Annotated in this window: 55 protein-coding genes (1 of these 55 only partly in view); 30 read left to right on the plus strand and 25 right to left on the minus strand. The window is 51.9% G+C overall.

Going from position 1 to position 56655, the window contains the following annotated elements:
• Positions 1-318 precede the first annotated feature (318 nt).
• From HNQ92_RS23600 to HNQ92_RS23675, 16 genes are all read left to right on the plus strand, one after another.
• Positions 319-1317, plus strand: a complete 999-nt coding sequence (locus HNQ92_RS23600) for a mannose-1-phosphate guanylyltransferase (protein WP_184178064.1) — start codon at positions 319-321, stop codon at positions 1315-1317.
• Between the two features lie 52 nt (positions 1318-1369).
• Positions 1370-2311, plus strand: coding sequence for a GDP-L-fucose synthase (gene fcl, locus HNQ92_RS23605; RefSeq protein WP_184178065.1), 942 nt, complete (start codon positions 1370-1372; stop codon positions 2309-2311).
• Positions 2312-2616: 305 nt separating this feature from the next.
• Complete coding sequence (locus tag HNQ92_RS23610) at positions 2617-2919, plus strand: GIY-YIG nuclease family protein (protein ID WP_184178066.1); 303 nt, start codon at positions 2617-2619, stop codon at positions 2917-2919.
• Positions 2920-3398: 479 nt separating this feature from the next.
• Entirely contained in the window at positions 3399-4541 is a 1143-nt protein-coding gene (gmd, locus tag HNQ92_RS23615) for a GDP-mannose 4,6-dehydratase (RefSeq protein WP_184178067.1), read from the plus strand.
• Between the two features lie 44 nt (positions 4542-4585).
• The gene (locus HNQ92_RS23620; RefSeq protein ID WP_184178068.1) at positions 4586-5608 is read left to right on the plus strand and encodes an NAD-dependent epimerase/dehydratase family protein; all 1023 of its coding nucleotides are present in this window, start codon (positions 4586-4588) and stop codon (positions 5606-5608) included.
• 26 nt (positions 5609-5634) lie between these two features.
• Complete coding sequence (locus HNQ92_RS23625) at positions 5635-6936, plus strand: lipid II flippase MurJ (protein WP_184178071.1); 1302 nt, start codon at positions 5635-5637, stop codon at positions 6934-6936.
• Between the two features lie 24 nt (positions 6937-6960).
• Positions 6961-8019 (plus strand): glycosyltransferase, encoded by a 1059-nt coding sequence (locus HNQ92_RS23630; protein ID WP_184178073.1) that lies wholly within the window; start codon positions 6961-6963, stop codon positions 8017-8019.
• Positions 7991-9196, plus strand: a complete 1206-nt coding sequence (locus HNQ92_RS23635) for an O-antigen ligase family protein (protein WP_184178075.1) — start codon at positions 7991-7993, stop codon at positions 9194-9196. Before HNQ92_RS23630 ends, HNQ92_RS23635 begins: the two co-directional genes overlap by 29 nt.
• 7 nt (positions 9197-9203) lie before the next feature.
• Complete coding sequence (locus HNQ92_RS23640; protein ID WP_184178077.1) at positions 9204-10298, plus strand: glycosyltransferase family 4 protein; 1095 nt, start codon at positions 9204-9206, stop codon at positions 10296-10298.
• A 24-nt stretch (positions 10299-10322) separates the two neighbouring features.
• Positions 10323-10874, plus strand: a complete 552-nt coding sequence (locus tag HNQ92_RS23645; RefSeq protein ID WP_184178079.1) for an acyltransferase — start codon at positions 10323-10325, stop codon at positions 10872-10874.
• Positions 10875-10935: 61 nt separating this feature from the next.
• Positions 10936-11703 (plus strand): WecB/TagA/CpsF family glycosyltransferase, encoded by a 768-nt coding sequence (locus HNQ92_RS23650; RefSeq protein ID WP_184178080.1) that lies wholly within the window; start codon positions 10936-10938, stop codon positions 11701-11703.
• Positions 11704-13163: 1460 nt separating this feature from the next.
• Positions 13164-14540, plus strand: coding sequence for a sugar transferase (locus tag HNQ92_RS23655; RefSeq protein WP_184178082.1), 1377 nt, complete (start codon positions 13164-13166; stop codon positions 14538-14540).
• A gap of 208 nt (positions 14541-14748) precedes the next feature.
• Positions 14749-15783 carry a hypothetical protein gene (locus HNQ92_RS23660; RefSeq protein WP_184178084.1) on the plus strand — a complete coding sequence of 345 codons (1035 nt, stop codon included), beginning with the start codon at positions 14749-14751 and terminating at the stop codon, positions 15781-15783.
• 250 nt (positions 15784-16033) lie between these two features.
• The gene (locus tag HNQ92_RS23665) at positions 16034-16858 is read left to right on the plus strand and encodes a YjbH domain-containing protein (protein WP_221307534.1); all 825 of its coding nucleotides are present in this window, start codon (positions 16034-16036) and stop codon (positions 16856-16858) included.
• Entirely contained in the window at positions 16845-17984 is a 1140-nt protein-coding gene (locus HNQ92_RS23670; protein WP_184178088.1) for a YjbH domain-containing protein, read from the plus strand. The genes HNQ92_RS23665 and HNQ92_RS23670 overlap by 14 nt, the downstream gene beginning before the upstream one ends.
• A gap of 254 nt (positions 17985-18238) precedes the next feature.
• A complete protein-coding gene (locus HNQ92_RS23675) occupies positions 18239-18625 on the plus strand; it encodes a hypothetical protein (protein ID WP_184178090.1) in 387 nt (128 codons plus the stop codon).
• Positions 18626-18879: 254 nt separating this feature from the next.
• On the opposite strand, the gene hemB is transcribed toward HNQ92_RS23675, so the two are convergent.
• Entirely contained in the window at positions 18880-19863 is a 984-nt protein-coding gene (hemB, locus tag HNQ92_RS23680) for a porphobilinogen synthase (protein WP_184178092.1), read from the minus strand.
• 162 nt (positions 19864-20025) lie between these two features.
• Positions 20026-20733 carry a YetF domain-containing protein gene (locus HNQ92_RS23685; protein ID WP_184178094.1) on the minus strand — a complete coding sequence of 236 codons (708 nt, stop codon included), beginning with the start codon at positions 20731-20733 and terminating at the stop codon, positions 20026-20028.
• A 188-nt stretch (positions 20734-20921) separates the two neighbouring features.
• Between HNQ92_RS23685 and gatC the strand changes: the two genes are divergently transcribed.
• Positions 20922-21209 carry an Asp-tRNA(Asn)/Glu-tRNA(Gln) amidotransferase subunit GatC gene (gene gatC, locus HNQ92_RS23690; RefSeq protein ID WP_184178096.1) on the plus strand — a complete coding sequence of 96 codons (288 nt, stop codon included), beginning with the start codon at positions 20922-20924 and terminating at the stop codon, positions 21207-21209.
• Between the two features lie 139 nt (positions 21210-21348).
• Here the strand turns inward: gatC and HNQ92_RS23695 are convergent, their stop codons facing one another.
• The 3 genes from HNQ92_RS23695 to ruvX all read right to left on the minus strand — a co-directional run bounded on the left by HNQ92_RS23695 (position 21349) and on the right by ruvX (position 23301).
• Positions 21349-22140 carry an amidohydrolase gene (locus tag HNQ92_RS23695; protein WP_184178098.1) on the minus strand — a complete coding sequence of 264 codons (792 nt, stop codon included), beginning with the start codon at positions 22138-22140 and terminating at the stop codon, positions 21349-21351.
• A 126-nt stretch (positions 22141-22266) separates the two neighbouring features.
• Positions 22267-22845 carry a peptide deformylase gene (gene def, locus HNQ92_RS23700; protein WP_184178100.1) on the minus strand — a complete coding sequence of 193 codons (579 nt, stop codon included), beginning with the start codon at positions 22843-22845 and terminating at the stop codon, positions 22267-22269.
• 42 nt (positions 22846-22887) lie between these two features.
• Entirely contained in the window at positions 22888-23301 is a 414-nt protein-coding gene (ruvX, locus tag HNQ92_RS23705) for a Holliday junction resolvase RuvX (RefSeq protein WP_184178102.1), read from the minus strand.
• Between the two features lie 252 nt (positions 23302-23553).
• Between ruvX and recJ the strand changes: the two genes are divergently transcribed.
• The gene (gene recJ / locus HNQ92_RS23710; RefSeq protein ID WP_184178104.1) at positions 23554-25263 is read left to right on the plus strand and encodes a single-stranded-DNA-specific exonuclease RecJ; all 1710 of its coding nucleotides are present in this window, start codon (positions 23554-23556) and stop codon (positions 25261-25263) included.
• Positions 25264-25364: 101 nt separating this feature from the next.
• Entirely contained in the window at positions 25365-26096 is a 732-nt protein-coding gene (gene lptB, locus HNQ92_RS23715) for an LPS export ABC transporter ATP-binding protein (RefSeq protein WP_184178106.1), read from the plus strand.
• Positions 26097-26663: 567 nt separating this feature from the next.
• On the opposite strand, the gene HNQ92_RS23720 is transcribed toward lptB, so the two are convergent.
• The 7 genes from HNQ92_RS23720 to HNQ92_RS23750 form a co-directional block, all read right to left on the minus strand.
• Positions 26664-27371 (minus strand): hypothetical protein, encoded by a 708-nt coding sequence (locus HNQ92_RS23720; protein WP_184178108.1) that lies wholly within the window; start codon positions 27369-27371, stop codon positions 26664-26666.
• Positions 27372-27445: 74 nt separating this feature from the next.
• The gene (recO, locus tag HNQ92_RS23725) at positions 27446-28144 is read right to left on the minus strand and encodes a DNA repair protein RecO (protein WP_184178109.1); all 699 of its coding nucleotides are present in this window, start codon (positions 28142-28144) and stop codon (positions 27446-27448) included.
• A 117-nt stretch (positions 28145-28261) separates the two neighbouring features.
• Complete coding sequence (locus HNQ92_RS23730) at positions 28262-28879, minus strand: low molecular weight phosphatase family protein (protein WP_184178110.1); 618 nt, start codon at positions 28877-28879, stop codon at positions 28262-28264.
• A 26-nt stretch (positions 28880-28905) separates the two neighbouring features.
• A complete protein-coding gene (gene arsB / locus HNQ92_RS23735; protein ID WP_184178111.1) occupies positions 28906-29943 on the minus strand; it encodes an ACR3 family arsenite efflux transporter in 1038 nt (345 codons plus the stop codon).
• Between the two features lie 50 nt (positions 29944-29993).
• Complete coding sequence (locus HNQ92_RS23740) at positions 29994-30335, minus strand: ArsR/SmtB family transcription factor (protein WP_184178112.1); 342 nt, start codon at positions 30333-30335, stop codon at positions 29994-29996.
• 105 nt (positions 30336-30440) lie between these two features.
• On the minus strand, positions 30441-30920 hold the full coding sequence (locus HNQ92_RS23745; protein WP_184178113.1) for a Dps family protein: 480 nt from the start codon (positions 30918-30920) through the stop codon (positions 30441-30443).
• Positions 30921-31059: 139 nt separating this feature from the next.
• A complete protein-coding gene (locus tag HNQ92_RS23750; protein WP_184178114.1) occupies positions 31060-31296 on the minus strand; it encodes a hypothetical protein in 237 nt (78 codons plus the stop codon).
• Between HNQ92_RS23750 and HNQ92_RS23755 the strand changes: the two genes are divergently transcribed.
• A complete protein-coding gene (locus HNQ92_RS23755; RefSeq protein WP_184178115.1) occupies positions 31280-31672 on the plus strand; it encodes a T9SS type B sorting domain-containing protein in 393 nt (130 codons plus the stop codon). The two genes, HNQ92_RS23750 and HNQ92_RS23755, sit on opposite strands and share 17 nt — an antisense overlap.
• Positions 31673-31759: 87 nt before the next feature.
• On the opposite strand, the gene HNQ92_RS23760 is transcribed toward HNQ92_RS23755, so the two are convergent.
• Positions 31760-32389 carry a nucleotidyl transferase AbiEii/AbiGii toxin family protein gene (locus HNQ92_RS23760; RefSeq protein ID WP_246440741.1) on the minus strand — a complete coding sequence of 210 codons (630 nt, stop codon included), beginning with the start codon at positions 32387-32389 and terminating at the stop codon, positions 31760-31762.
• A 9-nt stretch (positions 32390-32398) separates the two neighbouring features.
• Complete coding sequence (locus HNQ92_RS23765; RefSeq protein WP_184178116.1) at positions 32399-32707, minus strand: DUF6922 domain-containing protein; 309 nt, start codon at positions 32705-32707, stop codon at positions 32399-32401.
• Between the two features lie 307 nt (positions 32708-33014).
• Between HNQ92_RS23765 and HNQ92_RS23770 the strand changes: the two genes are divergently transcribed.
• Positions 33015-33407 (plus strand): T9SS type B sorting domain-containing protein, encoded by a 393-nt coding sequence (locus HNQ92_RS23770; RefSeq protein WP_184178117.1) that lies wholly within the window; start codon positions 33015-33017, stop codon positions 33405-33407.
• An 81-nt stretch (positions 33408-33488) separates the two neighbouring features.
• On the opposite strand, the gene HNQ92_RS23775 is transcribed toward HNQ92_RS23770, so the two are convergent.
• From HNQ92_RS23775 to HNQ92_RS23790, 4 genes are all read right to left on the minus strand, one after another.
• Positions 33489-33956 carry a DinB family protein gene (locus tag HNQ92_RS23775; protein ID WP_184178118.1) on the minus strand — a complete coding sequence of 156 codons (468 nt, stop codon included), beginning with the start codon at positions 33954-33956 and terminating at the stop codon, positions 33489-33491.
• 109 nt (positions 33957-34065) lie between these two features.
• Positions 34066-35394 carry an arsenic resistance N-acetyltransferase ArsN2 gene (gene arsN2, locus HNQ92_RS29095; protein ID WP_184178119.1) on the minus strand — a complete coding sequence of 443 codons (1329 nt, stop codon included), beginning with the start codon at positions 35392-35394 and terminating at the stop codon, positions 34066-34068.
• Between the two features lie 65 nt (positions 35395-35459).
• A complete protein-coding gene (locus HNQ92_RS23785) occupies positions 35460-35786 on the minus strand; it encodes an ArsR/SmtB family transcription factor (RefSeq protein ID WP_184178120.1) in 327 nt (108 codons plus the stop codon).
• Between the two features lie 80 nt (positions 35787-35866).
• Positions 35867-37138 carry a hypothetical protein gene (locus tag HNQ92_RS23790; RefSeq protein ID WP_184178121.1) on the minus strand — a complete coding sequence of 424 codons (1272 nt, stop codon included), beginning with the start codon at positions 37136-37138 and terminating at the stop codon, positions 35867-35869.
• A gap of 177 nt (positions 37139-37315) precedes the next feature.
• On the opposite strand from HNQ92_RS23790, the gene HNQ92_RS23795 reads away from it, so the two are divergent.
• Positions 37316-37741 (plus strand): nuclear transport factor 2 family protein, encoded by a 426-nt coding sequence (locus tag HNQ92_RS23795; RefSeq protein WP_184178122.1) that lies wholly within the window; start codon positions 37316-37318, stop codon positions 37739-37741.
• A 36-nt stretch (positions 37742-37777) separates the two neighbouring features.
• Here HNQ92_RS23795 and HNQ92_RS23800 read toward each other — a convergent pair whose 3' ends face one another.
• Both HNQ92_RS23800 and HNQ92_RS23805 read right to left on the minus strand, forming a co-directional pair.
• Positions 37778-38557: a LytR/AlgR family response regulator transcription factor gene (locus tag HNQ92_RS23800; RefSeq protein ID WP_343063040.1), complete on the minus strand. Its 780-nt coding sequence runs from the start codon at positions 38555-38557 to the stop codon at positions 37778-37780.
• Positions 38558-38596: 39 nt separating this feature from the next.
• On the minus strand, positions 38597-40612 hold the full coding sequence (locus tag HNQ92_RS23805; RefSeq protein WP_184178123.1) for a tetratricopeptide repeat protein: 2016 nt from the start codon (positions 40610-40612) through the stop codon (positions 38597-38599).
• A 235-nt stretch (positions 40613-40847) separates the two neighbouring features.
• Between HNQ92_RS23805 and HNQ92_RS23810 the strand changes: the two genes are divergently transcribed.
• The 3 genes from HNQ92_RS23810 to HNQ92_RS23820 all read left to right on the plus strand — a co-directional run bounded on the left by HNQ92_RS23810 (position 40848) and on the right by HNQ92_RS23820 (position 47006).
• Positions 40848-46310: an alpha-2-macroglobulin family protein gene (locus HNQ92_RS23810; RefSeq protein WP_184178124.1), complete on the plus strand. Its 5463-nt coding sequence runs from the start codon at positions 40848-40850 to the stop codon at positions 46308-46310.
• Positions 46311-46386: 76 nt separating this feature from the next.
• A complete protein-coding gene (locus HNQ92_RS23815; RefSeq protein ID WP_184178126.1) occupies positions 46387-46605 on the plus strand; it encodes a DUF2281 domain-containing protein in 219 nt (72 codons plus the stop codon).
• A gap of 5 nt (positions 46606-46610) precedes the next feature.
• The gene (locus HNQ92_RS23820) at positions 46611-47006 is read left to right on the plus strand and encodes a type II toxin-antitoxin system VapC family toxin (RefSeq protein ID WP_184178128.1); all 396 of its coding nucleotides are present in this window, start codon (positions 46611-46613) and stop codon (positions 47004-47006) included.
• Between the two features lie 172 nt (positions 47007-47178).
• Here HNQ92_RS23820 and HNQ92_RS23825 read toward each other — a convergent pair whose 3' ends face one another.
• A complete protein-coding gene (locus HNQ92_RS23825) occupies positions 47179-47739 on the minus strand; it encodes a YqgE/AlgH family protein (RefSeq protein WP_184178130.1) in 561 nt (186 codons plus the stop codon).
• Positions 47740-47970: 231 nt separating this feature from the next.
• Between HNQ92_RS23825 and HNQ92_RS23830 the strand changes: the two genes are divergently transcribed.
• A complete protein-coding gene (locus HNQ92_RS23830) occupies positions 47971-48489 on the plus strand; it encodes a gamma carbonic anhydrase family protein (protein ID WP_184178133.1) in 519 nt (172 codons plus the stop codon).
• A gap of 157 nt (positions 48490-48646) precedes the next feature.
• The gene (locus tag HNQ92_RS23835) at positions 48647-50074 is read left to right on the plus strand and encodes a TonB family protein (RefSeq protein WP_184178135.1); all 1428 of its coding nucleotides are present in this window, start codon (positions 48647-48649) and stop codon (positions 50072-50074) included.
• A 6-nt stretch (positions 50075-50080) separates the two neighbouring features.
• Here HNQ92_RS23835 and HNQ92_RS23840 read toward each other — a convergent pair whose 3' ends face one another.
• Both HNQ92_RS23840 and HNQ92_RS23845 read right to left on the minus strand, forming a co-directional pair.
• Positions 50081-50713, minus strand: a complete 633-nt coding sequence (locus tag HNQ92_RS23840) for a DedA family protein (protein ID WP_184178137.1) — start codon at positions 50711-50713, stop codon at positions 50081-50083.
• A 54-nt stretch (positions 50714-50767) separates the two neighbouring features.
• A complete protein-coding gene (locus HNQ92_RS23845) occupies positions 50768-52642 on the minus strand; it encodes an ABC-F family ATP-binding cassette domain-containing protein (RefSeq protein WP_184178139.1) in 1875 nt (624 codons plus the stop codon).
• 194 nt (positions 52643-52836) lie between these two features.
• Between HNQ92_RS23845 and HNQ92_RS23850 the strand changes: the two genes are divergently transcribed.
• Positions 52837-53829, plus strand: coding sequence for a formylglycine-generating enzyme family protein (locus HNQ92_RS23850; protein WP_184178140.1), 993 nt, complete (start codon positions 52837-52839; stop codon positions 53827-53829).
• A gap of 54 nt (positions 53830-53883) precedes the next feature.
• Positions 53884-55221: a Gfo/Idh/MocA family protein gene (locus HNQ92_RS23855; protein WP_184178141.1), complete on the plus strand. Its 1338-nt coding sequence runs from the start codon at positions 53884-53886 to the stop codon at positions 55219-55221.
• 88 nt (positions 55222-55309) lie between these two features.
• Here HNQ92_RS23855 and HNQ92_RS23860 read toward each other — a convergent pair whose 3' ends face one another.
• Positions 55310-56206, minus strand: coding sequence for an FAD:protein FMN transferase (locus HNQ92_RS23860; RefSeq protein ID WP_184178142.1), 897 nt, complete (start codon positions 56204-56206; stop codon positions 55310-55312).
• A gap of 121 nt (positions 56207-56327) precedes the next feature.
• Between HNQ92_RS23860 and HNQ92_RS23865 the strand changes: the two genes are divergently transcribed.
• Positions 56328-56540, plus strand: coding sequence for a hypothetical protein (locus tag HNQ92_RS23865; protein WP_184178143.1), 213 nt, complete (start codon positions 56328-56330; stop codon positions 56538-56540).
• On the opposite strand, the gene aroC is transcribed toward HNQ92_RS23865, so the two are convergent.
• Positions 56537-56655: the end of a chorismate synthase gene (aroC, locus tag HNQ92_RS23870; RefSeq protein ID WP_184178144.1), read on the minus strand. It continues 961 nt past the right edge of the window; the window shows 119 of its 1080 coding nt (coding positions 962-1080); its start codon lies beyond the right edge, outside the window — the gene reads right to left on this strand; the stop codon is at positions 56537-56539. The two genes, HNQ92_RS23865 and aroC, sit on opposite strands and share 4 nt — an antisense overlap.

Here is a 56655-nt window from a genome sequence, read left to right on the forward strand (position 1 = left end):
GATTTTGCGAAGATGGGCAAGTTGTTGAAGAACAAGGTGATCTTCGACGGGCGGAACCTCTACGAGCTGGATCAGATCAGGGAGCAGGGCTTTACCTACTTCTCCATCGGGCGTGAGGGAGTGAATATACCGGAGGTAGCTCTGTAGCCCGGGCGTCCCGCCGGGTTTTACCTCACCGCGCGGCGGACCGTTCCTTGCCCCTCTCCTTGATAGGAGAGGGGAGTCTGAATAATAGTTATGGGCCTTGTTACAAGCGCAGGATAACATAAAAGTAAGCTCAGGGAAAAGCGTAGTTTAAAATTATAAACCCACACATCCATGCTAGTCAACGTCATACTTTCGGGGGGAGTGGGGAGCCGGTTGTGGCCCGTGTCGCGGAAATCCCAGCCCAAGCAGTACCTGCCGCTTTTTGGGGGCCAATCGCTCTTTCAGCTGACGGTAGAGCGCAACCGCAACGTGGCGGACCATACGCTGGTGGTAGGCAGCAAGGACAACTACCTCCTCTCCCGCGCCGACCTGGCCCGCGTGGGGAAGCCATCCTATACCGACATTGTGGAGGCCGCCCCGCGCAACACCGCCGCGGCCATTGCCTTTGCCGCCCTGGCCGTAGCGCCGGATGACCTCCTGCTCGTTACTCCCTCCGACCATATTATTACCAATACTGCCGCTTACGAGCAGGCCGTTCGGCAAGCCGCTCAGCTCGCCGAACAGGGATACCTTGTTACCTTTGGCCTGGTCCCTTCCCGGCCCGAGACGGGCTATGGTTATTTGGAGTGCGACGGAAACGAAGTACGGGCCTTCCGCGAGAAGCCCGACGCCGCCACGGCTTTACTCTTTTGCGAAAGCGGGCGCTTCCTTTGGAATAGCGGCATGTTTTGCTTTCGGGCAGGCACCTACCTGAATGAACTTCAACGCCACGAGCCCACCATTTACGAGGCTTCCCACCACGCTTGGGAGGCTCGCACCGACTCTTTTTTGCCCGAAGCGGAGACTGCCCGCATCCCCTCCCAAAGCATCGACTACGCCGTCATGGAGCGCTGCGATAAAATTAAGGTGGTACCCGCCGACCTGGGCTGGTCCGACCTGGGCTCCTTCGAGTCCCTCTGGGAGTACCTGCACGCGCAGGGACAGCAGCACCACTTTGTTCAGAACAACCTGGTGATCGGTGCCACCCGGCACGTCGAGTTCCTCGGTCTGGACGACATCATTCTCGTCGAAACGCCCGACGCCATCCTGGTCATGGCCAAGAACAGCGCCCAGGATGTAAAGAAAATCTATGAACGTCTGGAAAAAGAAAAACCCGAACTAGTTCAATAACCCCCCCCGGCCCCCTCTCCTCGAAGGAGAGGGGGCCGGGGGGTGAGGTATTATGAAAGCAAACGACAAGATATACGTAGCTGGGCACCGGGGTATGGTGGGCTCGGCCCTCGTGCGGGCCTTGGAAAAGCGGGGCTTTACCAACCTCCTGACCCGCACATCCTCGGAACTGGACCTGCGGAATCAGCAGGCGGTAGCGGACTTCTTTGCCACCGAGCGGCCCGACTACGTGTTTCTGGCGGCCGCCAAGGTGGGGGGCATTCTGGCTAATAATACCTTTCGGGCCGAGTTTCTGTACGACAACCTGATGATCGAAAGCAATATCATTCATCAGGCATACCGGCACGACGTTACCAAATTGCAATTTCTGGGTTCGTCCTGCATCTACCCCAAGCTGGCTCCCCAGCCCCTCCGGGAGGAGTACCTGCTTACGGGAACACTGGAAGCGACCAACGAACCCTACGCCATTGCGAAGATTACCGGCATCAAGCTCTGCGAGGCCTACCGCGACCAGTACGACTGCAACTTCATCAGCGTTATGCCGACCAACCTGTACGGCTACGGCGACAACTACGACCTGCAGAATTCCCACGTGTTGCCTGCCCTGATCCGCAAGTTTCACGAGGCCAAAGTACAGGACAAACCGTTCGTAGAAGCCTGGGGCACGGGGAGTCCCAAGCGAGAATTCCTGTTTGCCGACGACCTGGCCGATGCCTGCCTTTACCTCATGGAACACTACAACGGCCGCGAGCTCGTCAACATCGGTACGGGTGAGGACCTCTCCATCCGGGAGCTCACGGAGCTGGTGGCCCAAACGGTTGGCTACGACGGCGAAATCCGCTGGGATACCTCCAAGCCCGACGGTACTCCCCGCAAGCTCATGGACGTTTCCAAGCTCCACGGTACCGGCTGGCGGCACACCATCGAGCTCCCCGAAGGCATCCGCCTGGCCTACGAAGACTTTTTACTAAACCAGGAAGTGTATGTAGCATAAATAACGCCCCACGTCCTTGTCATCCCGACGAACGGAGGGAACTGAGGGCCGAGACAAAGAAGAAGCATACTGCTAAAGATCCTTCGACAAGCTCAGGATGACAAAAAGAAGGCCAAGTCCTTGTCATCCCGACGAACGGAGGGAACTGGAGGCCGAGACAAAGAAGAAGCATACTGCTAAAGATCCTTCGACAAGCTCAGGATGACAAAAAGAAGACCGAGTCCCTGTCATCCCGAGGCATCGACCGGGCCGCCGGAGCGCCGCTACGAGGAACTGAAGGCCGAGAACCAACACACACACACTACATGAAAGACCACGCCTACTACGTGTACATCACCACCAATCCCGCGCGGACGGTGCTGTACACAGGCATGACGAATGATTTGGTTAGACGCCTGGCCGAGCATTACGACGCGCGTGGAAAAGCCGAGCACTTCGCTGGGAAGTACTTTTGCTATCAGCTGGTGTATTGGGAGTTTCACCCATACGTGAACCACGCCATCGAGCGGGAGAAGCAGATCAAGGGCTGGCGAAGGGAAAAGAAGGAGGCACTCATCCGGGACTTCAATCCCAAGTGGCGGTTTCTGAACGAGGAAATAAAAGGGTAGTGCTTTGACAAGTCTGCCATCCCTACGTAAGGACGAATACGCCGGGAACGGAAGACCGAATCTGTCATCCCGAGGCATCGACCGGGCTGCCGGAGCAGGGAACTGAAATGAAGCGTACTGCAAAAGATCCTTCGACAAGCTCAGGATGACAAAAAAGTCGGGATGACAAAACAAGCTTTTGTCATCCCGACGAACGGAGAAAACCGAAGGCCGAGTCCTTGTCATCCAGAGCTTGACGAGGGAACTGAAGGCCGAGACTAAGAAGAAGCATCCTGCTAAGGATCCCCGTAGCGACGGCCCGGTCCTACCTCAAGATGACAAAAGAGCAGCGATAACAAAAAGAAGAAACAAAACATAATAGTACTAAACCAATAAACACCATAAAGTACAGAAGTATTTGTGTAACCCTATTTTATGTCTCGAATAAAATCCTCATTTTTAACTAGACTTTACAGTACAATACAGATTATCAAAATATTATGGGAAACAAAGTTGCCTTAATTACCGGTATTACTGGCCAAGACGGAGCCTATTTAAGCGAACTATTACTAAGCAAAGGCTATACGGTACATGGTATTAAACGAAGAAGCTCTTTATTTAATACCGACCGCATCGACCACCTTTACGAAGACCCGCACGTCAAAAATCCCCGTTTTATTTTGCACTACGGCGACCTCACCGACTCCATGAACCTCACCCGGATCATTCAGGAGGTACAGCCCGATGAAATCTATAATCTCGCCGCCATGAGCCACGTGAAGGTGAGCTTCGACGAGCCTGAATACACCGCTAATGCCGACGGCATCGGAACGCTGCGTATCCTAGAGGCCGTGCGGCTACTGGGCTTGAGTCAAAAAACCCGCATCTACCAGGCATCTACCTCCGAGCTCTATGGGCTAGTGCAGGCGGTGCCGCAGTCCGAAGCCACCCCCTTTTACCCCCGCTCGCCCTACGCCGTAGCCAAGCTATATGCCTACTGGATTACCGTCAACTACCGCGAAGCCTACAATATGTACGCCTGTAATGGCATTCTTTTTAACCACGAGTCCCCGCTGCGGGGCGAAACCTTCGTAACGCGCAAAATTACCCGCGCCGCTGCCAAAATCGTGTTGGGGCTACAGGACTGCTTATACATGGGCAACATCGACGCCGAGCGCGATTGGGGGCACGCCAAAGATTATGTGGAAGCCATGTATCTAATTTTGCAGCAGGAAATTCCAGAAGACTTCGTCATTGCCACTGGCGTAACCACCCGCGTGCGAGAATTTATCCGCCAAACTTTTACTTGGTTAGGCGTAACGTTGACCTTCAGTGGCAGTGCCGAAGCCGAAACGGGCATCGTAGAAGCCATCAACAACGCCCGCTTCGCCGAATTAGGCTTAAATCCCGACAAGCTAACCGTAGGGACTACCATTTTACGCATTGACCCGCGATACTACCGCCCCACTGAGGTAGAACTCCTCATCGGCGACCCTACAAAATCTCTGACTAAACTCGGATGGAAACCAAAGTACACCCTTGAAGCCCTAATTGCCGATATGGCCGCCGCGGACCTTCGTCTATTTCAGAAGGATCAACTTCTGTTAGAAGAAGGATTTGGAATTATGAACTATTTTGAATAGAAAATAAAATCAGATATTAATCAATTACCTTATCCTCTGAAGTTATGAAAGTATTGGTAACTGGAAGTGCTGGATTTATTGGGTTTCACACCGTAAATGAATTAGTAGAACAAGGCTTTGAAGTAGTAGGTCTCGATAATATTAATGATTACTACTCCCCGCAGTTAAAGTATGCACGACTTCAGGAAGCAGGGATAGAGCAGGAATTCATCAAATGGTACAAGCCAGTGCAAAGTATAAAGAATCCGGCTTATAAATTCGTGCGAATGAATTTGGAAGACAAACAGCAACTGTTTAGTCTTTTCCACGAAGAGAAATTTGATTACGTAATAAATTTAGCGGCACAAGCAGGAGTTAGATACTCCATTGAGAATCCAGATGTATATGTACAATCAAATATCATAGGGTATCACTATATACTAGAAGCTTGCAGGAACTTTCCTCCAAAACATTTAGTTCACGCTTCCTCTTCATCAGTGTATGGTGCTAATGCGAAAATACCTTTTTCAGAAGAAGACAAAGTAGACTCGCCTGTTAGTTTATATGCAGCTACAAAAAAAAGTAATGAATTAATGTCTCACACCTACAGCCATTTGTATAAAATCCCAATTACTTGTTTAAGATTCTTCACAGTATATGGACCCTGGGGTAGACCTGATATGGCTCCAATGCTTTTTGCAAAAGCTATAATAAATAATAAGCCTATTAAAATATTCAATAATGGGGATATGGAACGAGATTTCACATATGTAGGGGATATAGTAAACGGCTTAATAAAAACAGTTTTATCAGAAATCAACAACTCAGGCTTATATAGAGTTGTTAATATTGGCAATGGATCTCCTATAAACTTACTGGATTTTATACATAAATTAGAAAAATGCATAGGCCAGGAATCAATTAAAACTTATATGCCTATGCAACCAGGAGATGTGCCTAAAACATGGGCGAGTCAAGAAAAATTAATGAGGATAACAGATTATAAACCAAATGTGTCATTAGAAAAAGGGATTGAAAACTTTGTAAGCTGGTTCAAATACTACTTCCAAAAGGAGGCAGTGATATAAAGTACGTATGAAAATAGCAAAAAATTATGTTAAATATCGACATAAAGAAGATATTTAAAAGTCAAATTTTACAGAAAACATTGAAATTATCAATAATTTCAATGTTTTCTAATTTTTTTGGGTTTTTAATACCTCTATATATAGCTTATGAATATAAGATCTCAGAAGAAACTGACAATTTCTTTCTAAGTTATAGTATAATACTATTTATTGGAACAATATTTTCAGGTGCAGTTAGATCAGCCTCAATTCCATTTTTAAAAGAGCAAATTAGTAATAAAAGTAATTTCAGCCAATTGGTCTATTCGCTTACATACTATATAATTAAATATGTAAGCTTACTTTGTGTACTTATTTTGGTAATACTATATGTATTTATTCAAATATATTCAAACACTCTTTATTGGTATTTATTTTTGAGCGTGCCAATAATTCTTTTTAGTGTAGTAAATTCATTCTTTTATGGCGTTTTAAACTCAATTGATCAATATAATGTAGCCGAGTTATCTCCATTATCAAGAGCAATTATAATTTTCTTTACAATATTTGTATTCAGCAAAGAACTAGGAATGATAGCCGTTATAATAGGTTATAATTTAGGGGAAATGGCAAAATTTTTACATCTATTATTCATAATTAAAGTGCGAAATAGAATAAATTCCAATTATAAGCTGATAGAGCTCTCAAAGCTGAAGACATTAATTAAGCAAGGGTTATACCAAATATTATCCTCTACAATAGCAGGTGCAACTCCATTAATTGATCGTATTGTTGCTTCATTTTTGATCATTGGCTCTATCTCTATGCTTGACTATGGTGATAAAGTGTTTATGGTATTTCATGCTGTACTAAATTCTTTTTTGGTATTAATACTATCCAAATGGTCAAAAGATGTAATTGAAAGGCAATTTAGTATTACAAAACTGAATAAAGCAATGCTATATATATTCATTATAGGAAATGCATTATTTGGAGCAGTTATTGTTTTTGGATATGATATTATAAACCTATTATATCCTAAGATAGGGGAAAATAGTAAAGAAACAATTACGATAATATTGATTGCAAATACAGCGGGGTTCATTTTTAATTCAGTCACTCAAGTTATCAATAGAGCGAGTATAGCTATAAAATCCACAAAAATCATGTTGAAGTCTTCTTTAATTAAAGGTATTATAAATATAATTCTTGATATAATCTTCATACAGATTTGGGGTGTGATTGGAATAGCCTTTGCGACTATAGGAGTTCATTTTACCGGGCTTATAGTAAATTATTATTTATTTAAGAGAGAATACAAGCTTAAATATAATATTGAAAAATATTAGGTTGAATATATAATTAATTTGCTAATGAGAATAGGCTTATTTTTACAAGATTTAAAAAGTGGCGGAGCTGAAAAAATAATGGTAGGTTTCGCAAACTACTTAGTGGAAAATTCCAACGATGAGGTTTATTTAATATTAGTAAGAGAGGAAGGACCTTATATCAAATTGGTTTCTCAAAAGGTAAATATAATATATTTAAACAAATCAAAAACTTTATACTCCTTCCTTTCTCTATATCAAGCTATAAAAAAATTAAAGATAGATTATCTATATTCAACTCTTGTCAATGCAAATATTTTAGCTTTAATTGTAGGAAAAACTAGTGGTACAAAGGTAATAATTCGTGAAGCTAATAATTTTAAAGAATTAATAAAGAATGAGAAAAGATTTCTTATTAAAATAGCTTATTTATTAACAAATTATCTTTATAAATTCGCATATAAAGGAATTGCAATTTCAGAATCAGTTAAAAAAGATTTACTAACTTATACTAATATCAATAAGTTATCAATACATGTAATATATAATCCAATTATTACCATTGATACTTTAAAAGTAAATTTAGATAATTCTATTTTTCATATTGGATTAGTATCAAGGCTAACTACACAGAAAAATATTGAAACTATATGTAAAATATTGAACCAAATTTTAGTTAAAAACTATAAAATCTGCTTTCATTTTTTTGGTGAAGGTGATACCTCTTCGATAGATAATATTAGGAGAAAATATAATGCTTCGGATAAGATAGTTATGCATGGATTTAACTTATCTTATTACTCTTATATTAAAAAGATGGATCTATTTATTCATATTCCTTTATGGGAAGGGCTAGGAAATAGTGTATTAGAAGTATACAATTCCGGTTTGCCAATGATACTCAGTGATGTTAATTCAGGGTTTTCGGAGTTGATAAAGAAAGACAGCCCAAATATTCACTATGTGCAACCGCTAGATGATTCAGAAATATTGAATATTATTGAATTATACTACAAAGGTGAAAATAGAAAGGTAGAAAATAGAAAAAAAATCAATTTATCAGAAAAAAACACATATGCAAGATATAGATCACTTGCCTATTAATACGGTTTTAGATAAGCCTAGAAATAGTTCTAAAATCATTACCTTTGTTAATATAGCAATAGTAGTTATCTTTCTATTATTAATAAGTAATGCTTTAATATTTCCGTTAATATTTAGTTATAATATAGCAGCAATTGACAATTCACCTCTTGTTAAGATTATAAAATATTTGCCTTTTTTATTATTCATTTTTTTTAACCCATATATACTATTTAAAATAAGAATAAAATCACATATTGATAAAGTTATCATACTGATATTTCTTTTTTATCTAATTTCGTCAACATGGTCTCCTGCTCCTTTAAGCACTTTGATAAATAGCTTTCAATTTGGTATATTCATCTTATTCTGTTATTACCTGACTAGAATACGCCACTTTGAATTATTAAGGTCTATTAGGTTTTATTTAATTATTATTGTTATTTTTTCTTATGTATTCTACTATTTATTGCCTGAGTTTGGAAGGATGCACGGTTTTCATGAAGGATTAGCAAGAGGAGTTTTTATGCAAAAAAATAATTTAGGATCAGTACTTGTAGCTTTACTACCTACTACCTTAACAAATTATAAAAAACAAAGAAGCTACCTTCTAACTTCTTTGGCATTGGGTCTTATATATATTTCAGGTTCTACTACTTCAACACTTGTAGCAATTCTATTAATTGCTTCAAGCTTAATAATTGGTAAATTTAATAATAAGAGTATTATAATCTTTCTACTGCTTTTATTTTTAGGGCTTGCATATATATATCTTGTATACTTTTCTCAAATTTTACTATATTTTGGAAAGTCACAAGATCTGACTGGCAGGATTACATTATGGGAAAACATCAGTGAAGCAATTTCAAAAAAACCAATCCTTGGATATGGTTACTGGGGATTCTGGAATAGCTCTATTAAAATGAATACCTTTGCGGAGATGGAATGGGTAACTGGCAAATCACATAATGCATTTTTAGATGTGCTATTATCAGGTGGTATATCGTTATTAATTATATTCATTTTGTTAATCCTAATTTCATTTAAAAATATTTTATCAATAACTCAGCTAGATAAAAGGAATTTTAGCATATTAACTTTTTTAGCTGTTTTAGCATTATCTTTTACTGAGATTGGGCTTTTAGAACACAATAGTATTTTTTTCTTCATGCTGTACTTGATAAATAAAATTGACTAATATTAATATGAAAATTTTAATTATAGGGCAGCTCCCCCCGCCTTACACGGGTCAAAGCTTACAAATTGAAAAAATATTAAATATTTTAAAAAAGAATTCTTTTAACTTTAAGTTTATACAGCTTGACTTTAGTGAAAAAACAAGCGAGATTGGTCGTTTTGATATTTCGAAGGTTCTCAAGTTAGTTCTTATATTTTGCAAAATCTGCTATAATTTACTTTTATATAGGCCTGATTATATATATTATCCGCCAGCAGGCCCAAATTTCATTCCAATGATTAGGGATTTTATTTTGCTTTTCCCTATTAGATTATTTAAATTTAAAATAATTTTTAGATTTCATGCCGGTGGCATACATAAATTATATAGTAGTCTGAATCCAATTTTAAAATACTTCTATAAATTCTCTTATTATCATGCAGATTATTCTCTTTGTATGAGTGAAGCAGGTAAAATTGATCCTATATTTTTGAAGTCAAAAGAGATTATAATTATTACTAACGGGGTTAAAGATAATTTTCAGCATATCGAGAACATTAAAATAGATTTTAACGTACTATTTGTCGGTATATGTAGTGAGGATAAAGGGATTTTAGATTTTGTCGAAGTTATAAAAGCTGCCAACAGGATTAATTCTAAAATAAAAGGCGTTATTATAGGTGATATTATTGATCAAAATATTAATAGGATAATTCACGATGGTATCAATGAGGGTTTTATAAAATATGAAGGTGTGAAAGTGGGAGAGGAAAAAAGAAAAGTATTTCAAAGAGCCAACGTATTGCTATTTCCTACTTTTTATAAATCTGAAAATTTTCCAACTGTTGTGCTTGAGGCCTTTTCATACGCTCTTCCAGTTGTATCAACTAAATGGAGAGGGGTTGTTGATCAAGTGAATGATAGTAATGGATATATACATGATGTTCACGATATAACTGGTATGACAAAATCAATTTTAACTCTTGAGAATAATAAAGATTTATATGAAATTATGTCAAGGAATGCTAGATTAGATTATTTAAATAAATATACTCTTCAAGCTTATGAAAAAAATTTCTACGACTTTTTTCGTAAGCTTGAAAAAAATATTTTAATTGTATAAATAGTAAACTTAGCATTCATTGATATGAAAAGGTTGTCATTTTTAAATATATATATTAAGCTAGTTAAGTCAACTCTCCTATTTTTAAAAAAATATAATACTTATGCTAGGTTTTGTGGCGTCCAGATAGGTAATAATTGCCGTATATATATAAAAGATTTTGGAACAGAACCCTTCTTAATTACTATTGGCAATAAGGTAACTATTGCCTCGGGCGTTCGATTGATAACACATGACGGTAGCACTTGGCTATTCAACGATGTTAAAGGTAGAAGGTACCACTATAGAAGAATTTCTATTGGAGACAATGTATTTATTGGTATGAACTCTATTATATTACCTGGTGTTAAAATCGAGAATAATGTTATTGTTGGCGCCGGCTCTGTAGTGACAAAATCTATTCCTTCAGGTTTTGTTGTAGGCGGTAATCCAGCTAAAATTATTATGAAATACCAAGATTATGAAGACAAAGTTATTTTAAATTATCCTTCAGAAGATTCTATGTTAAGTGTTAATTATAAGGAACGTGTTTTAAACTCCATGGATAATTCATTTAAGTCATTTATTACCATTTAATTAGTTTAATAGTCCTATTGCTATTTAATTCTATATATTTAAATTACCATATGCCTAATCAATGAAAAAATTATTTAGTTTTTTTCCAATGACTGTCGGTACTTACGATTCCTTTGTAAGTAAGGTTGTTGATCTAGGTATGAAAAAACGTTCTTCTTATGTTTGTGTGGCCAATGTCCATATGATGGGTGAAGCTAAAAAAGATCCCTCATATGCAAAAATCATAAATGAGGCTGATTTGGTCACACCTGACGGAATGCCTTTAGTTCTAGCTATGCGTTGGTTATATAATGTACCTCAAGAACGAGTAGCTGGTTGTGATCTCTTCCCTTCTCTTTTGAATGAAGCAGCCAAAAAAAATCTTAATGTTTTCTTTTTGGGGTCTACGCAAGATGTGCTCAATAAACTCGAGGATAAGTGTATTAGGAATATACCTAAGTTAAAAATAGCTGGCAAATACTCCCCACCTTTCCGGCAAGCTACAGAGGACGAGCAAAAAGCTTTAATTAAAATTATTAATGACTCTAATTCACATATTATTTTTGTTGCTCTTGGGTGTCCTAAGCAAGAAAAGTGGATGGCTTCAATGAAAGGGAAAATTCAGGGAGTAATGATAGGAGTTGGCAATGCCTTTCCAGTTTATGCAGGAATTGAAAAACTAGCCCCCCAATGGATGAGAAGGCTGAGCCTGGAATGGGTCTATCGCTTTGCACAAGACCCTCAACGATTATGGAAGCGTTATATAGTAAATAATAGTATGTTCATTTGGTGGTTTAGTATAGAATGGTTTCGCTTACGTTTAACATTTAAGAAAATAAAGTATTCCTAAATTTATATTGGCGCACTTATAATATAAAAGGTCAAGCATATGCATAATTTAAGGGGTACAAATTAACGCTAAGACCATTTCTTTTTTATCACTGGTTTGTTCTTTATTGATGTGTGAATAAGTTCGTAAATTACCTTTTAGATCTCTCCTACCTTAGGGCAAAGAAATGAGTTTCGCAGCATACAAGGCTTTACATACTAATTCACGGATCAATAACAAAAAATAACTCTTTGTACCTAGCTTTACTGATTAAATTAATATTTAGCTTTGGGCAACTAGTTCAGGTTTGACTGATAGGAGTAAAAAACTTTCTGAATCTAATTATTGTCTTTTACTAAAACCTCATAGTGAGTAGCTCCTGTGACCAAAGGCCTGCGCCAGCAATAATACCTATCTATACTTTAAAAAAACTTCATTCAAGACCTATATTGGATTGAGACGGTCTATAGGGATATTGAGCGTAGGCGAGAATTAGCCCATAATTGAGTCGAATGGAGCTCTCTAATATCAAGACGCAAAAGTAAATTGTTACACAGCTAAATGAGCTTAGAAATCAGTCATATATTCAAGTGCTTTGATGGATCGCTCATAGTGACTCGAGGATAGAGACCGTTAGGGTGTATCTTTACATCTGTGATGCTCAAATGAGGGCAGCCAAATCTGATTGGAAATCCGTGTACACCAAGGCTTTAACTTCTTCGAGGGCCCTCTGCCCAGCTAAGCTGTGAATATGTCCAAGCTAAGTTAACCAGTATTGTACCCCTCTACTCAACCTGCCTTTAGACGAAATCATGTACTTTAAACTAAACTTTTATAACTCTTTATAGACTTTTTAAAAAAATCGTTACTTACCACTTAAAAAAAAACTTCCTAGTATTGCCTTTTAAAAACTTTATATTATACTTGTAACTCCAAATAGCCTAAAGTGTCTTTAAACACTTTTCCATTATCTACACACGCTTTTCTTAAAGCCATTGAGTACCTATCACCCCTGCTTATTGCGTAGGTGGTCTTCTGTTTCAACACACACTTCTGATAGTACTACGCTTGCCCGTAAGTATACGCTTGGCTAATTGCATCCCTTTGTGCTTTTCTCAGCTTATGCTTACGGATAACCCCTCCAGCATGATAGATATTTCGGCTTTCATTTTCATGAAAAAGTACAATCTTTCATGAAAATAATTTTGATTTTGTAACCGATAATCAAAAAACAGTGATTAGTTATTGTTCATAGCGATTTTAGCTGTATACTTGTCGCCAGAGAGCCATTCGAACGAGAAACACTTGGCCACTCTTCGGATAGATAGTAGTTATTAACCATAAAGATGAGCTAACATCGAATCTTGAAATATTCTCTTTAAAGCCCTATACACATACTTGTCTTTACTCGGCCAGAAGGCTTGTATTTTTTTTGCCGTATATTAATTAATACATCACAACATCCCAAACCGAAGAAACGTATGAAGGGCTTATACCAACTTCGCCTGGCCCAGTTCTACCAATGGGTAGATGTGCTTCTCCTGAACGGCACTTTCATGAGCATGTACCTACTCAGGTTCATGCATAGCCTTCCTCATAACAGGGACCAGTACCTGATTATGATGCTGGCCGGTAATTTGCTTTGGCTCTTTATTGGTTCGGTATTAGGCACCTATCGAATCAAGCGACTGGACTACACCCTCATGAACCAAGTGGAGGCCTTTACGAAAGCGGCTTTGGTCCACGCCGGCACGCTGATGATGCTCCTGTACCTGGTGCAGTGGGGGGAGGATATCTCCAGGCTCTTTCTGCTGTCGGTATATCTGGGCTTCATGGCTACGTCATTAACCGTTCGGATCGCCTCGCTCTTTGTAATTCAGCAGTACCGTCGAGTCGGCTTTAACGCTTACCACTACGTAGTAGTGGGAGACGAAATGATGACCGAGCAACTGCGCCTGGTGTACGATCAACAGCCTGAATTGGGTTATCGTTGCTTAGGCACCTTTGAGATACGGCCGGAGCATTCGATACAGACGGAAGTAGATCGATTGGATGCATATCTACAACGGGAACAACCGGATTTTTTGTACTGCTGCCTTAATAATCTCAGCCCGCAACAGACCCAGGAGGTAATCCGACTGGCAGAGCGAAACAAGACGCAGATCCGACTGGTACCTGACTTCCGGGGCTTCCTGACGCACCAGGCCCGGATTGAGTACCATGGTGTATTCCCGCTCATTGAGGTATCGACTAAACCTTTCTCTAACGTGCAAGAAGAAAGCTTAAAACGGGTCTTTGACCTAACTTTCTCGGCGGTAGTAATGATCTTGGGTCTACCGATCTTCCTCCTGGTCATGCTAGCGGTAAAACTATCTTCACCGGGGCCTATCTTCTTTACTCAAGAACGCTCCGGTCGCTGGGGTAAAATCTTTAAGATTTATAAGTTCCGGACCATGTATGCCAACGCCGATAGCTTTGGGCTTCAGCATTCACAGGGAGATAAAGATCCGCGTATCACTCCGATCGGCTTGTTTCTAAGGCGCAGCCGCCTGGATGAATTGCCTCAGTTTTTTAATGTACTAAAAGGGGATATGTCGGTGGTAGGCCCTCGTCCGCTTCCTTACTATGATGTAGAAATGCTCATGAAGGAGGTACCTCACGATTTCCGTAGGCTGCTGACGGTTAAGCCAGGCATCACATCTATAGGACAGATCGAAGTAGGCTATGCCTCAAATCTGGCAGAAAATGTGAAACGTCTGCGCTGCGATATGCAATACCTAACTCAATATAGTCTTCGCCAGGATATAAGACTGATTCTGCTGACAGTACAGGTGATGATTTTGGGCCGAGGGAAGTAGTACGTGTCAGAGGCCATGGGTTTGAGAGCGTAGAGGGAAGACAGCTAAGAATTCTCGCTCCGGCCGACCTGGCGTAGTGACTGGTTCTACCTCAGGTTAACAAAAAAGGCATATGACAAATAACAATAGATAAGGCTTCGGCCGGGTATGTGTAAGTAAGTAATGTAAAATAAATTAAACCGAGTATTCAACTTTTCACCGAATCGCAATGAAAAAACGTACTATTTCACTCCTGGGCTACATACTGGCGTTGACGCTGGTGATGTATAACTGTAAGAAAAAAGAGGAGCCATTCCCCATCGCCCCTCCCCAAGAACTTATCAATGAGATGAACGCCATCTCGCTAGCCACTGTGACGCCTACGCAGCCCGCGGCCGTCACCACGACCCCGGCTACCTTCACGGCCTCGGCCAAAACAACCGAGCTAGCGGGGGCACTGGGTGGCATCGCAGCTTCGGGTACGGTACCCGCCAGCGTGCAGGCCTCGGCCGGCGAAGTAACGGCGGCCCTTTCTACGGCCGAAGTGAACAGCCTGGCGGCGGTAACACCGGCTACGATCTCGGCGGTAGCGGCGGGCGGGGCAGTCCCCGCTGAGCTGAAGGCAGTTTTGGACAAAGCGGCCGCCAACCCGGCGCTACAAGCCTACATGCCTGCCTTTACCCTACCGACCGTAAACGGAACCGCCGTAAACGGTGGCCGTGATGGCGTGAGCGAGGGCGTAGAGAAAACGGAGGGCCTGGAGGTGGAGGATGCCTGTATCGATGCCGCCAATGCCGCTTTTAACTCTAAAAAAACGCAGTTAGACACCCAGCGGGATCAGCAGCGGGCCACGGTTAATACCGCCTATACTAACGCAACCCAACCCTTAGCGGCAGAACAAACGGCCTGTACGGCGGGCGTGCCGGCCACTTACAACGCCTACCGCCAAAGCGGCCAAGCTCAGGCTACCCAGGCGCTGGCAGACATCGAAGCGGCCCAAACAACACTGGGGCCTTTATATCCCGTTCTGAAAGCGTTGGTAAACTTGCAATTGCTTGGCTACCTACAATCCGTGAATACCCTGCAGTCGGCCGCGGTAAATGCTTGTACCGCTACCACCACCGCCAAGACGGCCGCGGCGCAGGCCGCCCGGGACGCGGATTTGGCTACCATTACGGCTAATTACAATACGGCGCTGGCGGCTGCCGAGGCTAAAAGAACGGAACTAGTGGCCAGCTGCCACAACCAGGGCGGCGGAAACTAAGAAATAAGGTAGGTCACGGGGCATTAGATTCGTATAAAGAGAGCCCAGTCAATCGGCTTAATAATGGACAGATTCTTCGTGACCCACTAAAAAAATGCAGGCTTATAAACCTGAGGTACGGTGGCTTTCTCGATAGAGAGTAGCTCCGGCAAAACGGCAGTACTACCCAAAAGCTGCGTTTGAACAACCGGGTGGGAGCTCGCTCTCGCCACTGGACAAGCTTACCTAATGGATTAGATAAAGTAGTACTATGGTGGACGTAATGTGCAATAGAAGAGGCGGGTTGATTCTGCCTTTTCTATTGTTGTTTTTTAGTATAGGAGCTTATGCCCAAATGAATATTTCGGGTAAGCCCGGATTAATATATATTCCGTCAGCCTGGGCAGCGGAAGAAAGCTCCTTTAGCTTTGGCTATAAATACAATCCTGTCCATTATGCATTTCGGCAAAACAGAAGGCGATCTGAAAGTATTTATCACGTCAATCTGGCTTTTCTCCCCCGTTTAGAAATCAATCTAAATCTTTTGAGGATGAATGGCGATTTGAGAGTCCAGGATCGTGGTATTGGTGATCGTCAATTGGATATCAAGTATCTACTGTTGAAAGAAACTTCCTATCGTCCTGCTTTATCCATCATATTATCCGCCCCGTTTGGAATTGATAATTCCTTTTCGAGCAATGCCATCGTAGCGAGTAAAACCATACCGCTGCTGCCTTCTTTCTATGCCGATGTAACGGTAGGCTACGGTAGTCCCTACTACATTCTGCGGGAGGAGTCGGAAAAAACGAATTTCGATATTTTTTCTAACTTGCAACTGCGGAAGAAAAAAGAACTTCGATATCGCTACTTATCGGGCCCACTGGCGGGATTGAACGTGCGTTACGGCAAAAAAGGGGGCCTTCTGGTAGAGTGGGACTCGCAGCATTTAAACCTGGGGGCGTATGCTATGCTCTGGAAACGGTGGACCATGCAGGCGGCACTTCTCAACGGAGATCAGGTTACTTTTGGTACTTCTTATATCATCGATCTTACTCCTTTACCCAAGCGGCTACGCACATCGGATGAAACGAAGTAAACTGCTCACGGTGGTGGTTCTGGGCCTGCTTCTGAGGCCCGCCCTAGCGCAGCCTGGCCTCAGCGAGACGGCCCGACAGCGCGTGCGACAGAACTTCGAAAATGTAGCATTGGATACTTTAAATCATACCGTTTATTACGAGCAGCGTCTTTACCGAAATCCTTTTATAGGACTAGCCGAAATGCGGCAGGTGTTAGATGACCGCCGCATTAAGGCGTTTGTTCCTATGATTCAGGGCGTACCGGTGGGGCGATACATGCTGAATTCTTCGCTCGACATGGAGCCGCTATCTGAGGATGAGCGGAAAAGCTACTACCAACAGTCCCCCTTTCGCTGGCAGAACTACAAATTCGATTTCTGGATACAGCCCGTTTTCGCGGCTATTTTTGGAAACCGGGAGCGACCCGTTCAGAGCAATACCAGTGTATTGCTACAAACTCAATTGTACCTCTTTCGGGGGCTGGTCTTCAACGGGGGTATTTTGTTTCCCATCACGAACCATCTGGACGGACGTCCGCAGATTATTCGCCCTGCGCCCTTGTTTCTCAACTACTTCCGAGCCATAGGCCAAAGCCAGTTCTTAAGCGCTACGGCGGGTACTTTCTACAATGACCGATACGGGATTAACCTTCAGTACCGTCACATGGACTTAAGCAGTCCGTGGTCGTTTGGTCTGGAAGCGGGTTTAACGGGATTTTACTATTATCCGCGGGGAGGAATCTATTATACTAATCTTAACGAACTTTTGCTCCAGGCCGATGTGGCCTACCGCCTACCCGTTCCCGATCTTACTCTGAAGCTCTCGGGTGGACAGTACCTGCACAACGATCGTGGGGTACGCTTTGACTTTATCCGGCAATTTACCAACGTTGAGGTAGGCTTGTACGCCATGAAGACCCGCAACGGAGCTACGGCTGGTTTTAACTTTGCGATCCCCATCCCACCGGGAAAAATTCTTCAGGGCGAACGCGCCCGACTACGTACCGGTGAAGAATTTCGCTGGGAGTATACCTACAGCCGTGGGTTTAGCATCGGCGAGCGCTACCGCGTGGGCTACCAACTGGACCAGCGCCTGCGGCAGTACCACCAAAACTACCTCAACCGCCAGTACCTGCAGCTGCGGTAAACCTCCTTCCAGGTACTTGGGGTTTTACATTCTTCCGCGGTATATCCTGGCTCGCGCCTGCTCTTCTTTCGGGGCGGTCACACGCTTGTACTTTTTGTATAAAATCTTGACTGTCAGTTTTTTTTGTAAAAAAACAAATAGGTTATGGTACCTTAGAAAGAAGTTCGGAAGCTGGGTTTTGTAACTTCGGGAAGATGTGTAACTTTCGTTTGTAAAAACCCACTATACTAGAATACCCCTATCTCCTCCGCCTTATGAAAAAGTCGAACATCTTTGCCTACGTAGAGCTATCGAAGCTGGCCAAGCGCCTGCAAGAACCGGCTACTACCCTGAAGGAAGAACTCAAGGCCCAGTCGGCCTACTTCAATATTATTCCCGCCAAGTACTTCTCGGAGACGCTGGTGGGAGACTGGGAGGCTATTCTTCAACGGGTACACCTCCAACCCGAATACAGTACGGCGGGTCGTGAAGCGACCTCGGCCAAAGTACCTTCCCGCCCCGCGGGGCGGCCTACCGCGGTAAGCCGCCTTCCTATGAATGCAGCGGCCTTGGCCATTGAGCAGATGTCGGAGGCGGAATGCAGCAAGCTGGCCAAGCAGATTTTAGCGTTGTTTCAGAAGCTGGAGAAGGAGTTTGTGTGACCTCACCCCCTAAATCCCCCTCTCCTTGCTGGAGAGGGGGACTTTTTGTTGATGGGGGTACCTTACTCTCACGCGCGGGAGGCGCTCCTCCCGCGGACCTCACCCCTAAATCCCCTCTCCTTGCCGGGAGAGGGGACTTTTTTTAGTAGAGTATCTTATTCCCTCTACCCCCGGGTTGGTTCGGGACGCGTAGTCCGGGACGCGTAGTCCGGGACACGTAGTCCAGCGCAGGGAGGGTTAGGGAAGGACAAAAGCTACTTGCCCTGCAAAAGCTCGGCGGCTTCTTTGGCGAAGTAGGTCAGGATGACTTTGGCTCCGGCGCGGCGGATGCTCAGGAGTACTTCGAGCATGGCGCGAGGGCCGTCGAGCCAGCCGTTTTGGGCGGCGGCTTTCAGCATCGCGTACTCGCCCGAGACGTTGTAGGCGGCGATGGGCAGATCGAAGTTTTCGTGGAGCGTGCGGATGACGTCGAGGTAGGACAGCGCGGGCTTCACCATGAGGAAGTCGGCCCCTTCGTCGAAATCGAGCTGGGCTTCTACCAGGGCCTCGCGGACGTTGGCGGGGTTCATCTGGTAGGTTTTCTTGTCGCCAAAGCGTGGGGCGGATTCGAGGGCGTCGCGGAAGGGCCCGTAAAAGGCACTGGCGTACTTGGCCGAATACGACATGATGCTCACCCGGCTGAAGCCTGCGTCGTCGAGTAGGTCACGAAGGTACCCTACCCGGCCGTCCATCATGTCGCTGGGGCCCAGGATGTCCGCTCCGGCCCGCGCCTGGGCCAGGGCCATGCGGCCCAGGATTTCCAGCGTGGCGTCGTTGAGGATCTCTCCGTTTTCGACCAGGCCGTCGTGCCCGTCGCTGCTGTAGGGGTCCATGGCGATGTCGGTCATGAGGGCCAGGTCCGGAAAGCGCTCCTTGATGGTACTGAGCGCGCGCAGGTACAAAGTACCCTCCCGGTGGCTTTCGGTGGCGTGCTTGTCTTTTTTGTCTTCGGGGTAGTTGGGAAACAAACAGATGGACTGGATGCCCAGGTCCGTCACTTCCTGGAGCTCTTCCAGCAGGGTATCCAGCGAAAAGCGGTAGATGCCCGGCATGGACTTGATCTCGACCTTCAGGCCGGAACCTTCCTGCACGAACATGGGAAAAATAAGGTCCGATACGGAAAGGGTGGTCTCCTGGACCAGACCGCGGATGGCGGCACTTTTGCGGTTGCGCCGGGGGCGCCGGGATATATACGTCATGGATTGATTCACATTAAGGTATAGCCCTTCGTGCGCCGATCCGATCCGTGGGAGCGGTCAGCCCACGGTGAGGCTTCTACAAAGGTCGATAAGGGGTCGTTTGAATGCAAATGGATTCTTGAGAAACTCGTCCCTAGGCAGCAAGTACCTCGCGAGGGGCCTCTACTTAACCCGCAAGGTACTTTGCGAGGGTACCCAGTGGAGGCCCCCGCAACGGTCGCAGAGGGGCTGGGCCTTGGGAGCCGGGAAGTGCACGGTGTGCCCACAGTGGCAGCAGCTGAAGGTACCTGCCGCGTCAATATGCTTGAGCGCGCTTTCAAGTACCTCGGGCCAGGTGGGCAAGCCGGGCGTCACGGCCTCGTCGGGCTGGAAGAAAAGGCTGAACTGCCCGCTGGCTTCCAGGTACACGCGCCGCACCTGACCCAGGTGCTCGACGTTTTGCAGCCGCAGCTGCGCGAACAGATCCTCCCGGTCCATTCCCCGGCTTTCCAGCTCGTGGGCGTAGAAGCCTTTCTCGTCGAGAATACAGACCGGCTCGCCCTGGAGCCAATTCTCTAGCTTCGGATTTTTATCGCCCAGGTAGGAGATGAATTTATACATGGCCAAAATCACGAGGAAGACCGTCAGGGCCGGCAAGAGCGCCACGTCGTCGTAGAACATGGGGTCCCCGGCGGCCGAGCCCAGCCCAACGATGATGATGAGGTCGAAGATACTCAGCTGGCGAATTTCGCGGCGGCCGCTGAGTCGAAAAAAGGCCAGCAGCACCAGGTACATGATAAACGTCCGGAAGCCTACCTCCAGCAGAAAGGCCCAGGAGGTACCATCGCCCAGGATGAGCCGCTGCCACTCAAAAGGTTTTATTTCATTCATTTGGGGTGACCCCGCGGGGGCCTGATCAGGATTGCTTTTATAAACGATAAACGGTTGGTCTGGAAGGGATCACCAGGCAGGCCCGTTAGGGGTACTTGCCCTTCTATCCTTTTAACAAAATTCCGTTCCCGACCCTCAGCCCGACAAAAATCAAGTACCTTTGTGCTCCTGAATACGAAGTACCCTGTATGAAAATTGACCACGATACCCTACACAAACTGGCGCACCTGGCGCGGCTGGACGTAAAGCCTGGCGAAGAAGAAGCGCTGCTGGCCAGCCTGGACAACGTACTGACCTGGATGGAGCAGCTCAACGAGCTGGACACGGAAGGTGTAGAACCCCTCACGCACGTGACCGGCGAAGTAAACAACTGGCGCGAGGACGCCGCCGAAAACCGCCTTTCGCGCCATGAAGCCCTGGCCAACGCCCCCAGCCAGGACGGCACCTACCTGAAAGTACCTAAGGTGATTGAATAAAGTACCTGCTTCGCGAAGAAGCCGCCGAGCTATTACAGCATAAGTAGCCTTACTGGTAAATAAATCCCCCTCTCCAGCAAGGAGAGGGTACGGGGTGAGGTTTAGCAGCAGGACTAATCCCCTCCCCCGCCGGGGAGGGCTAGGGTGAGGCATAATCAAACGCATCCGCATCCAGCAAAGCCGGGAAATCTTTTCGAAAAGCCTCCAGCGCCTCCTTGGAGAAATGCACCACCCGGGCGGCCTCGGCTTCGCCCAGATCGGTGATAACCTCGCCCAGGAAATCCACGGCCAGCGAGCCGCCTGCGTAGGGCCAATCGTTGCCATCGGTACCCGTCCGGTTCACGCCCACGACGTAGCTCTGATTCTCGATGGCGCGGGCCCGCAGGAGCGTGTTCCAGGCGTAGGCGCGGGGAGCGGGCCAGTTGGCCACGTAGAGCAGCAGGTCGTAGGTACTTTCAGGGTCGTTGCGGCTCCAGACCGGAAACCGCAGGTCGTAGCAGATCAGCGGGCAGAGGCGCCAGCCCTTCCATTCCAGCAGCAAGCGCCGGGTACCCGGCGTGTAGGTCTGGTGCTCCTGCCCCATCCGGAACAAATGCCGCTTGTCGTAGGTACGGCAGGTACCGTCGGGGTAGACGGCCAGCAGGCGGTTGTAAAAGTACCCTTCTTCCTGAATGATCACACTGCCCAGTACCAGGGCCTGGGTCTGGGCGGCGATCTGCCGCAGCCAGCGGGTGGTGGTGAGGTTCATGGGCTCGGCCAGGGCCGCGGCGTTCATGCTAAAGCCCGTGGTAAAAAGCTCCGGCAGCACGATCACATCGGCGGGCTCGGGTAGTTCGGCGATTTTTTCTTCCAGCGCCGCCCGGTTTGCCGTTGGGCTTTCCCAGTACAGGTCGGCCTGTACCAGCGCTACGGCCAGGGAAGGAGTTTTCATGGACGTGTTTTTATTATCCGTGATCAACCAGCAAGCTTGAGGTACTTCCGAAATTGAAACCTCATCCCAGCCCTTCCGTGCGACGGTCCGATCCTAGCAGGAGAAGGGTGTTTGACTAGTAGTTGGTTACCTCCGACTCGGGAAACGCATGCGGTAGCTGACATCCACCTGTCCTTTGGCAATATCGCTGAGCTTCTTCTTGAGGAGCTGGCGCTTGAGGGTAGGTAGGTAGTCGGTGAAGAGCTTACCCTGCAGGTGGTCGTACTCGTGCTGGATGATCCGCGCGGCCATGCCTTCGTACGCTTCCTCGATCTCGTTCCAGTCCAGGTCGCGGTACCTGATCCGCAGGCGCTCGGGCCGGTACACATCGCCCCGGATGCCGGGGATACTCAAGCAGCCCTCTTCAAAAGGCCATTCGTCGCCCTCCTCGTGCAGGATCTGCGGGTTGATGAATACTTTCTTGAAATCCACCACCGTGGGGTCGATGTCTTCTTCCTCCTCACCTTCGTTGAGCGGCGTGCCGTCTACCACAAAAATCCGGACGTTCAGGCCGACCTGCGGGGCAGCCAGCCCCACCCCTGAGGCCGAGTACATGGTTTCAAACATATCGTCGGCGAGTTTTTTGAGGTCCATTTCGTCCTTCTCGAGGGGGCGGGTTACTTTCCGCAAAACCGGATCTCCGTAAGCTACTATGGGATAAATCATCTATCTGCTCTCTATTATTTTATCAGTTAATACAATGCTTCGCTATTTTCGGCTCTCCATGTAGGATTGCAGGATGATCGTGGCGCTCACCTTGTCGATATTTCCTTTGACCCGCCGCTCGCGCCGGGAAGTACCTCCGGCAATCATGGACTGCAACGCCATGGACGACGTAAAGCGCTCGTCGTGCGTATAAACGGGAATATCGGGAAAGCTGTTCCGCAAACGTTTGATAAATCCCTCCACGAGCGGGGTGTTGTTGGTGGGCGTGTTGTCCAGCCGCCGGGGCATCCCCACCACGAAGGCTTCGACGGGTTCGCGGCCCGTGTAGGCTTTGAGGTACTCCAGCAAGTCGTGGGTACGTACCGTATCCAGCGCCGTGGCAATGAGCTGCAGCGGATCAGTGACGGCTATCCCGGTGCGTTTGGCACCGTAATCGAGCGCGAGGATTCGGGCCATTCGGGTACGGAAAGTACCTCTGTAAGGTACTTTCATTTTGGTTTCAAGCTGCAAAGATACAAACCTTTCCCATAGCGTACAGAGGGAATGCGCCCCGGCGTTCTTAGCCAAGACGTAATTTGCCGCTTTTTTCTTTTTCAAAGTACCTTATAAAGTACCTCCCTCGTTGTTAGAAGTACTTCCGGTCGTTGGGCCCCGGAGGAGGTACCGCCGCGAGCGCTACGAATGGAGATTTCCCCTTATCTTTGTGCCATGAACGAGAAACGCTGGATACGTAAACCCGAACTCACGCCCGAGCAACAGCAGGCAGCCAACGACTTGATGCAGAGCATCTACGTGGATCGCTTTCTGGCCACACTACTGGCCCAACGAAACATCAAAAATTTTGAAAGCGCCAAAGATTTCTTTCGGCCCGAGCTCTCGCAGCTGCACGATCCTTTTCTGATGCAGGACATGAGCGTGGCCGTGGAGCGGCTTTCGCAGGCCATGGCCCAGGGGGAGAAAATCCTGATCTACGGCGACTACGACGTGGACGGGACTACCTCGGTTGCGCTGTTTTACGGATTTTTACGAAAAATCTACGACAAGCTCGACTACTACATCCCGGACCGCTACGCGGAGGGCTACGGCGTATCGTGGCAGAGTATCGACTGGGCCCAGGAGCACGGCTTTAGCCTGATCGTGACGCTGGACTGCGGGATTAAGTCCGTGGATAAAGTGACGGAGGCGCGTCACCGCGGCATCGACTTCATCATCTGCGACCACCACCGGCCGGGCGCGGACCTGCCGCCCGCCGTGGCCGTGCTGGACCCCAAGCGCGAGGATTGCCTCTACCCCTACAAAGAACTCACGGGCTGTGGCGTGGGCTTTAAGCTGCTGCACGCGTTTTGCCTGCACAACGGCCACGACCTTGAGCCCCTGCTGAACCACTTGGACCTGCTGGTGGTAAGCATTGCCGCCGATATTGTACCCATTACGGGCGAAAACCGCGTTCTGGCCTACTTTGGCTTGCAACGGCTCAATACCACGCCCTGCGTGGGGGTCAAAGCGCTGATCCAGGTGGCGGGCTTCAGCTCCGCGCTGGACATTACCAACGTGGTGTTCGGGCTGGGACCGCGCATCAACGCCGCCGGGCGCATCAAGCACGCCCGCGAGGCCGTGCGGCTGCTGCTCTGCGACGACGAGCAGGATGCCCAGGACTTTGCCCTCGAAATCAATAAGCACAACCTCTCGCGGCGTACCTTCGACAGTACCATGACCGAGGAAGCCCTGGCGATGATCCAGAACGACACCTGGCTGGCCGACGCCAAAAGTACCGTCCTCTTCAAGGAGGACTGGCACAAGGGCGTGATCGGGATCGTGGCCAGCCGCTGCATTGAGCACTTCCATCGCCCCACGATCATCCTTACGCAGTCCAACGGCAAGGCGGCCGGTTCGGCGCGGTCGGTGCCGGGCTTCGATGTGTACGAGGCCATTGAAGAATGCGCGGAGCTGCTGGAGCAGTTTGGGGGCCATACCTTCGCGGCAGGCCTCACGCTTCCCGTCGAAAACGTGGACGCGTTTCGGCAGAAGTTTGAAGAAATTGTAAGCAGTCGCATCCTGCCCGAGCAGTTGATTCCGCGCATCGAAGTGGACCTGGAGCTGGAGCTAAGCGCCATCTCGCCCAAATTTTACAAAGTTATGCGGCAAATGGCTCCCTTCGGTCCCGGCAATATGACGCCCGTTTTTGCTACCCACGGCGTACACGTAGCCGGACGGCCTACCATCATGAAGGAGAAACACATCAAATTTGAGGTATTTCAGGGTGACTCTCCGCCCTACACGGCCGTTGGCTTCGGGATGGCCCACCTCTACCCCGACCTGATGAGCGGCAAGCCGTTTTCCATTTGTTATTGCGTGGAAGAAAACAACTTTCGGGGCAAGCAGTCGTTGCAGTTGTACCTCAAAGACGTGAAGTTTTAGGAAAAAATTCAATTCGCCAACGCGTAGTGCGCCGACGCCTGGCGGGAAAACCCGCTAAAACCTCAGGTACCTGCCCGCAGTGCTGCCCCCCAACCTTTACCATGATTCTTAGAACCGAAAATCTGATTAAAAAGTACGGAGCCCGGCTGGTCAACGACCAGGTGAGCTACCAGGTGGAGCAGGGCGAGATCGTGGGGCTGCTCGGTCCCAACGGCGCCGGCAAGACCACCTCTTTCTACATGGCGGTGGGCCTGGTGAAACCCAACAGCGGCAAAGTGTACCTGGACGACAAGGATATCACCGACCTGCCCATGTACAAGCGGGCGCGGCTCGGGCTGGGGTACCTGGCCCAGGAGGCGTCCATCTTCCGGCAGCTGACGGTCGAGGAAAACATCAAGGCCGTGCTGGAGATGTCCGATTTATCGCGGGCCGAGCAAAAGGAAAAAGTGGAGGCACTGCTGGAAGAATTCAGCCTGGAGCACGTGCGGAAAAGCAAAGGGATGGTACTTTCCGGCGGCGAGCGCCGCCGCACGGAGATAGCCCGGGCGCTGGCGGTGGACCCGAAGTTTATCCTACTCGATGAACCCTTTGCGGGTGTGGACCCCATTGCGGTGGAGGATATTCAGAGCATCGTGGCCAAGCTCAAACACCGCAACATCGGCATCCTGATCACCGACCACAACGTGAACGAAACGCTGTCGATTACCGACCGTGCGTACCTGCTTTTTGAAGGAAAAATACTAAAACAAGGTAGTGCCGAGGAGCTGGCCGCCGACGAACAGGTGCGTCGCGTGTACCTGGGGCAGCACTTCCAGCTCAAGCGAAAAATCTAGCGATGCTCCCTTTCCCTGCGGGGGAAAGGGCCGGGGATAGGGGCGTTGAAAGTATAAAGTACCTCTGCTATTTCTAATTTCATTACCCCCATGAAATTTGTTTCTTGATGACAGGAGTGGGAGTTGCGCGTTGCAAACGCTAATGAACGGCGGCAAGGTTCGCGTTGCAAACGCGAACTAGCGGCGGAGTTGTTCGCGTTGCAAACGCGAACTAACGGCAGCTTAGTCCTTTTTAGGGCACTTTTTGCAGTGTTTGCCTTTCTTCTTATACGCTTTGCAGCACTTCTTAGACTCACACACCTCCTGATTGAGCGGCGATTTGGCCCAAAAATCGTAATCTGCTAAAAAAGTCAGCGAGTCATTTACAGTCAGCACGTCCATACCAGTAAGCTATTTTTTTTGACAAAGGTACCTTTATTTAGAATAATTCCAAATGATTTCCCGGGATTCTTTCTACCACTGACCACGGGGCGCTAAGGTACCTGGCGGCTTACTTCCCGTATAAAAAGAAGGCCTGCTCCGTATAAGAGTCAGGCCTTTCCTTCGTATAAAGTACCTGGAAGTACCCTACTTTATTTTCTCCCACACTTCGTGAATAGGGCTGCCGGTGCTGCTATTGCCCGAGTGGTCCCAGCGGCCATCTTTTAAGGCCCAGTTGAAGCTGAGGTTGGCTCCGACGCGGTTGTTGTCACGCGAGAAGAACTCGATGCGCTCGGTGTACTTACCGTCTTTGACGGTGTAAGTACCTCCACCGGTGCCGTAGAAGCCCTTCACGGCCGGGTCGATGGCCGCCCACTGAAAGCGGGTCTTGGAAAGGATCTTCAAGGTCTTGCGGGTACCTTGCTGGTGGATTTTCGTCATTCCGCCCTGGTCGTTGGCCCGCTCGGTGATGTGCCAGGTACCGGCCATGTCTACGTTGGCGGCGTCATCAACGATCATCCATACCAGGGGTTCTTCGCCCTTGAAGCTCAGTACGCTGTCGATCCGCTCCACGGTATACACGATGGGTACCCCCACGGCCGCCGTATCGGCGGTATTGAACTCGGGCGTGTAGGTCAGCGTGTTGCCCTGGATGGTGAAGGGGCCGCCCTGGGTTCGGTCGAAGTACTTGTTCATGACGTTATAGGAAGCGATCATGAGGTAGTTGTCGGCCACAATCATCGTAGCGGTGCTATTGTTGGGTTGGGTGGCTTTCCAGGCCCCCTTGATGGACTTGGTTTGCGCCCAACCGCTCCCCAGCGTCAGGGCGAGTAGTAGAGTCAGTAGTGGTTTCATAGAGAATTGAGCTGGTTGATGAAACGAAATATACGTTAAAAAACCATTCCACAGTCAACTTACTTGCTTTACACTTAGTGAAGTACCTCCCGAAGTACCTCCAGCGATTTGATTTCCCCCAGGGAGTCCAGGTGTATGTTGTAAAAGAAAAGGATCATTTCCAGTAGCACCGCCCGGCGCGAGGCGTCCAGCGGCGCGGGAGTACCGTAGGGTGCCGCCAGAAAAATCAGCAGGGCCTCGCGCTGGGCGGCATCGAGCCGGTGGGGGTAGTGTCGCTGCGTCAGTTCCTCTTCAAATCCCTGGCTGGAGTCGAGCCCAAAGCCCAGGTAAGCCGCCAGCTGTAGCAGAAAATGCAGGTGGAAGTTCTGATACCCTTTTTCTGCCTCATCGAGATACCGGACCGAATCCTCAATGAATTGAAACAGCGGCTCGTTGCTTTCTTCCTCGCGCAGGGTTTTGCCGAGCAGCTCCGTAATAAAAAGCGCCAGGCTGGATTTGATCACCTCGAAAGGGAGGCTATGAAAAGGTACCCGGCATTTGATTTCGGAGATCCGGTGCAGGGCTTCCTCCCGGTTGGGCTTGTGGTACACCACCAGGTCCAGCAGCGTAAGGGGCTGGAAAAGCGCGATGCGGTTGGACTTGGCGCGGCTGCTCCGCACGCTATTGACGATGTAGCTCTGGATGCCAAAGGCCTCGGTGTAGATCTTGGCAATGATGGATGATTCGCGGTACCGAATATAACTCAGGGCAATGCCTCGGGTTTTGTGGAGCATCAGAGAAAACGCGCGGTGGAAAGGTGATGAGCCGCTACTTCCTACAAAAATACAAAAACCTCCCGACATAGCAGGAGGTACTTTAGGGGAGGTACTTGCCGGGTCTTGGTAAGGTACCTACAAGGCTGCCTGCGCAAAGACGTACTTCATTTCGGTGGCAATTTGTCGGCAGCGCGCGTCGTAGATGGTACTTTCTGCCGGGGTGTCGTCGGCCTCTTTGGGGTCCTGGTACATGACCGGGATGCGGCGCTCCGCGCCGGGAATGAAGGGACAGTTTTGCTCGGCCTGGCTGCAGGTCATGATGGCGGCGAAGTGCGCGGTCGGGTTAGGTACCTCGTCGTATACTTTCGAGAAAGCCACCATCGGCGGAGCCGCTTCGGCGTAGCGCATTTCGTAGGTTGGGTTTTCTCCCTCGGACGTCCGCCGAACGGCCAGCCCGGCCCGCTCCAGGGCCACCACCGTGCGCGGGTTGCAGGCGGTGGTTTCGGTGCCTCCCGAGTAGCAACGTACGGCGGGTACCTGGTAGTAGTGCGCCGCTACCTGCGCCCATACCTGCCCCAGGTGGCTCCGGCGCGAATTGTGCGTGCAGATGAAGGTAAGCTGCACCGGCTCGGCGCGGTCTATTTTTTCTTGAAGGTACTTTGTCAAAGGGGCCAGCACGGCGCGGCGCTCGTCGGACAGGGTACTTACGTCCAGCGACTCGAAGTACGTGCGGATACTGGGTAGTAGAGACATGGTTGGTTGGGTTAAAAAGAATACAATCAGGCGATTTTCGTTTGGTACCAGCGCGCAAAATGGACCATCAGGATCAGCACGGGTACTTCGATCAGTGGGCCCACCACCGCCGCAAAGGCTACTCCGGAATGAATCCCGAACACGGCAATGGCCACGGCAATGCCCAGCTCAAAATTATTTCCGGCGGCCGTGAAGGCCAGCGAGGTGGATTTGCCGTAGTTGGCCCCGGCGCGGCGCGAAAGGAAGAAGGCCGAGAAAAACATCAGGATGAAGTAGGCCGTGAGCGGTAGGGCGATCCGGAGCACGTCCAGTGGGATTTCGACGATGAGATTTCCCTTAAGGCTAAACATCAAAACAATGGTAAAAAGCAGCGCCAGGAGCGTCAGCGGGCCAATGGCGGGTAGGTAGCGGGTCTCGTACCAGTCACGCCCTTTGAGCGCACTTAGGCCGTAGCGCGAGAGAATCCCCAGCCCAAAAGGTACCCCCAGGTAGAGCAGGACACTCTCGGCTACCTGTCCGATGGTGATGTTGACTTCGTAGCCCCGGAGGCCAAACAGCGGCGGTAGCACGGTAATGAATAGCCAGGCGTAGACCGAGTAAAAAAGTACCTGGAAGATGCTGTTGAAGGCCACCAGGCCCGCGGCGTACAGGCGGTCGCCCCCGGCCAGGTCGTTCCAGACGAGGACCATGGCGATGCAGCGGGCAATGCCGATTAGGATGAGGCCCGTCATGTACTCGGGCTCGTCGGGCAGGAACAGTACCGCCAGGCCAAACATCAGCAGCGGGCCGATGACCCAGTTTTGCAGCAGCGAGAGCCCCAGGATCTTGGTATTCTGAAAGACCTTGGGCAGCTCTTCGTAGCGTACTTTGGCCAGGGGTGGGTACATCATCAGGATGAGTCCCAGCGCCAGGGGTACATTCAGTACCTCCGGGCTGCCTGCGTCCGAGGTACCTGTACCCGCCGGAGGGAAAAAGTACCCAATGGCTACGCCCAGCAGCATGGCCAGGAAAATCCAGAGGGTAAGGTAGCGGTCGAGGAAGGAGAGTTGTTTGGGAGTACTCATGGGTTTTTAAGCAAAAGGCGACTACTCAAAAAGGGTACCTTGGGGCGGACTCAGCAGCAGTTTTGGGTTTGTCCGCGCCCGCTTTCCAGTTGCAGGTGAAAGGCTTCAAATAGCTGTCGACACCGGTCGTAGGTTTCCCAATTGATGCAGTAGCAGGATGTTTTCCCCTCAATTTCCCCCTTGATGAGCCCCACGTTTTTGAGCTCTTTGAGGTGCTGCGATACCGTAGGCTGCGCCAGGGGCAGCCCCTCCACGATTTGCCCGCAGATACACGACCGCTGCTGGGCCAGGATCTTAAGGATGGCGAGGCGGGCCGGGTGGGCCAGCGCCTTGGCGAAGTCGGCCAGCTCTACTTCCTCGGCCTGAAATTCCAGCTTTTTATTGGTTGCCATACATTTTACTTATTATATATCGCAAATATACGATGAATAGGTTTAAAGAAAAATCCTGTCCGAATTCGTTTTGAATCCAGGCAGGACCTTCCAAGTACCTTTCGACTAGCTGTTCAGGTAGGCCGAGTACATCCACACCAGCTTTTCCTGCTCGCGGATGTAGTCGCTCATCAGGGCATTGGTCCCTTCGTCGTCGGCTTCCGCCGAAAGGGTTAGCAACTCCCGCTGTAGGGTAATGATGGTCTCGAAGGCTTCCAGGATGTACCGGATGGACTCCCGGCCGTCGCTCACGTTCGTCTTTTCCGAAATGCTCGCCTGGGCCAGGTAGTCGGAGTAGCTGTGCAGCGGCGTGTGGCCCAGCGTCAGTACCCGCTCGGCGATTTCGTCGTTCTTGAGCTGTAGGTTGGTGTAGAGCTCCTCGAACTTCAGGTGGAGCTCAAAGAACTTATCGCCCTTGATATTCCAGTGGAAGCCGCGCGTATTGATGTAAAAGACCTGGTAGTTGGCCAGGAGCTGGTTGAGCTTCTCGGCCAGGGTGCGGCTCTTTTCCAGATTCAGCCCAATAAAGGAAGTTTTGGTTTTCATAATTAAGAGGAAATGTGGTGAATCAATGAGGTCAAAGTAGCAGGGATGGCTACTGCTTTAAAAACCCCATTGCCGGGTGAATAGTGCCGGATTTTTAACCCTATTTATACGAACCCCTACAAGGCCCCGTGCCTAGTCACTATTCGTTCATTTCTGCACAAGAACGTCCGGAAACGAACAGCCCGCGCTTAGGTACCTGCCTGCTGATCTTTTCTTGAAAAACTTTTATCTGCCAGATTGCCAATGCAATAGCCTTGCTTCTCAGCAGGTACCTGCCCGCGCTGGCACCTACGGCACGCCCTTTTCTTCCCTCTATACCAAACGCATCTAGTAGCCAAACTTTAAAACAAGACAAAGCCATGAAAACCTTGATCATCTCTCACTTCCGTCGTTTCGCGCTTTTCGCTCTTTTCGCTCTGCCGTTTGCCGTACAGGCCGAAAACCATTTCTTCAACCCTACGAAGCCCCAGTCCTTCCAGATGGGTATGTACCGCATCGCCGGAACCTCCAAGGTAAACCTAACACTGGTGCGTAGCACCGACAGCCCCCTGAGCATCCGGCTGGTGGATGAAAACGGCAAGGTACTTTATCGCGAAACGCTGGGCAAGGCTCAGCCGCAGTACAAGCGTAGCTTTGACTTGGGACAGGTCGAAAACGGAACGTACTACTTCGAGTTCAAGTCGGGCCGTGAAACCTTCCGTAAGCGCGTGGAGCTTTCTACGCCAACCGAGCAGCTCATCGAGATCCAGTAAAGCAACCACTACCCTACTCCATCCCCAAAGAGCCCGCTTCTGGCGGGCTCTTTTGCGTACGACAAGAATTTAGTGATCGTTGATGCTTTATAATTGATTTCTTACATACGTTGCTACGGCTTTTTTCATTTTGGCTTTCACCTGCTTCCAGCTTATACCCTTCAAATCTTGAGGATTCTCTTTTTGCAATTCTGCGTCTTCAAAATACGTCATCGACATCACCACATGCCCAATGTCATTATTTTGATACTTTTCCTGGTACCAACCGAGCATTTGTGCCAGCGAGTAATGCTCTAAAAGCTCCGCAATATCCCAAAAATCTTTCTTTACTCCTCGGGTAGCCATAGCTTCCAGCTTCATCGGGATGATATCTTCGACGGCCACTAACCGAATACCCTCAATCACTTCAACGCCTCGTAGGTAGGGATATTCATGCAAAACAATATCAACCTTTACTCCCTCGATCACGAGCCAGATACTTTGCCTTCTTTGGCCCAGACGGATAGCCTGAGGAAAAGCCTTAGACAGGCTCTGGGAGACATCTTCCAATACAAAAGGCTCGTGGGTAAATAAATCCAAATCAACGGAAATACGGTGACCATACCGTAAAGAAAGATTAGTTCCTCCAACCAGGGCAAAGGCGGCCAATTCGGGAAGCTGCATTAACCTCCTTAACAAGTCTACTGTTTCTGGCTTAACCGTATGGGTATAGAGCATTTTCACGCGTTAGTGAATCCAAGGGCTTTTTCGGGCCTGTCTGCGTTGATAGGCCGTAAAATCCGTTTCCTTAAGGTTTAGAATTAAGCATAAAAAGGATAAGGTTGGCTTCTTGAAGTAGGGAGCCTTCACGATCTCTTTTTTAACCCGATCAAGGCCATAATAGCGCAAGACTTCCAGTTTGTCCGACCAAGTACCGTAGTTCATTACTTTGTCCATGACAAAGAGACTGTCTTTTTCAAAATCAAGCTGCTTAAAATCGACATCCCAAAATGCCGTCGCGGAAAGGTTAGGATCTTTTAAGGGGGCCTGTGCCATGGGGTGAACAAGATTAGACTACTATAACAAAGATACCTTTTTAATGCTTTCCTATCAGCTCATCTTTTTAGTTTTCTTGTGGCCTTCTCCCGCGTTCATTTCTGCACAAGAGCGTTCGGAAACGAACAGCCCGCGCTTAGGTACCTGCCCGCTCATCTTTTCTTGAAAAACTTTTATCTATCACAATATCAACCAGATACCTTCAATCACTAGCAGGTACTTCCCTTCGCTGGCACCAGCGGCACGCCCTTTTCTTCCTTCTATACCAAACGCATCTAGTAGCCAAACTTTAAAACAAGACAAAGCCATGAAAACCTTGATCATCTCTTACTTCCGTCGTTTCGCGCTTATCGCTCTTTTCGCTCTGCCGTTTGCTGCACAGGCCGAAAACCATTTCTTCAACCCCACGAAGCCCCAGTCCTTCCAGATGGGTATGTACCGCATCACTGGAACCTCCAAGGTAAACCTGACGCTGGTGCGTAGCACCGACAGCCCCCTGAGCATCCGGCTGGTGGATGAAAACGGCAAGGTACTTTACCGCGAAACGCTGGGCAAGGCTCAGCCGCAGTACAAGCGCAGCTTTGACTTGGGACAGGTCGGAAACGGAACGTACTACTTCGAGTTCAAGTCGGGCCGTGAAACCTTCCGCCAGCGTGTGGAGCTTTCTACGCCAACCGAGCAGCTCATCGAGATTCAGTAAAGCAACCACTACCCTACTCCATCCCCAAAGAGCCCGCTTCTGGCGGGCTTTTTTGCGTTAGTGGCCTGATGCAGGTCGAAGCTACACCACCAATTGCACCTGTGCCGTATACTTAAGGATCAGCGCCATTTGGCCGGCGTGGTAGGCCGTGTGGGTTACAATGCGCCCCAGGGCTTCCGCTCTGGTTTTGGTGCCGAACTCTGCGGTGGTGAGTTGCGTGGGCCAGTCGGCCTCCGCTTGCTGGCGAATACTTTCATATAGGGTATCAAACGCATACTGCTGGTACTCCCGCAATTCGGGCAGGTTGGTCCATTCGCCGGAATCGGTTTTGTCCATGACCGTTCGGGCCTGCACACGTACGCCCGGTTGTTTGAAAACGTTTTTGGCAAACAGCAGCTCTACCTCCGCCACGTGACGGATCAGAAAGCCGACGCTATTGACCGTGCCCGGCAGTTTTCGCGGCAGATCCTCGGCCCGCAGAGCGGCCAGTTGGTTGGTAAAGCGCGTGCGGCCTTCCAGCCAGAGCGCAAGGAGTAAGTCCGTAGTCATCCTGTCGTTTGTTTCGTTGTTGTTAATAAAGCTGCTACCCCGGCCACCGGACCCAAAGGTACGGTAGCCGGGGCAGCAAAAAGTTGACGGTGATCAGGTACGTTCCTGACTAGCAGCAGCCGCTGTTGGGCGTGCAGCAGGACGACTGTAGATCCGCCAGGTTGAGCCGGGGCTTCTCCAGGCGCTGGTGCATCACGACGGCCGTGCTGGGGCACAGCTCGGCAAACTGGGCCGTGGCCCGGATGGCCTCGGGGGTACTTTCCCGCGGCAGGCGCACGAACCCCTTGTTGGCAAAGTACCCTTCGGCCGTGGTAGTCAGCAGGTACACGTCCTGGATGCCGCTAAGCCGGGCCTGCCGGAGCAGATCGCTCACCAAGCGCTTCGCGAGGCCGTGCCCCCGGTAGTCTTCCCGCACGGCTACCGAGCGCAGTAGGGCCTGCGGGCCGTAGCGCTCCAGGGCCGCTACCCCTACCACGGCTCCGGCGGCCTTCGCAACCAAAAAGGACGAAAGGGAGGCTTCTACATCCAAAACCGGGAGATCGCTGGCTTTCAGCAGCTCAAGGACGGCCGACCGGTCGGATGGCTGCACCGTCCCGATTTCCAGGGTAGTTTCGGGGGTGGCGGCGGGTTTCTCGGCGTAGAGCGTGATGCTTTCGATGCCAGCCTGGCCCGCCCGGAAGGCGGCGATTTCCGCCGCCGAAAGGTACTTGTCAAGAATGTCGTCGGGAATAAAAACGGGCTTTTGTTTCTGCAAGGTCAGGCTTTCGAAGCCCGCTTCGGCGGCCAGGGCCAGGTACTGCTCTTTCAGGATGGCCCCCGACACGCAGCCTGCGTAGAGTTCAGCCTCCTGCCGCAACTCCTGGGGTAGTTCGCCCAGTAGCACGATGTCGGAAATGCTAAAATGCCCGCCGGGCTTAAGTACCCGGAAAATCTCCGTAAATACCCCGCGCTTGTTGGGTACCAGGTTCAGCACGCAGTTGCTCACCACCACGTCGGCTACGTTGTCGCTCACGGGCATGGCCTCGATGTCGCCCTGCCGGAACTCCACGTTGTGAAAGCCCCGCTTCTCCGCGTTGATTCGGGCACGCTTGATCATAGCTTCGGTGAAGTCGATCCCGATGACTTTACCCGTGGGGCCGGTTTCGTGCCGGGCCACGAAGCAGTCATTGCCCGCGCCCGAGCCTAGGTCAATCACCACGTCGCCGGGTTTGATCCGGGCAAACTGCGTGGGCAGGCCGCAGCCCAGGCCCAGGTCAGCCTCGGCCACGTAACCGTCGAATTGCGTGTAGTCGTCGGCCATGATGTGGTACACTTTGCTCGAGACCGGACCCGACCCGCAGCAGGAGGCGGCGTTGAGGGCGGGGTCCTGGTCGGCAATTTCGGCGTACTTCTGCCGTACCATTTCTTTAAGCGTTTGATCATTTACGGACTTTTCCATGGACTTAGGTTTTTGGTGAAAGATTTGTTTTATTGTAATATTGCGATGATAAAAGGCAAAAAAATTTAGCAGCAGGAAGGGCGTTTCAGCGCCTGGAAGACAAGGCCGAACGTTTGCTGGGCTTCTTCCCACACGGCTTCGTTGATGCAATAGCATACCCGGGGCGGATTGATTTCCCCTTTGATGATACCAATTCGTTTCAGCTCCTTGAGGTGCTGTGAAACCGTCGCCTGCGACAGCGGCAGCTCATCCACCAAATCTCCGCAAATGCACGCTTTCTTCTCAGCTAATAGACGCAAAATCGCGACCCGCGCCGGATGGGCGAACGCTTTGGCCAGTTCGGCCACCCGGTTTTCTTGCTCGGTAAATACTTCTGTCTTGGTTAATCCCATGGCTGAGGCGTACTGCTAGGGCCCAAAGGTAGCGTGTTTTTTGATTATCGCAATATTACGATTTATATTTTTTCGAAAAATTATTTCCAGGAGTAGTGCAGCCCCAGCTGCGGTACGGAGATCACGTCTTTGCTGGCCACGGGGTAGGTAGGCCGCAGCAGGTACATCCCCAGGTCGGCTTTGAGCTGCCGGTTGAGCCGAATGCTCACGCCTGGCATGGCCGCAATAAATTGCCAGCCCTGCCGGTAGCTATTGCCACTTTCCTGCCCCAGGAGGTAGGACACTTCCAGAAAGGGAGAGAAGGCGGTGGTACTGATGTGGTACCGGGCCATAGGGCCGACGGCCCAGCCGCGCAAGGGGGCATCGACGGGTACGATGGTGGAATAGGCGCCGAAGCTGGTGGCGCCCAGCAGGAGTCGGTCGGTCACGAAGTAGCCCGCACGAATGGCGGCGTTGGCAAAGGCTCCGCCGGTCTGGTAGGGTATGGCTACGCCCGAAAAGCCAACCAGGGCCGTCCGGTGGGTGAAATCCGGACGGTGTGGATTGCGACGCGTCTGGATGGGCGCATTGTAGGGCGTGAGGTAGTTTCCGCTTTGATTCCAGCTTATGCCCTGCTTGTAGCCTATTTGGAGAGACAGAAAACTACCCCGGCTCACGACGTCGGCCTTGTAAGGTACCCCGTTCAGCTCCAGCTCCTGGGTGGAAATACGAAAGAGATCCCGAAAGCCCTGGTTGTAAAGTAGCTGTAGGCTAAGCGCCCGGTACTGCCCCAGCTTATAGTCTACGCCCGCCCGCAAGGCCAGGGCCAGGCCATCGTTGCGGGTGTGGGCACTCGTAAGCCGGTAACGGTACACGTCCCCCGGCCAGTGACCATCCGTTTTTTGCGCCGTCCGTTCCCGTACGTAGCCGTCGAACCGGTTCACGATGTAGCTGGCATCGGCCCCACCGTGAAGTATAAAGCGCCGCCACAGCAGGCGGGAGTTGTAGGTCAGGCCTGCGTTTAGGTTGGCCGGTGAAAACTTCGTGTAGCCGTTATTGCGGCCCCAGCCGTTGACGGTCCCGGTCGAGTCCCGTAGAAAGTAGCTGGTACGGGTACCTACCTTGAGGTTGGCCGTCCGGATGCCCATGCGTAAGGAGAAGCTGGACGTGAGGCTGCGCTCCAGCGAAAGATCAAAGGCCGCGCCAAAGCGATTGGGTGCCTCAAACTGGTTGGTGGGAAGCGGCCGGTCCGAGGATAGCTTGTTAAACGAAACCGACGGGCCCAAACTACCCTGGATACGCCACGGGCTTTGCGCCCAGCCGTGGGTGGTTATGCCTACTACCAGAAAAACAACGCGTACAGCTATTTTCATAGGCCTCGTCTGACTTTCGTTTGAATGGGACTACTAAATTACTGATTAGTAGCCATTAATTCCATAGTACGGCGAAAACTTGTCGTAATTATTTTGACTTGTGTCCGCAAAAACGCACATTTCCCAAAAAACCTAAAGTACCTGCTTTCATCAACCACCTTATTGGATCGACCTAGCATGAACAAATCATGGCTCACCCACCTGTTGCTGGCCTGTTTACTGGCCCTTTCTGCTCCTGCCGCCGCCCAGGATGCTACGGCCAGCACGCAGGCTTTTTTTAAAGCGCTGCTCGAAAAAGACGGGCCTGCCCTGAGTAGCGTATTGGCCGGAGATTTTTACCTGATTAGCTTCGACGCGCAGCTGATTGACGCCGGTACCCTGCGGGAGGCCGTCATGGCCGGGTACGTGGCGGTAGAGCGGGGCGATTTGTCCGGCCTACGGGTCCGGGCCTACGGGGAAGCGGCGGTGGTTACGGGCCACTGGCAGGTCAAGGGCAGTATCCAGGGCCAGCGATTTGATACGGAAGTGGTGTTTTCGTCACTCTGCGTCCGGCAGGGCGGGAGCTGGAAGGTTGCGTCGCTGCAATTTACGCCAATTCGCTAGCCATGGGAGCGTCTTTGAGGTACTTCAGGAAGGCCATCAGCGAAATAGAAACTGCCGCAGAAAATCATCTTTGTAGGTACGTCCGAGCGGAAGCTGCTGCGCGCCAATGGTCACTTCATGCTCACTGAAGGAGTCGACGTGCTGGATGTTGATGACGTAGGAGCGGTGGATGCGCAGAAACTTGGGGTAGTCGATTTTTTCCGTCACGGTACTGAGCGGCAAGCGCAGCGCGTATTTTTTGGTGGCCGTATAGAGCATAGTGTAGTTGTTGTCGGCCTCGAAGTAAAGTACCTGCGCCAGGATGACCTTCACAAACTGGTAGTTGTGCTTGATAAAAATACTTTCGTCGGTCTGCAGGATGGTTTCCCGCCCCGGATCTTTCTCTTTTTCTTCGGGCGCGAGGAAGGGCCGGTCGGGGGGAGTAAAAAGTTTAGCAAAATTGCTGATGGCCAGCTCAATGGCAATGCGGAGCTGGGCTACGTTGAGGGGCTTGATGATGTAGGCCGCCGGGGCTGTTTCCAGGGCGCGGTTGAGGGTACCTTGGTCGGCCAGCGCCGTCAGGTAAATGATGGGAACCGAACGTACCAGCTGCATCCGGCGGGCGGTCTCGATGCCGTCCCACTCGCCTTTGATGCTGATGTCGCAAAGTACCAAATCCACCGGATGCTTTTCAAATAGCTCCAGCGCCTTTGCGCCGCTCGAAGCCACGCCCACCACCAGGTACCCTTCTTTTTGGAGCTTACCCTTCAGGTCCAGGGCCAGGATGGCCTCGTCCTCTACAATAAGAATATGAAGTTGATCCGTCATTCTGAGCATTCGTAAAAAATAAGGTGGTACGCTGGTATTCCTTTCCGCCTAGGCAGCCAGGGCGGCAAGCGGAATATGAAGCTGAAAGTAGGCTCCCTGCCGGTTTTCCACCCGCATGGTACCTCCCGCCTGCTCGCTCAGCGACACGATCAGTTGCTTGCCAAAGGAGGTGTCGTCCTCGCTTTGCCAGCTCCCCAGGTCCAGGCCCGGCCCGTTATCCTGGACCTCCAGCGTCAGGCCATTTTCCCGTTGCAACGCCACCCGTAGGGCCGGGCGAGGTACCTGGTGGTAGGCGTACTTGAACGAATTGGTGAGCAGCTCGTTCATGATGAGCCCTAGCGGAATAGCCAGGTCTACATCCAGCTCCTGCTGTTCTACCCGGATGTCGAGGTCAAACTGGTCGGCCCGGTAGCCGTAGGCTTCCATGAGGCTCTCGATCAGGTCGATGATGTAATCACGGATGTTGATGCTCGCCACCTGGTCGGTACGGTAGAGCCGCTGGTGGATCAGCGACATGGCCTCGACGCGCCGCTGCCCTTGCTGCACGGCCAGTACGGCGTCTTCGTCCGTGAGCCGATCCGACTGTAGGCTGAGCAGGCTCGAAACAATGGCCAGGTTGTTTTTTACCCGGTGGTGCAGCTCTTTCATGAGTGTACGGAGCTGCTCGGACTGCTGCTCGAGCTGCTGGCCCTTTTCTGAAATGACGGCATTCTGAGCCGACAGCCGGGCGTTGGTATGGCGGATCATCCGGTACTGTAATAACATGCCGCCCAGCAGCAGCAGCAGCAGGCCCAGCCCCCCCGCCAGGTAGGTCATCTGGGTAGATTTCAAAGCGTTTTCTTTGTTGAGTTCCTGAATCTGCTGTACTTTTTTCTGGGTTTCGTACTTGGTTTGTACGTCAGCTACGGCTCGGGTCTTTGCCACCTCCGCCTGGGCTTCGATTTGGTGAATACGCCTTAGTTTATCCGCCTCGATTTGCGCTACTTCACGGGCTTTGTCTATTTCCAGCTCCGCCTTGATGCGGGCCAGTTCCTGGGTTTTCTGGACTTCGTACTGCCCTTGCAGATGGGTAATACTCTGCGTTTTTTCCAAACTAAGTAACGAATCTTCCAGTGCTTTTTGCCGGGCTACGTAGCGGTAGGCTTCGTCGTAGCGCCCTGCGGCGGCATAGGTTCGGTGCACGGCCTGATACACCGACCGCTGCAGGGGTACTTCCCGGCTTTGCTCCACCAAAGTCAGGGCTTTTTCGGCGTAATAAAGCGCCGAATCGTGCTGACTGAGTCCACTGTAGCAACTGGCCAGGTTGCGGTAGTTGTGGGTGAGGCTGGTTATTTTATTGGCCTTGCTATTGATGGAGAGCGCTTGGTAGAGGTAGGGAATCGCTTCGGCGTAGCGATGCTGCGACAACAGGTTGTGTCCCATGTTGTTGTAGATAACCCGCCGGTCCTGGTCGGGGTTCTTGAGCGTTTTGACGGCCTCTAAGGCCCGCTGAAAATAGTCAAAGGCGATAGCATACTTCCGAATGTCTTCGTAGAGAATGCCCAGGTGAATATAATCGCCCGCCAGCCCATCCTGATTGCCAATGGCCGTGTCGATGGCCACCGCCTTCTTCATGTACGCAATGCCCTGCTCCGTTAGGGCCACGACCTTCTGGGTTTCTCCCATGCGCTTGTAGAGTAAGCCCAGGTGACTGTACATGGACGCTACTTTGCGGGGGTTTCGGGCTTTCTCAAAGTACGAAAGGGCTTTTTGCTGGGAAGCCACGGCCTTCTCATACTGCCCATTCTCCCGATGAAGTACCCCATCCAACAGGTAGTAGTAGCCCAGTCCCATCAAAAACTGCGCCTTCTGGCAAATGGGAAGCATGGGTGCCAGGTAGTACCGGGCGGAGTCGAAGCGGCTTTCTTTGAAGTAGTAGTTGGCCAGGTCGTAGTAGGCGTAGGCCCGCGAGGAGTCGGGCCCTGGCAGGTGCAGGCCAGCTTTGAGTTTTTCCAAAGTGGGTACCTGAGCCCCAGCCCCCAGCCCCACCAACCACAGCGTAAGAAACAGTAGCGCTTTCTTCATATTCTATCCCCTTTCTATTGCCCAAAAAAACGGCCTAGCCCAATGGCGGATTCAAATATACAACTTTCCTATAACCCAGAAAATAGGCCTTTCCTACCCGGCTTCGCTCAAAATAGGTCGCTCCGTTTTACCCAGAACTTACCACTCCCGAAAAACCTGCGGGCTTTTTTACTTTTACGACAACGAATCCTTAACTTGACCCGACCTTCCATCTTTTGTCTGTGCTACGCTTAACATGAAACCCTCTTCTGTGTTCCCGGCTCGCTGGCTCCAACCCCTGCTCGTGCGTTTATTGCTTTTAGTCTTTGTTGCTTTTGGGCTATTTGAGGGCTTAGGCTGTTCGTCTCTAAACGAAATTCGCCTCGTGGGCAAAAACTTCACGGACGAAGTGCAGCAATCACAAAACCTGGTTTTTACGTTTAATAAAGACCTGGTCCAGGAAAGTAGGCTGGATGTGTGGGACTCGACGCAGTACGTGCGCTTCGAGCCCGCCGTGCCGGGCCAATTTAAATGGACTGCCGCCAACGAACTGGTGTTTTCACCTACTGTACCGCTGAGCCCCGCTACCAGTTACCAGGCGCGGCTCACCGACGAGCTGCTAAAACAGACCGACGGCGAGAAGAAGTACGGACTGGACGATACGCCCATTGCTTTTCATACCCCCTACCTACAGCTGACGGAAGCAGAAAGCTGGTGGACCCGCGCGCGCGAAAGTACCCGCCCCGAAGCCCGGCTACGGCTGCGCTTCAACTACCCCGTGGACCCGCAGCAGGCCGCAGAACGTTTACGGCTTACGTTACGCGACCAACCGCTGGAATTCAGGGTACTTCCTAGCTCGGATAGTCGTAGCCTCACGGTAGCCCTGACCAACCCCGGCCCGGCCGACAACAACCCGCTGCCCCTGGCGGTGCGGCTCGAAAAAGGCCTGAAAGCCGCCAACTACACCACGTCCGAGGTACTTGAGCGCGTTACGAACCTGCCCTCCCCGCTGCACCTGGAAGTAGTGGACCTCCAGACGGGCTTCGAAAACAACCGGGGGTACATCCGGGTAGTTACCACGCAGGAGCTGGCCCCTGAAAGCCTCTCTGCCGGGTACAGCCTCAAGCCCGCGCTGGATACCCAAACCGAAATAACCGACAACGGCTTCCTGATCCGGGGTACTTTCAACGAAACCGAGACGTACCTGCTGGCCCTTACGACCCGTCTGAAGGGGGTACTTGGGCCGGGGTTGGAAGAGAGCGTCTCGCGGGATTTGTTTTTCGGGAAAATGCCCGCCGGTATTTCGTTTACCCACAAAAAGGCCATTTACCTTACGCCCAAAGGCTCGCAGAACATCGGCGTGCAGATCGTGAACGTACCTAAGGTACAGATCAAAATTGCCAAACTGTACGAAAACAACATCCTGAACTACGTCCGTACCAACCGGTACGAGGAATATGACTACCAGGGGGAAGAATGGAAACCCACGGGCACCTACCATTACTACGGCGACGAGCAGGGGCACTACAGCGACCTGGTGGTTGACAAAACCGTAGATACCGAGAACCTGCCCCAGAAGCAGGGTATTTCGGTACTTAACCTGGCTCTGCCCGATGGCAACGAGCGGCGGGGCATCTACCTGGTGTCGGTGCAATCCAAGGAGCAGGCCTACCTGGGCTCCACCCGGCTGGTATCGGTGTCGGACGTGGGCCTGATCGCCAAGCAAGGTACCGACGACCTGTGGGTATTTGCCAATTCCATCAAAACGTCCGAGCCGCTGTCGGGCGTGGAGATCACGCTCGTCAGCAGCAATAACCAAACCATCCATACCCTGAAAACCAACGGCGACGGCGTGGCGCACGTCGAGAAGCTGAGCGAAAGGGCTCCCGGCTTTAGGGTAGCCATGATCACCGCCCGTACCGCCGATGACTTCAACTACCTGCTTTTCCAGGATACGCGCGTGGAAACCTCCCGCTTCGAGGTAGAGGGCCTGCGCGACAACGCCTCCGGCCTGCAGGCTTTCATCTACGGCGAGCGTAACCTCTACCGCCCCGGCGAAACCCTCCACTACAACACCGTGGTACGTACCCTGGGCTGGGAAACGGCCGCCGACCTGCCGCTTAAAATACGGCTCGTCACCCCCAATGGCCGGGAATACCGCAGCTGGCGCAAAAGTACCAACGGGCAGGGTGCCGTGGAAACCCAGGTAAAGCTGGACGCCGCGGCCCTTACGGGTACCTACCTGCTGGAAGTATACAATGCCAACGAAGTGCTGCTGGCCTCCCAACCCGTGAGCGTGGAGGAATTTCTTCCCGACCGCATCAAGGTAGACCTGAGCGAAGCCCGCAAGGAGTACCGCTCCGGCGAGACGGTGGCGCTTACGGCCACGGCGCTGAATCTTTTTGGCCCACCCGCCGCCAACCGCAACTACGAGATGGAAGCCCAGCTGAAACGGAAGGGCTTCGCCGCGCCCGACTTTCCCGACTTTTCCTTTGACATCCCCGCCGAGACGGCCTTCCAGCGTGAAGTGAAGCAGGGGGTCACCAACGCCCAGGGCCAGGCCAGCGAGCGCTTTGTTATCCCCAATGAGTACCAAGACATCGGGCTGCTGGAAGGGCGGATCTACGTGACGGTCTTCGACGAAAACGGACGGCCCGTCAACCGCCTCCATCGCTACGAGGTACTTACCCAGCCTACCCTCTACGGCATCCGGCTGGCGAGCCGGTACACGGGCGTGAACGCGCCGCTGCCCGTGGAGGTGGTGGGGGTAGATCGCCGCGGGACGCTGAAAAAAGGGGGACAGGTGCAGGTAGAAGTAGTGCGCCTGGAGTACCAGACGGTCGTGGAGAAACAAAACGAACAGCTGCGCTACACCTCCAAGAAACGCGAGAAGGTCGTTTATTCCCACGTACTACCCCTCACAAGCGGACGCGAAACCTTCCGCTACGTACCTACCGTCTCGGGGGAGTACGAAGTACGGGTACGACGCCCCGGCGCTATGCATTACGCCGCCACTTCGTTTTACGCCTACGGCTACGGCTTTACGGAATATTCGTCCTTTGAAGTAAGTACCGAAGGGCGCGTGCTGATGGAAATGGATAAGAAAAACTACCGGGTCGGCGAGACGGCCAGGGTACTTTTCAAAACACCCTTCGACGGGCGACTGCTGGTGACCGTGGAGCGCAACAACGTGCTGGAAACGCACGTGCTGACGACGCAGAAAAAAGCGGCCGAGCTGTCCGTGAAGCTCAGCGACAAGTACCTGCCCAATGCCTACGTAACGGCCACGCTCATCCGGCCGCTCGATGCCTCCCAACTACCCCTGACGGTAGCACACGGTTTTGCGCCCCTAGCGGTGGCCGCCCCCGACCGGCAGCTCGATGTCCAGCTTACGGCGGTGAGTGCCTCCCGCTCCAAAACCCGGCAGCGCATCCGGGTCAAAACCCAGCCCAACGCACAAGTGACGGTAGCCGTAGTGGATGAGGGTATTTTACAAATCAAGAATTTCCGGACTCCGGACATCCACGGGTACTTTTACCAGAAACGCGCCCTGGAGGTCAATAGCCACGACCTCTACGCTTTTCTCTTCCCGGAGCTCACCTTCTCGGGCTCGTCCAGCGTGGGAGGTGACGGCTACGACCTGGAGCGGCGCATCAATCCGCTGAGCAACGGCCGCACCGAGCTCGTCACCTTCTGGAGCGGCCTCCTGACCACCAACGGCAGCGGCGAGGCCACCTTTGAGGTAGCCATTCCGCAGTTCAGCGGCGACCTGCGCATCATGGCCGTGGCCTACAAGGGCAACGCCTTCGGCTCGGCCAACGCCAACCTGAAAGTAGCCGACCCGGTGGTGATCAGCACGGGGGCACCCCGCTTCCTGAGCCCCGGCGATGAGCTGCTCCTGCCCGTCAACATCAGCAATACCACCGCCAAGGCCACCAGCGTGAAGGCGAGTCTGGCGCTGAGCGGACCGCTCAGCCTGGTGGAAAGTACCCAACCCACACTGCAAGTACCCGCCGGGCAGGAAGTACGTACCACCTTCCGGGTACGAGCCGGTACGGCCCTGGGAGCCGCCCAAATGAAGGTGACCGTGCAAGCGCTGGGCGAGTCCTTCGTGCAGGAAACCAACCTCACCGTTCGGCCCGCCTCGCCCCTGCTCAAGACCAGCCAGGCGGGCGTCATTGCCGGCGGGCAATCGGGGCAAATTTCGCTAGCGCATCGCTTCTTGCCCGCTACCGCCCGCGCGCAGGTGGTACTGAGTCGCTCACCGCTGGTGCAGGGCGGCGGCAAGGCCCTGGCCACGCTGCTGGGATACCCCTACGGCTGCCTGGAACAAACCATTTCGCGGGCCTTTCCGCAGCTCTACTTCGCCGACCTCGCCAAGGCCATGGCTCAACCGGTGTACCTGGTCAGCCGGGGCGAAAGCGACTTCAACCCCGTTACTAACGTGCAGCAGGCTATTCGTAAGGTGGAGTCGCAGCAGCTCTTTAACGGCGGCCTGGCGCTCTGGCCCGGCGCCACCCGCGACGACTGGTGGGTCACGGCCTACGCGCTGCACTTTCTAGAGGAAGCCCGGCGGGCGGGTTTTGAAGTCAACGCCACCAACCAGAGCCGCGCCGTAGAGTACCTTACGGCCAAAACGGGTACCCCCGCCACGGAGGAAGTACCCATCCAGACGGAAGATGGCAGCGCCGTACGCCAGCTCAAAGCCCAGCGCGAAAGCCTGTATTCGCTGTACGTGCTGGCCCTTACCGGGCATCCCAACCGCTCGGCCATGAACTACTACAAGCAGCACCCCGAGCTACTGACCCCCGACGCCAGGTACCTGCTGGCCGGGACTTTTCAACTCGTGGGCGATGCGCGCAGCGCGGCGGCTCTCCTGCCAGCGCAGTACCAGCCCGAAACCTCCGACACGCCCGCCTTCAGCAGCAGCTACGCGTCGCCGCTTCGTAACCTGGCGCTGACGCTAAATACCTTGCTTGAAACCGACCCGGATAACCTGCAGGTACCTTTACTGGCCCGGCAGCTTTCCCAGGCGGTGGTATCTACGGCTTTCCTCAATACTCAGGAGGCGGGTTTTGCGGTGTTGGCGTTGGGTAAAATGGCCCAGCGCACGGCGGGCTCCAGCGTAACGGCCACCGTACGGGCCAACGGCAAAACGCTGGGTACCTTCGACGGCAAAGAGCTAAGCCTGGCCAAGGGCATTCTCAACCAAACGCTCTCGGTCCAGACCCAGGGCCAGGGCGATCTTTACTGGTTTGCCCAGACGGAAGGCATGAGTGCTACGGGGGCCTATCCTGAGGAAGACCAGGGCCTGCGCGTACGCCGCCAGTACCTGAGCCGCAACGGCCGCCCCGTAGGTACTTTGCGCCAAAACGACCTGGTGGTGGTGAAGCTGACCGTAGCCAGTACCAACGGTCTCCCGATCCCGAACGTGGTCGTGACAGACCTGCTCCCGGCGGGCTTCGAGATCGAGAACCCGCGCCTCACCGAGGCCCGCGACATGCCCTGGATCAAAGGCGCCGCCACGCCCGACTACTTCGACATCCGCGACGACCGCATCCATTTCTTTACCACCGCCACCGAGCGCGAGAAAACCTTCTACTACCAGGTACGGGTTATTGGCAAGGGTACTTTCACGGTAGGCCCCGCCGCCGCCGACGCCATGTACCAGGGCGAGTACCGGAGCTACTCGGGCGGGGGGAAGGTGACGGTGGAGTAAAGGGGTACCTGAGTCTTGCGTTTACTACTACGGAATAGTATTGGAATAAATTCGGTATATTTGAAATAAAAAAGCCATGTTAACCGCTATCGAAGGAGTCTATGAAAATGGGCAGATCGTGCTGAAACATAAGCCGAAATCCACTGCTAAAGCTAAAGTAATGGTCATTTTTGAAGAAGAGGCCCCTGAAACTACCTACGCACCAGCCAAGCGCCCGTTCGGAATTGCTCAAGGAGCCATACAATTGAGTTCCGATTTCGATGATCCCTTGGAGGACTTGAAAGACTATATGTAATTCTAATGCCACTATTACTCGACACACATGCTCTGCTATGGTTTATCGGGGGTGATAACCAGTTGTCCGCCCAAGCCCGTAAACTGATTGAAGACCCCAGCAACAGGGTGATGGTTAGTACTATTAGTCTTGTTGAAATGACAATCAAGATAAAATTAAACAAACTGAGCCTGAAAAAGCCCTTGAATGAAATTTATCGGGACATTCGGTCTGCTTTTATTGAAGTACTCCCTATTTCTCCTTCCCATCTTATTGAATACCAAAATGTTCCCCTTTATGCGGAACATCGCGACCCCTTCGATCGCCTGATCATTGCTACCGCGGTCGTAGAAAAACCCGAAGTGATTAGTCTTGATCCCAAGTTTCAGTATTATAAGGATTTAGTCGATATCAGGTGGTAATACGTTGGAGGTAGTTTATCTTAGAATCCGTAATTGGTACTTTAATACGCGTCCAGCTTGTTTTAAAGCAGTTTCGCCCGGATCTGTTCCTAAAGTCACTCCGCACGGCAAACTACACTTCTTACTTTGCCGCTTACCCAAATCGAAACGTACATCCACGCCAAACTACCCCCTAGTTCAAGCTCGGGTCCGTGGGATAATGCGCGATGGAGCGGTACTTGCCGCCCATGTTGCGAAGTACCTCCCGCCAAAACTGGTCAGCGGGTGTACTGAAAAGGAAATCGGAGGTAGTTTGGGTCACGATCCAGGATTTTTGCTGCAGCTCGTCGCCCAGCTGGCCGCTCCCCCAGCCCGAGTAGCCTACGAAGAAGCGTAGGTCGGCTGAGGTAAGCTGGTTGAGGTTGAGCAGCAGCTTCACCTGCTCAAAATCCCCGCCCCAGTACACCCCCTCGGCGATTTGTCCGCTGCCGTCGATGAGCTCGGGGCGGCGGTGAATGAAATGCAGGGTATTTTTCTCCACGGGACCACCCAGGTACAGGGGAATATCCTGGTAAATGGTCTCTTCCAGGACATCGCCCAGCATGAGGTCGGTGGTTTGGTTCATCACAAATCCAAACGACCCCTGCTCGTTATGCTCACAGAGCAGCACAACGCCCCGGTCAAAATTAGGATCGCCCAGAAAGGGCTCGGCTATCAATAAGTCCCCTTTGGCAACGTGCTTCACGGATGACATGGCGTTTCACTTTTAGTTGGTTTTACAGCAAAATATGGGGTTTATCCCACAATTGAAAATCGTTTTCCCTTTTTTAGTCAAAATATAGTTGCTAAACTTGGACCAGTAAACTTTGGGGCACCCGCAAAGTACCCACCAAAAAGGGGGAAGCTCAGGTACCTGAAACGTACCTAACTCCCCGCAAGTACCTCTTTTTTTGTGTTTTTATAGGCTAACCTACGTGAATTTCGAATGGCTTTGATCCGATCCGTCCGGGGCATATCCCCTACTTTAGGCCCCCACTTCTGGTGCGCCGACAACGCCACCATCGTAGGGGATGTGACGATGGGTAGCCACTGTACCGTCTGGTTCAACGCCGTGGTGCGGGGCGATGTGAATTTTATCCGCCTGGGCGACTACTGCAACGTGCAGGACGGTGCCGTGATTCACTGTACCTACCAGCGGCACGGCACTACCATCGGGAACTACGTGTCCATTGCCCACAACGCCGTTGTACACGGCTGCACCATCCACGACCGGGTGCTGATTGGCATGGGAGCCATCGTGATGGACGGTGCCGTGATCGGCAGCGGCTCCATCATTGCGGCGGGAGCCATCGTGACGCAGAATACTCAGGTGGAGCCGGGAAGTATCTACGCGGGCAATCCGGCCCGATTTCTTAAAAAAGTATCGCCGGAGCTGGATGCCGTCATTGACCGCACGGCGGGCAACTACGTCACCTACGCGGGTTGGTTTCAGGAAGAAATATAAGGCTTGCCGGGTTGAAAGTACCTTGGCAAGTGGAGTTATAAGTACCTACGTAGAGCTGGTATTTTTCTTCCGGCTAGTATAGGTACCTTTACCAATAAAGTATATTTTTGTTACTTAATACAGTCCCACATCGCTACCCAACCAACCTATCCATATCATGCGCAAACGTTTCCTGCTTAGTACTACTCTTTTGTTTCTGGGTACTTTATCCACCTCCTGGGCCCAGGAAGTATACGACCATTTCCAGGTCGATAGCGTGGCCGTCCCCGTGGGCGGTAACCAGGTTTTTCTAAAATTCATTGAGGTTAATAAACGAATGCCCTACGTGGCCGAAGCCCAGCGCGTAAAAGGACGGGTGGTACTTTCGGGCGTGGTCGAGACCGACGGTACCCTGCGCGACCTGCGGGTACAGCAGTCGCTGCATCCGGCCTGCGACCGGGAGGCGATGCGCGTCCTGACGGCCTACCGCGCCTGGCAACCCGCCGTCAAAGCGGGCCAGAAAGTACCCCAACGAATAAGCCTGATGGTTCCTTTTGAGGCTTCTCAGCCCCTGCTTCTGGAAGGCACCCAGCTGGTGAGGTACTTTGACAAAAACGGCTTGCCCACGGCCGAAAGCGAGGCTGTACTGAAAAGTACCCTTCCGCTGGACACGCTGCGGGACATCACGGCGGGCGATGAAGTCATGTATAAAAAAGCAGGACGCAGCTGGACCAAAGTACGAACTACCCCCTATCACCGGGAGTCCTTCGTTTTTTCACCCCTGCCGTTCAGCTCCGACTCGCTGGCCCATACGCGCAGCTGGGTAGGTACCCCCGATTCGCCGCTGGGGGCCGTGGCGTTGCTCTACCCCGATGGTACCCTGCTGGGTCGGGAATTTCACAGCACAGAAAACAGCTACTCAGTGTACTACTACCCCCAGGGCGCTGTACAGGCGGAGTATTACAAGGCTCGCACCGGGCAGGCCCAGCTTAACCGCTGGTACCCCAACGGAAGCCCGCGGGAAGAACGGGTTATGGAAGATAAGAAATGGCTGATTTGGAGCCAGTGGGACAGCCTGGGCTACCAGCACGTCACCAACGGCAACGGCCTGGGCCGCACCGAAAGCCCGGGAGAAACCGGCCCCGTGGCGGAAGAAGGTACTTTGACGAATGGCCTGAAGGAAGGCCGCTGGACGGGCAGGTACCCCGACGGCAAGATCTTTTATGAGGAAATGTATCAGGCAGGTACCTTGCTCAGCGGAACGGCCTACTACACCGACGGGGCCGTTTCGTACCAGGATGCGCCCGAGCAGCAGCCGGAGTTTCAAGGTGGAAGCCGGACTATGTATCAATTTTTGGCTAGTAACCTGCGCTACCCGAGTGACGCTATCCGCAATGGCGTAGGGGGCAAGGTACTTGTTTCGTTCGTAGTCTGCCAGGACGGAAGTATATGCGACATCAACGCGAACGCCACGCTGGGCTACGGCCTGGAAGAGGAGGCCGTCCGGATTATTAAGAAAATGGACGGCAAGTGGCAGCCCGGTACACTGCGGGGCAAAGTAGTGCGGGTCAAGTACAATCTCCCCATCAGCTTTCAGATGCAATAATGCTCCCTACTCCTGCATTTCCCGGCGGGCGCTGAAGTACCCCTTGATGACGGTAAAGGTGGTGATGGCCAGGAAAAACAGAATGATGTAGTGTACGTAGTTCATGATGCCCGGAAAGCGCTCCCCAAACAAAAAGCCCCCGCCCGTCAGGGTCAGGATCCACACGGCCCCGCCCAGGACATTATAAGTTAGGAACCCCACCATCGGCATCCGGGCCAGGCCCGCCAAAATGGGCGCAAACGTGCGTACTATGGGCAAAAAACGGCTAATGACCAGCGTGCGCTTGCCGTACTTGTCGAAGTACTTGCGGGTAGTGGCCAAGTGCTTGCGCTTGAAGAAAAGGGAATCGGGGCGGTCTTCCAGCTTATAGCCAAAGTACTTCCCAAACAGGTACCCCACCAGTGAGCCCAGCACCGCCGCGACAAAGAGACAGGTCAACAGCAGCCCGATCGTGACGTTCAGGATGCCCGCGCCACAGAACACCCCGGCTAAAAAAACCAGGTAGTCGCCCGGCAGGAAGAAGGCAAAGAAGAGGCCATTTTCGGCAAAGACAATGAGCGTAATCACCACCAGCCCACCCGTACGAATGAGCTCCTCGGAGTTGAGCAGGTACTGGAAAAATTCTACAATCGAACTCATACGTGGGTTTGATCAGTCTGATGGGTGGTTGCTGGTACTACGAACGGCGCAAAGTTAAGCAAATTCCGATAGTTCGAGCCAGCGCATTTCTTTGTCTTCCAGCGTAGCCGTTAGCTGCTCGATCTCCGTGGCCCAGGCCGTCAGCTCCTCGTGGGTACCGCCGCCGTTGAGCTGTCCGAGGAGCTGGGTCTTTCGTTGTTCCAGCGTGGCAATCTCCTTTTCCAGGCTTTCCAGCTCCCGCTGCTCCTTGTAGGAAAGCTTTCGCTTGGGGGCCGCCTCGGAGCTACTGGGCGCAGGTACCTCCCGGGGGGTACTTGCTGCTTTGCTACTGGCCTGCTTTTGCTCCGCCTCGCGGGCCTGCTGCCACTCCCGGTAGTCGGTGTAGTTGCCGGGGAAGTCACGAATCCGGCCTTCGCCCTCAAACACAAAAAGGTGGTCTACGAGCCGGTCCAGAAAGTAACGGTCGTGCGAGACGATCATCAAACAGCCCGGAAAATTGGCCAGGAACTCTTCCAACACGTTCAGGCTGCTGATGTCGAGGTCGTTGGTGGGTTCATCCAGGATCAAAAAATTGGGCTCCTGCATGAGCATGAGCAGCAGCTGGAGCCGCCGCTTTTCGCCCCCGCTGAGCTTGGCTACGTAGTCGTGCTGCTTGGCGGGCGGAAACAGGAACGTCTGCAAAAACTGCGACACCGTGACCGTCTGCCCCGTGCCCAGCCGCACTACCTCCGCCACTTCCTTCACCAGGTCGATCACCCGCTGCTCCGGACGATACTCCAGCTCCGACTGCTTGTAGTAGCCAAACTGCACCGTGTCGCCGCGCACCACCTGGCCATTGTCGGGCCGGAGCTCGCCGGTGATCATATTGAGCAGGGTACTTTTGCCCATGCCGTTTTGGCCTACTACCCCGATGCGGTCGCCCTTGCGGAAGGTATACAAAAAGTTATGGATCAGTTCCCGCTCGCCGAAGCGCTTGCCCACGCTCTGTAGCTCCACGATCTTGCTGCCCAGGCGCGTCGCGCGCACGTTGAGCTCCATCTGGTTGTCGTACTTTTTCTGGCTGGCCTTGTCTTTGAGGTCCTCAAAGGCATCCACGCGGTACTTGGCCTTGGTACCCCGCGCCTTGGGCTGCCGCCGGATCCAGTCCAGCTCTTTCCGCATCAGGTTGCGGGCCTTGTCGATCTCGGCCGCTTCGGCCTCCTCGCGTTCGGCCTTCTTCTCGAGGTAGTAGGCGTAGTTGCCTTTGTAAGGGTAGGCCGACCCGCCCTCTAGTTCCAGCACCGTGTTGCAGACTTTATCCAGAAAGTACCGGTCGTGCGTAACGACGAGCAGCGTGGTGTTCTGGGACTTGAGGTAGTTTTCGAGCCATTCCACCGTGTCCAGATCCAGGTGGTTGGTGGGTTCGTCCAGGATGAGCAGGTCCGGGTCTTCCAAAAGTACCTTGGCCAGTGCGACGCGCTTCCGCTGCCCACCCGACAAAGTACCGAAAAGGGCATCGACGTCCTGAATGCCCAGCCGCCCCAGAATCTCCTTGGCCTGCGCTTCAAAATCCCAGGCCCGGAGGGTATCCATTTCACCCAGTATGGCGGTCAGCTCCTGGTCGTTGCCCTGGAGCAAGGCGCGTTCGTAACGCTTCACGACCTGCGCCAGGGGGTTCGAGGAGGCAAAAATGACCTCCATCACCGGCAGGGCTTCGTCAAACGTCGGGCTTTGGTCCAAGTAGGCCAGCCGGATGTCTTTACGGAGGCTCACCTCCCCCTCTTCGGGTGGCATGAGGCCCGCCAGGATATTCAAAAAGGTGGTTTTACCCGTTCCGTTGGCCCCGATCAGGGCCACTTTATCACCCCGGCTCAGCCCGAACGTGACGTTCCGAAACAGCCATTTGTCCCCGAACGATTTAGCAATATTTTCCGCTGAAAGATAATTCATGAATACACGATGGGTACTTTACAAAGTACCAAAGTTAGGATTATACCAACGAAAACCCGCTTCCTTTCCGACCAGTGACAAGAACATGCGGGTTTTTTCAAATAGCTGCTTAAATTTGTCGTTGGTGTAGTATAATTCTGCTTTCTACTGCTCTTTAACTTTATAAACAAATTTTTAGTCCCTTTTACAATCCAATGATTAGAAGATATTTGTTGCTGTCGGCCGCTTGCCTGGGCCTTTCTACCTGTTTTGCGCAAAAAGATTTTAAAAGTTATACCCAAAAAATACCCGGTAGCGCCCACGTGTACGATTTGGTGGCCATTCCCGGCGGGGAGTTCATGATGGGTAGCCCGGCCTCGGAAAAAGGCCGCAACCAAGACGAAGGCCCCCAGCATAAAGTAAAGATTGAGCCCTTCTGGATGGGAAAATACGAGGTTACCTGGGACCTGTACGATCTCTACGCTTTTAAAAACATGGAAAAGGAAATGGCCGCCCAAAACCCCGATCCGACCAACAGCATCGCCAAAACCGACGCCAGTACCCGGCCTAGCCCTCCCTACGTAGATATGTCGTTCGGGATGGGGCGCTCGGGTTACCCGGCCATCAACATGACGCAGTACTCTGCCATTTACTTTTGCAAGTGGTTGTACGAGAAAACGGGCGTCTTCTACCGCCTGCCCACCGAAGCCGAATGGGAATACGCCTGCCGCGCCGGAACCAAAACGGCCTACTCCTTCGGAGACGACGCCTCCAAACTGGGTGAGTACGCCTGGTACCGCGACAACAGCGACGGCGCTTATAAGAAAATTGGCCTCAAGAAGCCCAACCCCTGGGGCTTGTACGACATGCACGGCAACGTGATGGAATGGACCCTGGACCAGTACCTGCCCGACTTCTACGCCCAAAAGGCCAAAGGCGAGGTGAAAGTACCCTTTGCACCCGTAACGGAGCTCTATCCCATGGCCGTACGCGGTGGCTCCTGGGACGACGAGGCCGACGTAGCCCGCAGTGCCGCCCGGGTACCTTCCTCGCCCAACTGGAAGATTCTGGACCCCCAGCTCCCCAAAAGCGAATGGTGGCTCACCAGCGCCTCTTTCCTGGGTATGCGGCTGGTGCGCCCCCTAAAAACGCCCTCGCCTGCCGAGATCGAAGCGTACTACAATCCAACGCTCATTGAAGATTATTGAATACCCAAACTGACCTACTCAATTCTTAAACGCTTACTAACCTTTTCAATACCTATGGAAAAAAATAGACGCGAATTTCTGAAGGCCTCCGGCTTGCTGGCTGGGGGCGTGGTGCTGAGCCCGCTGGCTTCTTACGGATTTAACAGCTCCGCCGATGACACCATTAAAGTGGCGCTGATTGGCTGCGGAGGACGGGGTACGGGGGCGGCCGCTCAGGCGCTAAGTACCAAGCAAAACGTAAAGCTGGTGGCGATGGCCGATGCCTTCCGCGACCGCCTGGAGGAGTCTTACAAAAGCCTGACTTCCAAGAAATACAAAAATGCCGCCGGAGCCAACGTGGAAACCAGCACCAAGATCGATGTGCCGGACGACCGTAAATTTGTGGGCTTTGATGCCTACAAAAAAGCCATAGCCCTGGCCGACGTGGTGATTCTGGCTACGCCTCCGGGCTTCCGCCCCTCTCATTTTGAGGAGGCCGTTAAGCAGAACAAGCACATCTTCATGGAAAAACCGGTAGCAACCGACGCGCCGGGTATCCGGAAGGTCCTGGCTGTAGCCGAAGAAGCCAAGAAGAAGAAGCTGAACGTGGTAGTAGGCTTGCAGCGCCACTACCAGCCTAACTACCGCGAAGCCATCCGGCGGATTCAGGACGGTGCCCTGGGCGACATCGTGGGCGGCCAGGTGTACTGGGTGAGCGGCGGCGTATGGGTGAAAGACCGCGTACCCAGCATGACCGAGATGGAATACCAAATGCGGAACTGGTACTACTTCAACTGGCTTTGCGGCGACCATATCGTGGAGCAGCACGTGCATAACATCGACGTGGCCAACTGGGTAAAAGGGGGCTATCCCGTGTCCATTCAGGGTACGGGCGGCCGCCAGGTACGTACCGACAAGAAGTACGGGGAGATCTACGACCACCACTTGCTCGACCTGGTGTACGCCGACGGTACGACTATTTCCAGCCAATGCCGCCACTACGAAGGTACCTACAGCCGGGTGGATGAGGCCTTTGTGGGCACCAAAGGGCGTATTGACAGCTTTGCCAATAACAATACCGTGCTGAAAGACTACAAAGGCGGGGTGATCTACAAGCATGACGGCAAAGGGGATGGCAATCCTTACCAGATTGAGCACGATGAACTGTTTGAGGCCATCGCCAACAACCAGTACAAGTTTGCCGATGCCGAAAACGGAGCCAAAAGTACCTTTACGGCCATTCTGGGCCGCATGGCTACCTATTCGGGTAAGCTTATGAAGTGGGACGAAGCGCTGAAATCCGACATCAGCCTTTTCCCCGAAAAGCTTGCCTGGGATGCCATGCCGAAGATACTTCCTCTCGAAGATGGCTCCTACCCCGTAGCGGTACCTGGTAAAACGCAGGTGATTTAATTTTACCCAACGTTGTATCCAGACAAGGTTCAATAAAAGCGCCGATTCTACCCAAAGGATCGGCGCTTTGAATGTTTAGGATAAATCCTTAGAGTGTCTTCCAGCTTCTAACTTTTTCTTCTTTCATTTCCAGTACCCATACCCGTGCCGAAGGGAAGCGCTTTAGTAGCTTTTTTCCCCGCCGGATACCCGCCACGCTCAGCGCCGTGGCCAGGGCGTCGGCCTGGGTACCATCTTCCGCGATGACCGTGGTACGTACGTGGTAAAGCAAACCCACGCCCGTGCGCGGATTTACAATGTGGGAGTAACGCTTCCCGCGGTACTCCAGGTAGCGGTAATTGGCTCCCGAAGTAGCAACGCCTACATTAGCTAAGGTCAGGATTTGCGTAGTAGAACTCCGCGGATCGGGCTCCGTCCCGGACTCTACGGTGATAGTCCAGCCCGCTTGTCCCGGCGGAGGGTCGCCCAGCGTGAGGTCGCCGCCCGCATCTACCAGCACCGAGCGAATGCCCATTTCCCGCAGCAGGGCTACGGCTTCGTCGGCCGCGTAGCCTTTCCCGATTCCGCCCACGTCCAGCCTCATGCCTTTTCGCAGCAGCCGCACCCGCTGCCGGGTACTATCCACGTGGAGGTAGCGGTACCCTATTTTTCGCCGCAGCGCGCGGATCTCTGTCTGAGCCGGGAAAGTACCTCGCCGCATAGCCCGGCGCCACAGCTGCACGGCGGGGCCAACGGTGGGGTCAAAGGTACCTTGGGTACGGGCGCTGAGCGTGCGCGCTAGGCGAAGTACCTCCCCCAGGTCTTGGCTGACCGGTACCCATTCGCCCGTGCCCGCCTGGGCCGAAAGGCGGTTGATCTCGCTCCCATCGCGGTAGTCACTCAATACGTCGTTGAGCGCTTCGATGCGTCTAAAAGCACGCTCGGCTCCTGCTTGGGCCAGGGAGTCGCTGGAAGCATAGAAGACCAGCCGAAAGGGCGAGCCCATCAGGCCTTTTTGGAATTCGTAGCGCTGTTCCTGCGCAAAAACCGGCTCGGAAACGCAGCATAAGAAAAGTAGAATTCGTATATTCGATAAAAAGAGCAGTAGGATACCCCTACTGCTCCCTATGTTCCACGAATCGCGGGTACGGGTGAAATTAACCATTCTAAATGCCTTACTAATGTTGCTCGCCGGGCTGGTGCTGGTTATTACCGGGGCCTTCCTAAAGCTCCGTGAATCGCCTCTGAGCAATCCTACCGTCTTTTCGGGTCTGGCGGTTGATTTTCTGGGAGCCATTTTGCTGGTACTTGGCCTTCACCGGCGGCGGCGGAACTTCTAGATCCGATTCGCCAATTGCCGTAGGTAGAAGTCCGCTAGCACCAAGGCCGTCATGGCTTCTACGATGGGTACGGCGCGGGGTACTACACACGGGTCGTGCCTTCCTTTTCCCTGGA

Source organism: Rhabdobacter roseus, from assembly GCF_014202275.1.
GTDB lineage: Bacteria > Bacteroidota > Bacteroidia > Cytophagales > Spirosomataceae > Rhabdobacter > Rhabdobacter roseus.

Excerpts from the sequence above, each read along its gene's own strand:
- HNQ92_RS23600 (WP_184178064.1), top strand. The coding sequence starts at position 319 with ATGCTAGTCAACGTCATACTTTCGGGGGGAGTGGGGAGCCGGTTGTGG.
- fcl (WP_184178065.1), top strand. The coding sequence starts at position 1,370 with ATGAAAGCAAACGACAAGATATACGTAGCTGGGCACCGGGGTATGGTG.
- HNQ92_RS23610 (WP_184178066.1), top strand. The coding sequence starts at position 2,617 with ATGAAAGACCACGCCTACTACGTGTACATCACCACCAATCCCGCGCGG.
- gmd (WP_184178067.1), top strand. The coding sequence starts at position 3,399 with ATGGGAAACAAAGTTGCCTTAATTACCGGTATTACTGGCCAAGACGGA.
- HNQ92_RS23620 (WP_184178068.1), top strand. The coding sequence starts at position 4,586 with ATGAAAGTATTGGTAACTGGAAGTGCTGGATTTATTGGGTTTCACACC.
- HNQ92_RS23625 (WP_184178071.1), top strand. The coding sequence starts at position 5,635 with ATGTTAAATATCGACATAAAGAAGATATTTAAAAGTCAAATTTTACAG.
- HNQ92_RS23630 (WP_184178073.1), top strand. The coding sequence starts at position 6,961 with ATGAGAATAGGCTTATTTTTACAAGATTTAAAAAGTGGCGGAGCTGAA.
- HNQ92_RS23635 (WP_184178075.1), top strand. The coding sequence starts at position 7,991 with ATGCAAGATATAGATCACTTGCCTATTAATACGGTTTTAGATAAGCCT.
- HNQ92_RS23640 (WP_184178077.1), top strand. The coding sequence starts at position 9,204 with ATGAAAATTTTAATTATAGGGCAGCTCCCCCCGCCTTACACGGGTCAA.
- HNQ92_RS23645 (WP_184178079.1), top strand. The coding sequence starts at position 10,323 with ATGAAAAGGTTGTCATTTTTAAATATATATATTAAGCTAGTTAAGTCA.
- HNQ92_RS23650 (WP_184178080.1), top strand. The coding sequence starts at position 10,936 with ATGAAAAAATTATTTAGTTTTTTTCCAATGACTGTCGGTACTTACGAT.
- HNQ92_RS23655 (WP_184178082.1), top strand. The coding sequence starts at position 13,164 with ATGAAGGGCTTATACCAACTTCGCCTGGCCCAGTTCTACCAATGGGTA.
- HNQ92_RS23660 (WP_184178084.1), top strand. The coding sequence starts at position 14,749 with ATGAAAAAACGTACTATTTCACTCCTGGGCTACATACTGGCGTTGACG.
- HNQ92_RS23665 (WP_221307534.1), top strand. The coding sequence starts at position 16,034 with ATGGTGGACGTAATGTGCAATAGAAGAGGCGGGTTGATTCTGCCTTTT.
- HNQ92_RS23670 (WP_184178088.1), top strand. The coding sequence starts at position 16,845 with ATGAAACGAAGTAAACTGCTCACGGTGGTGGTTCTGGGCCTGCTTCTG.
- HNQ92_RS23675 (WP_184178090.1), top strand. The coding sequence starts at position 18,239 with ATGAAAAAGTCGAACATCTTTGCCTACGTAGAGCTATCGAAGCTGGCC.
- hemB (WP_184178092.1), bottom strand. The coding sequence starts at position 19,863 with ATGACGTATATATCCCGGCGCCCCCGGCGCAACCGCAAAAGTGCCGCC.
- HNQ92_RS23685 (WP_184178094.1), bottom strand. The coding sequence starts at position 20,733 with ATGAATGAAATAAAACCTTTTGAGTGGCAGCGGCTCATCCTGGGCGAT.
- gatC (WP_184178096.1), top strand. The coding sequence starts at position 20,922 with ATGAAAATTGACCACGATACCCTACACAAACTGGCGCACCTGGCGCGG.
- HNQ92_RS23695 (WP_184178098.1), bottom strand. The coding sequence starts at position 22,140 with ATGAAAACTCCTTCCCTGGCCGTAGCGCTGGTACAGGCCGACCTGTAC.
- def (WP_184178100.1), bottom strand. The coding sequence starts at position 22,845 with ATGATTTATCCCATAGTAGCTTACGGAGATCCGGTTTTGCGGAAAGTA.
- ruvX (WP_184178102.1), bottom strand. The coding sequence starts at position 23,301 with ATGGCCCGAATCCTCGCGCTCGATTACGGTGCCAAACGCACCGGGATA.
- recJ (WP_184178104.1), top strand. The coding sequence starts at position 23,554 with ATGAACGAGAAACGCTGGATACGTAAACCCGAACTCACGCCCGAGCAA.
- lptB (WP_184178106.1), top strand. The coding sequence starts at position 25,365 with ATGATTCTTAGAACCGAAAATCTGATTAAAAAGTACGGAGCCCGGCTG.
- HNQ92_RS23720 (WP_184178108.1), bottom strand. The coding sequence starts at position 27,371 with ATGAAACCACTACTGACTCTACTACTCGCCCTGACGCTGGGGAGCGGT.
- recO (WP_184178109.1), bottom strand. The coding sequence starts at position 28,144 with ATGCTCCACAAAACCCGAGGCATTGCCCTGAGTTATATTCGGTACCGC.
- HNQ92_RS23730 (WP_184178110.1), bottom strand. The coding sequence starts at position 28,879 with ATGTCTCTACTACCCAGTATCCGCACGTACTTCGAGTCGCTGGACGTA.
- arsB (WP_184178111.1), bottom strand. The coding sequence starts at position 29,943 with ATGAGTACTCCCAAACAACTCTCCTTCCTCGACCGCTACCTTACCCTC.
- HNQ92_RS23740 (WP_184178112.1), bottom strand. The coding sequence starts at position 30,335 with ATGGCAACCAATAAAAAGCTGGAATTTCAGGCCGAGGAAGTAGAGCTG.
- HNQ92_RS23745 (WP_184178113.1), bottom strand. The coding sequence starts at position 30,920 with ATGAAAACCAAAACTTCCTTTATTGGGCTGAATCTGGAAAAGAGCCGC.
- HNQ92_RS23755 (WP_184178115.1), top strand. The coding sequence starts at position 31,280 with ATGAAAACCTTGATCATCTCTCACTTCCGTCGTTTCGCGCTTTTCGCT.
- HNQ92_RS23750 (WP_184178114.1), bottom strand. The coding sequence starts at position 31,296 with ATGATCAAGGTTTTCATGGCTTTGTCTTGTTTTAAAGTTTGGCTACTA.
- HNQ92_RS23760 (WP_246440741.1), bottom strand. The coding sequence starts at position 32,389 with ATGCTCTATACCCATACGGTTAAGCCAGAAACAGTAGACTTGTTAAGG.
- HNQ92_RS23765 (WP_184178116.1), bottom strand. The coding sequence starts at position 32,707 with ATGGCACAGGCCCCCTTAAAAGATCCTAACCTTTCCGCGACGGCATTT.
- HNQ92_RS23770 (WP_184178117.1), top strand. The coding sequence starts at position 33,015 with ATGAAAACCTTGATCATCTCTTACTTCCGTCGTTTCGCGCTTATCGCT.
- HNQ92_RS23775 (WP_184178118.1), bottom strand. The coding sequence starts at position 33,956 with ATGACTACGGACTTACTCCTTGCGCTCTGGCTGGAAGGCCGCACGCGC.
- arsN2 (WP_184178119.1), bottom strand. The coding sequence starts at position 35,394 with ATGGAAAAGTCCGTAAATGATCAAACGCTTAAAGAAATGGTACGGCAG.
- HNQ92_RS23785 (WP_184178120.1), bottom strand. The coding sequence starts at position 35,786 with ATGGGATTAACCAAGACAGAAGTATTTACCGAGCAAGAAAACCGGGTG.
- HNQ92_RS23790 (WP_184178121.1), bottom strand. The coding sequence starts at position 37,138 with ATGAAAATAGCTGTACGCGTTGTTTTTCTGGTAGTAGGCATAACCACC.
- HNQ92_RS23795 (WP_184178122.1), top strand. The coding sequence starts at position 37,316 with ATGAACAAATCATGGCTCACCCACCTGTTGCTGGCCTGTTTACTGGCC.
- HNQ92_RS23800 (WP_343063040.1), bottom strand. The coding sequence starts at position 38,557 with ATGCTCAGAATGACGGATCAACTTCATATTCTTATTGTAGAGGACGAG.
- HNQ92_RS23805 (WP_184178123.1), bottom strand. The coding sequence starts at position 40,612 with ATGAAGAAAGCGCTACTGTTTCTTACGCTGTGGTTGGTGGGGCTGGGG.
- HNQ92_RS23810 (WP_184178124.1), top strand. The coding sequence starts at position 40,848 with ATGAAACCCTCTTCTGTGTTCCCGGCTCGCTGGCTCCAACCCCTGCTC.
- HNQ92_RS23815 (WP_184178126.1), top strand. The coding sequence starts at position 46,387 with ATGTTAACCGCTATCGAAGGAGTCTATGAAAATGGGCAGATCGTGCTG.
- HNQ92_RS23820 (WP_184178128.1), top strand. The coding sequence starts at position 46,611 with ATGCCACTATTACTCGACACACATGCTCTGCTATGGTTTATCGGGGGT.
- HNQ92_RS23825 (WP_184178130.1), bottom strand. The coding sequence starts at position 47,739 with ATGTCATCCGTGAAGCACGTTGCCAAAGGGGACTTATTGATAGCCGAG.
- HNQ92_RS23830 (WP_184178133.1), top strand. The coding sequence starts at position 47,971 with ATGGCTTTGATCCGATCCGTCCGGGGCATATCCCCTACTTTAGGCCCC.
- HNQ92_RS23835 (WP_184178135.1), top strand. The coding sequence starts at position 48,647 with ATGCGCAAACGTTTCCTGCTTAGTACTACTCTTTTGTTTCTGGGTACT.
- HNQ92_RS23840 (WP_184178137.1), bottom strand. The coding sequence starts at position 50,713 with ATGAGTTCGATTGTAGAATTTTTCCAGTACCTGCTCAACTCCGAGGAG.
- HNQ92_RS23845 (WP_184178139.1), bottom strand. The coding sequence starts at position 52,642 with ATGAATTATCTTTCAGCGGAAAATATTGCTAAATCGTTCGGGGACAAA.
- HNQ92_RS23850 (WP_184178140.1), top strand. The coding sequence starts at position 52,837 with ATGATTAGAAGATATTTGTTGCTGTCGGCCGCTTGCCTGGGCCTTTCT.
- HNQ92_RS23855 (WP_184178141.1), top strand. The coding sequence starts at position 53,884 with ATGGAAAAAAATAGACGCGAATTTCTGAAGGCCTCCGGCTTGCTGGCT.
- HNQ92_RS23860 (WP_184178142.1), bottom strand. The coding sequence starts at position 56,206 with ATGGGCTCGCCCTTTCGGCTGGTCTTCTATGCTTCCAGCGACTCCCTG.
- HNQ92_RS23865 (WP_184178143.1), top strand. The coding sequence starts at position 56,328 with ATGTTCCACGAATCGCGGGTACGGGTGAAATTAACCATTCTAAATGCC.